The organism is Neobacillus muris, assembly GCF_943193175.1.
Classification (GTDB): domain Bacteria; phylum Bacillota; class Bacilli; order Bacillales; family Cytobacillaceae; genus Neobacillus; species Neobacillus muris.
On record NZ_CALPDF010000014.1, the window covers coordinates 57,672 to 98,461 of the forward strand.

The window sequence follows — 40,790 nt, forward strand, 5'->3', positions numbered from 1 at the left end:
TACAAGAGTAAGAATGGAGGGAAAACGATGCATTTACGATTAACGGATGAGCAAAAAATGGTTCAGCAAACAATCAGAAGGTTTGTTGAAAAAGAGCTGATGCCTCTTGAAAATGAAGTGCTTAGAAATGAGAGGGAGGGAAAACCAAGCCTGCCGACGGGGAAATTGAAAGAACTGCAGCTAAAGGCGAAGGAAGCAGGATTTTGGGGGATAAATACCCCTGAGGAATATGGTGGAGCGAACCTCGGCCAAATGATGATGGCCATCGTTTACATGGAGGTATCCAAGACATTCGTTCCATTCTCATTTGGCGGTTCTGCAGATAATATCCTCTATTATGGCAATGAGGAACAAAAGGAAAAATATCTGATTCCAACTATTAACGGCGAAAAGAAATCGTGCTTTGCCATGACTGAACCTGGAGCGGGGTCTGATACACAAAATATTAAGATGACAGCAGTAAAAGACGGGGATCATTGGGTATTAAATGGTGAAAAGACCTTTATTACCGGAGGAAATGAAGCAGACTTTGTAATGGCGATGGCCATTACAGATAAAGAACTTCATCAGAAATCAAAAGGCCGGGAAGGCGTCACTTGCTTCATTGTTGACCGTGACATGGGCTGGAAATCAGAGTATATACATACCATGGGAGAATGGGGTCCAGCCGGGTTAGTATTTGATAATGTCAGGGTTCCTGAGGAAAATATCCTTGGCGAATTGCACAAAGGCTATAATCTTGGGCTGGAATGGATTGGATTTGCCCGCTGGGTGGTAGGAGCCAGGGCAGTTGGGACAGCGGAAAGATTGCTGCAAATGGCAATTGATTATGCAAAAGAACGGGTAACCTTTGGCAAACCGATAGCTGAGCGTCAGGCAATTCAATGGATGATTGCTGACTGTGCGGTGGACCTTGAAGCAGCTAGGTGGCTGGCGTTAAATGCTGCATGGACCCTGGATCAAGGTGAAGATAACCGCCATCTTGCATCGATGGCAAAACTTTACGGAGCCAATATGGGCAATCGGGTAGTCGATAAGGTACTGCAAATTCATGGCGGTATGGGATATACAAGAGAATTGCCAATCGAGCGCTGGTACCGTGAGGCAAGATTGTGGAGAATTTATGATGGTACCGACGAAATACAGCGCATGATTATTTCTCGAAATCTCATTAAAGGCCATGTGAAAATAGGTCAATATATTTAAGTAATTTTTGTAAGCGTTATCTTTAGGATGATGATTATAGGAGGAATGAAAAATGGCAGGAAGATTTGAAGGTAAAGTGGCATTTGTGACAGGGGGAAGCCGCGGAATTGGTAAAGGCATTGTTGAGCATTTTGCAGAAGAAGGGGCAAAAGTCGCATTTATCGATTTAAATGAGGAAGCGTTAGCTGAAACAACCAGCGAATTAAAAGAAAAAGGCTATGAAGTTTATTCAAAGGTGGCAAACGTGGCAGACGCCGAGCAGGTTGAAAATGTGGCGAAAGAGATTTATGACACTTTTGGTTCCGTTGACATTTTGGTCAACAACGCAGGGGTGATTCGCGATAACCTGCTATTTAAAATGACAGATTCTGACTGGCAGACAGTTATGGATGTTCACTTAAAAGGTTCATTTAATGCTGCACGGGCCGTTCAAAAATACATGGTGGAAAAGAAATATGGCCGGATTATCAATATTTCCTCTACCTCCGCTCTAGGAAACCGCGGCCAAGCAAACTATGCAGCTGCGAAAGCTGGCTTGCAGGGATTTACAAAAACATTGGCAATCGAATTGGGGAGATATGGAATTACTGCTAACTCCGTTGCACCTGGATTTATTGAAACCGATATGACCAAGGCAACCGCTGAGCGGATTGGCATTCCATTTGAAAAGCTGATTGAAGCCAGTGTTTCTGCGATTCCTGTCGGCAGAAGCGGCAAACCTGCAGATATTGCCAATGCTGTCGCTTTCTTTGCTGATGAGAAATCGTCCTTTGTGAACGGCCAAGTCATTTATGTTGCCGGCGGACCAAAATGCTAATAAAGGGGTGAATAGATTTGTTCAAGGATCAGATTGGCAAACAATCAAACAAGGTAAAGAACACGGTTGAAAGAGGAGCCGTCAAAAAATTTGCAGAAGCAATCGGGGATCTTCATCCGATTTTCGTTGATGAAGCAACTGGCAAAAATTCCCGCTATCAGGCTAACATTGCTCCGCCTACATTCCCGCGAGTGTTTGAATATGGGGTCATCGAAGGGATGAATCTGCCTAATAAAGGATTAATCCATGGAGAACAGACGTTTCATTATGTCCGCCCCTTATTAGTTGGCGAAGACGTTTATTGTTTTTCAAAAGTAAAAGATTATTTTGAGAAAAAAGGGAACTTTGGGGAAATGGGATTTCTGGTACTTGAAAACTACGGTGAAGATGCACAAGGGAACCTGATCTTCAGTTCAACCTCAACCATTGTCATTTCGGAAGCAGTGAGGAAGGTGTTGGTCCGATGATCACAATTTCACAATTGAATGTGGGTGATTCCCTAAAGGAGATTCAACTCAAACCGGTTTCAAGGATTGATCTAATCAAATATGCCGGAGCTTCAGGTGATTTCAATCCAATCCATACGATTGATGACGAGGCGGCTAAAGCGGGGCTGCCAGGCATTATTGCCCACGGCATGTGGACAATGGGAAACTTGGCAAAATTGTTTACTGAATTTTACCAGGAAGGATTCCTCAAAGATTACTCCATCCGGTTTAAAAACATGGTGTTTTTAAATGATGTGATCACCTTACAGGCAGAACTAAAGGAAAAAGCGGAAAAGCAGCTGCGGTTTTCCGTGCTGGCCGTCAATCAAAACGGCAAGGAAGTAATAAAGGGTGAAGCGGTATATCAGCTTTACTAAAACAGCGAATAAGGTTGAACACTTTTGACCCGGCACTAAAGATTGGCAACTTTCTCTTAATGCTGGGTTCATTGCTATTTGTGGAAAATCCTATAAAGGAATGATGATATGCCTGTACAAATGAAAGTAAACTATAAACCGCCTATATTCTCAACTGTGGAAGAAGAACGGCTGCATTTGAAACAAAAATTAGCCGCGGCCTTCCGTCTATTTTCAAAGTTTGGATTTGATGAAGGTGTGGCAGGGCATATAACGGCAAGGGATCCTGAAGGCGTGACCATTTTTGGGTTAATCCGTACGGCATGCATTTTAGCCAGATAAAAGCATCGGATTTAATTCTTTGTAATCATATTGGTGAGGTCGTTGAAGGAGATTACCCGGTCAATCGGGCCAGGTTACCAGAAATCATCATACCTCTATGCTGCAGGACAAGTGGAAAGGCAAAGTGCTTGAACTTGAGTCCATATGCGGCTGCCTAGTCAAAAAAGGCAGACAATCAGCTGTTCCAACTCCTGTTATCGAAACTATCTATCATCTATTAAACTACCAGACTAATGGAAATTACTCGTGTGGAGAGGGATAATCAATGAATTTTGAATTGGATGAAGATATTCTCTTGTTAAAAAAGAATGTCCGCGAATTTATTCAAACAGAAGTAGAAGAAGTTGCGATGGAAATTGAGGAGAACAACCAAATTCCGGAACGGATTTTGAAGCAATCCAAGGAAATGGGGCTTTTTGGACTAAGTATACCGGAAGAATACGGCGGACTCGGTATTGGCATGGTCGGCAAATGTGCATTGTATGAAGAAATCGGGCAGACTCACAATGGCTATACGACGTTAATCGGGGCACATACTGGCATTGGTACTGTAGGAATAGTTGAAATGGGGAACGAACAGCAGAAGAAAAAATATCTCCCTGATATGGCATGCGGAGAGAAAATCGGCGCGTTTGCCTTAACGGAGCCAGAGGCAGGCTCCAATGCGGCCAATTTAAAGACAACTGCCGTAAGAAAAGGCGGCAAATACATTTTGAATGGGACAAAGCATTATATTACGAATGCCACAGAAGCCAGTATTTTTACCGTTATGGCAGTAACCGACCCCGATAAAGGGGCCAAAGGAATCACCTCGTTTATTGTTGAAAAAGAATTCCCAGGTTTTCGTGTAGGTGCAGTAGAAAAGAAGATGGGATTACGGGGTTCCCATTCTGCTGAACTAATTTTTGAGGATTGTGAGGTACCTGCTGAAAATGTATTAGGTACCGAAGGTCAAGGCTATGTGAATGCATTGAAAATATTGGCGAATGGCCGGGCGGGGCTTGCATCGAGGAATCTTGGTTCGTGCCAGAAATTATTGGAAATGTCGACAAAATATGCGCTTGAACGTATTCAATTTGGTAAACCAATTATTAAAAATCAGGCTGTCAGCCATATGCTGGCTGAAATGGCTGTAGAAATCGAGTCATTGCGGTCCTTTACCTACCGGGTTGCCTGGATGGTCGACCAAGGAATGAAGGTTATTAAAGAAGCCGCCATGCTGAAACTTTATGGGTCAGAGGTCTATAATCGGGTGGCGGATAAAGCGGTGCAAATCCATGGCGGTCTGGGCTATATCGCGGACTATCCGATTGAGCGGTTTTATCGTGATGCCCGGATTACGAGGATATATGAGGGAACATCAGAAATCCAAAAGAACATCATTGCAGCTCAACTTGAAAAAGAGTACAGCTATTGATCAAGCTATAAAAGGGGGGATGAAGGCTGTGATCGGAGATATTGTCATTGTTAGTGCTGTACGTACACCTGTGGGCAGATATGGGGGAGCACTCAAGACCTTAAATTCAGGGGATTTGGCTTCAATCGCTATAAAAGAAGCGGTGAAACGGGCTGGGATTCTTGCGGATCAAGTGGATGAAGTGATACTTGGGGAAGTCAGGCAGTCAACGGAGTCGTCCAATGTGGCCAGAGTGGCGGCATTGAGGGCTGGTGTACCACAAGCGGTTCCTGCGTTTACGATAAATCGGCTTTGTGCCTCTGGAATGCAGGCTGTTGCGTCTGCTGCACAGCAAATCGCTTTTGGCCAGGCGGAGATCGTCGTAGCCGGAGGCACAGAGAGCATGAGCAACGCGCCCATCTACCTGCGAAATTCCCGGTTTGGCGGAGATAATCCGAAACTGGTGGATTCCAATACGGAAGCAGGCCAGCAGCCAAAGGAGATTTATGGAAGTGATCTTGGCATGGGGATCACTGCAGAAAATGTCGCTGAACGGTTTTCTGTCACTCGAGAGGATCAGGATGCATACTCCCTTATGAGTCAGCAGCGTGCCGCAGCAGCCATTAGGGATGGAAAGTTTAAGGAAGAAATTATCCCGGTTGAGATAAAAGGAAAAAAAACTTCCTTTATCGTCATGGAGGATGAACACCCAAGACCGGAAACCACTCTTGAAGGATTAAGCAAGCTTAAACCTGCATTTAAAGCAAATGGGACGGTTACAGCAGGCAATGCCTGCGGGAGAAATGACGGGGCATGTGCATTGGTGCTAACATCTTCCAGCCATGCGGAAAAATTAGGACTAAAACCATTGGCTAGGATTGTCGATTGGACAGCGGTTGGCGTATCCCCTGAGATTATGGGGATTGGACCGGTGCCCGCGGTAAAAAAGCTGCTTGAACGTACGAAAATGGCCATTGACGATATCGACTTATTTGAATTGAATGAAGCTTTTGCCTCCCAGGCTTTGGCCGTTATTCGCGAGTTAGATTTAGATATTGAAAAAGTGAATGTGAATGGCGGTGCCATTGCGCTTGGTCACCCGCTGGGAGCAACCGGGGCAAAAATCCTCACGACATTATTACATGAACTCTGGAGAAGCAGCAAAAGGCTAGGCATTGCTACTCTTTGCGTTGGCGGAGGGCAAGGGATGGCCATCATGGTAGAAAAAATTTAAGGAATTTGGTGAAAATTGACGAAGGATGGATATTGAATATTCTAAAAATTTCTAATATTATAAGGTTATTCGCATACTAACTAGTTAGTATGTTGAGCGAAAAAAGGGAGTGAATCGGAATGAACTTTGATTATTCAGAAAAAGTGAAACAGTTACAGAAAAAAGTGAACGATTTTATGGATGAATATATTTACCCAAATGAAAAAGTGTATCATGAACAGCTTGACAAAAATGATCCATTCTCTAAAATTCCTCCGATCATGGAGGAACTAAAAGAAAAGGCTAAACAAGCTGGCCTTTGGAACTTATTTTTACCTGAAAGTGAGTATGGGGCAGGGCTGACCAATTTAGAATACGCCCCGCTTTGTGAGATTATGGGGCGTTCGGCGATTGCACCAGAAGTTTTTAACTGTGCAGCCCCTGATACCGGCAATATGGAAGTAATTGTCCGGTATGGGACAGAAGAACATAAGGAAAAATGGCTGAAGCCGCTCCTTAATGGTGAAATACGTTCTTGTTTTTCGATGACAGAGCCGGATGTCGCTTCTTCTGATGCGACGAATATTCAAGCAAGCATTATTCGCGATGGCGATGAGTACGTGATTAACGGCACAAAATGGTGGTCCTCCGGTGCAGGTGATCCCCGCTGTAAAATTGCTATTGTCATGGGTAAAAATGACCCAAATGCTCCAAGCCATGAGCAGCAGTCCATGATCCTGGTGCCATTGGATACCCCAGGGGTAAAAATTAAACGGCTGCTGCCTGTTTTCGGCTATGATCATGCACCGCACGGCCATGCGGAAATTGAGTATAACAATGTACGGGTGCCCGCTTCTAATATTTTATGGGGTGAAGGGAAAGGGTTCGCCATCGCACAAGGGCGCCTTGGACCAGGGAGGATTCATCATTGCATGAGAACAATCGGTGCAGCCGAGCGGGCGCTTGAAGAAATGTGTAAGCGTGTTCAGAGCCGGGTTGCCTTTGGCAAAAAACTTGCAGACCAAGGTGTCATCCAAGACTGGATTGCCGAAGCCAGAATTGACATTGAACAGGCCCGATTACTGACCCTTAAAGCAGCGTATATGATGGATACTGTTGGCAATAAGGAAGCGAAGGGTGAAATTGCCATGATTAAAGTGATTGCCCCGAATATGGCCTTAAAAATCATCGATCGGGCGATCCAAGCCTTTGGTGCAGCCGGTGTAAGTGAAGATACGCCACTTGCAGCCAGCTGGGCAAATATCCGCACATTAAGACTTGCTGATGGTCCGGATGAAGTCCACAAACGGGCAATTGCCAGATATGAATTAAAAAAATATCGATAATCATCATCGCCATAGGGGGAGAACAGGATGCATATAAAAGAGCTATTTGATTTGACAGGGAAGGTTGCCATTGTGACAGGAGGCGGACGAGGTCTTGGCCAGCAAATCGCCGAGGGCTTTGCGGAAGCAGGCGCGAATGTGGTGGTATGTTCACGAAAGCTTGAAGCCTGTCAGGAAGTCAGTGAGGAATTGAAAAAACTTGGGGTAGAGAGCCTTGCCTTAAAATGTGATGTTTCGAATCCTGAGGATGTTAAAGATGTAGTTGCCCAAACGATGGAGAAGTTTGGACGAATTGATATTCTAGTTAACAACAGCGGTGCTTCTTGGGGAGCTCCTGTTGAGGAAATGCCGCTTGAAGCTTGGCATAAGGTAATGAATGTCAATGCAACCGGAACGTTCCTGATGTCTCAAGAAGCAGGGAAAGTGATGCTGAAGCAAAAATCAGGCAAAATCATCAACATCGCTTCTACTGCTGCATTAAAGGGTGGAGACCCGAGTGTGATGAATGCCATTGGCTATAACGCGAGTAAAGGGGCGGTCGTTTCCTTCACGAGAGATTTAGCCGTAAAATGGGGACCGCACGGCATCTATGTCAATGCTATTGCCCCAGGCTTTTTCCCAACCAAAATGTCAAAAGTACTGCTAGAAAAGGGCGGGGACGCGATACTCCAAGGAACCCCACTACGAAAATTTGGTTCCGATTCTGACCTAAAAGGAGTCGGACTATTCCTTGCATCACCAGCCTCCGACTTCGTCACCGGAGATGTGATTGTAGTCGACGGCGGAGCCCATGTAAAGTAACGCATTAAAGTGACGGGGGACAGTCCCCCAGCAAAGCAATGCATTAAAGCAGTGGGGGACTGTCCCCCACTTGAAATAAGGGGGAGTTTGGATGAAACGAGACGCGGTGATTGTTTCGGCTGTCAGGACGGCGATTGGCAGGCAGGGGAGTGCTTTAGCATCGGTGCCTGCGCATGTGCTTGGGGCTGAAGTTATTAAGGAAGCGGTTAAAAGGGCTAACATTATGCCAGATTTGATTGAAGATGTAATTTTTGGGAATGTATTATCCGGCGGAGGAAATATTGCTAGATTAACTGCGTTACAGACCGGGCTTTCTATTGACATACCCGGTTTAACAGTGGACCGCCAATGCGGTTCCGGCATTAATGCTATTAATCTCGCCGCACAGGCCATCCGTGCTGGAGACGGTGATGTCTTTGTAGCAGGGGGAACGGAGAGCATGTCGAGGGCGCCTTACCTAATGGAACGTCCGGAGAAAGCGTATAGCGCAGCACCGCCAAGCTTTAAAAAGTCACAGCTTTCACCGAAAGAAATCGGTGATCCGCCGATGGGCATTACGGCTGAAAATCTAGTAAAAAAATATCAGATCTCCAGAGAGGAACAAGACGAATTTGCTTTAAGGAGCCAGCAGCGAATGGCTGCCGCCATGGAAGAAGGGCGATTTGATGAGCAAATTGTTCCAATTACAATACCGGTTAGAAAAGGCGAGCCCATTGTTTTTAAAACGGATGAACATCCAAGGCCGCAGACCACTTTTGAAGGGCTGGCAAAACTTCCGGCAGCATTTATGCAAGGCGGGACGGTAACAGCCGGCAACAGCTCAGGTTTAAATGATGCAGCCTCGGCACTGGTGATCATGTCACGGGAAAAAGCGGAAGAATTAAATCTAACGCCGCTTGCAGTAATCCGAGACTATGCTGTAGCTGGAGTGGACCCCAATATTATGGGAATCGGCCCGGTTCCGGCAGTGCGCAAGGTCTTGGCAAAATCCGGATTGGCATTAGACGATTTTGACCTCATCGAAATCAATGAAGCTTTTGCCGCTCAAGTGCTCGCCTGTAACCGCGAATTGAATATGAATATGGAAAAAGTCAATGTCAATGGCGGTGCCATTGCCCATGGTCATCCGCTTGGGGCAACGGGGGCCATTTTAACTACCAAAGCTTGCTATGAATTAAAGCGGACAGGCGGCAGGTATGCACTGATTACCGCATGCATCGGCGGCGGTCAAGGAATCGCCACCATTATCGAACGCGAATCCTAAAAAACAAAAGTGGTCATTAATGAGGTTGAAAACCTGGAAAAACGATCCAATGCAAAATTGAAAAGGGCAGGGAGTTGCTGGCAGTTTAAATCCATATTTTATCAAATGAGGAAAAAATAGTTTTGATTCCTGACCCTGCCTTTTTCAGCCGAAAGGAAATCATCCTATGAAGGATAAAATTATGGAATCAGGAATCTTGTTGTTCGATCAAAATGGTTTTAAATCTACTTCTATTCAAGATATTGTTCAGCTGCTGGGGGTAACAAAGGGGACATTTTATTACTACTTTAGCAGTAAAGAGGAATTGCTAAAGCAAATTCATTTGCAATATATCGAAGGCTTAATTGAGCAGCAGGAGGAAATCCTGAAAAATCCTTCCTTTGATTTTCCTCGCAAGCTCTATGAAATTGTTTTTATGTTAATCCGTAATATCAAGACAAAGAGGCCAAGTGCCCGGATTTTTACAAGGGAAATGCGTCACTTGAGTGAAGTGAACATTAAAGAACTTAAAGAGAAACGAAATGAATTTCGCAGAAATACCCAAAAACTAATTGAACAGGGAATTGATCAAGGAGAAATCAAAAAGGGAATCCGGCCAGATATCCTGACGATGGGCATTTTGGGTATTACTAACTGGAGCTATTACTGGTATAACCCTTATGGGGAAGTACCGGAAGAAAAAGTAGTGGAAATCTTTTTAGATCTTATTTTAAATGGCATTTCAAATAATGACAGCGTTTGCAACTGAATCTAAGAAACTGGAAAAGGAGAGAAGGAATATGTTAACTCTTCATTTTGAACATTGGCCCAAAATCTCAAAATCACTCGAGGTTCCCGCCACTTCATTATATGACAACCTTAAAGTCAGTGCGAGCCGTTATCCGGAACATACGGCCATCTTTTATTATGGAAGCACATTAACCTACCAGCAATTAGACGATGAGGTTAATGCTTTAGCCGGCTACTTGCAGCAGAAGCTCGGTGTCCAAACTGGTGAAAAGGTCCTGTTGTTTATGCAGAATTCTCCACAGTTTGTGATTGGCTATTATGCTATTTTGCGGGCAAATGCTGTAGTTGTCCCCATCAATCCAATGCTTGTAGCGGAAGAATTGGAATTCTATGTCCGAGATTGTGAGATTAAGACCGTTTTACTGGGTCAGGAATTATATGATCGTGTCCGCCCGCTTGTCGAAAAAACAACTCTGGAAAATCTGTTGATTGCAGCTTATTCCGATTACAAGGGAGAGGGGTTTGAGGCATTGCTGCCAAAAGAGGTTGAGGCAGATAGAGCAGTATTTTCCGAGCCGAACCACTATCTCTGGAATGAGGCCATTTCTGCGAATCTGATTCCATCAGCACATACAGCAACGGGTGACGACTTAACCTGTTTGCCATACACTTCCGGTACAACTGGGCTGCCAAAGGGCTGTATGCATACAAACCGCACCATTAATGCCAATACGGTTGGAGCCTTTCACTGGTCTTCCTCCACGGCAAATGCGATGCACCTGATGACATTGCCGCTATTCCATGTAACCGGCATGGTTCACAGCATGCATATGCCAATTTTCAGCGGCGGCACAATGGTGGTTATGACAAGATGGAACCGTGATGCTGCTGTTCAGCTCATCAAAAATTTAGGCTGTACGCACTGGGTGGCCATCGCCACGATGATTGTCGATTTCCTGGCCAATCCCAACCTGAAAGCCGAGGATATTTCGTCCCTAGTTTCGATATCAGGTGGAGGTGCAGCATTGCCAGAAGCTGTCGGAGAAAAATTATTTCAGCTTACAGGCTTGCGCTTCGTAGAAGGATACGGGCTGTCTGAAACAATTGCCCAAACCCATTTCAATCCGCCTGATCGTCCAAAAATGCAATGCCTGGGAATTCCATCCTTTGATGTAGACGCCCGAATTATTGATGCGTCAACAGGAAAGGAACTGGGTGTTGGCGAAGTCGGTGAAATTATTGTTAATGGACCACAGGTTATGGTTGGTTATTATAACCGTGATGATGAAAATCGCAGCGCGTTTATTGAAATGGACGGGAAAAAGTTCTTCCGCACAGGCGATATCGGCCGGTATGACGAAGAAGGATACTTCTTTATGGTCGACCGAGTGAAACGGATGATTAATGCTTCCGGTTTTAAGGTATGGCCAACAGAAGTTGAATCCTATTTATACAAACATCCAGCCATTCAGCAGGCTTGTGTCGTTGGCGTGCCTGATCCAAGACGGGGTGAGACCGTTAAGGCATTTGTCATACTAAACGAAGGCTACGAAGGCAAAATTACGGAAGACGAAATCATTGAATGGTCGAAGCAGCATATGGCCGCTTATAAATATCCTAGAATGATAGAATTCAGAAAAGATTTCCCAATGACCTCCAGCGGAAAAATCCTCTGGCGGACACTCCAGGACGAAGAAAAGAAAAAAGCCGGAGTGCACTAATCAAATTGCTGGAGGACTGGCCGGCTCCGGTCTGCGCCTCCAAGCAAAATCAACTAAAAAGTTTAGTGCAGACAAAAGCAAAAAACCTAAAAAGGAGGCGCACTATGGAAATTCTGATTCAGCAGCTATTTAATGGATTAACCATCGGAAGTGTATACGCACTAGTCGCCTTAGGGTTAACACTCGTATACGGTATCCTCCATATACCCAATTTTGCGCATGGCGCATTATACATGATGGGGGGATACATAACCTGGATGATGATGACCGATTTTGGGCTTCATTACTGGGTGGCGATCATTATTTCGATTATTGTGGCAGGGCTGCTAGGGGTATTAATGGAAAGACTTGTATTTCACCCATTAAGAGAAGCGCCGCCCATTCACGATAAAATTGCAGCGATTGGGATCATGTTGTTTTTGGAAGCGTTTGCTCAATATTATTGGGGAGCTGAATATCAAAGTATGCCGACGCCTTACGGCCAGGTAGTGCAAATATTTGGATTAACCTTAACGATGCAGCGAATTCTTATCGTGGTTTCGGCAGTTGTCGTCATGCTTCTGTTATATGTATTTTTGAAAAAAACCTTTATTGGATCGACCATAATTGCGATGTCGCAGGACCGAGAAGGCGCTAACCTAGTTGGGATTAATACAAACAAAGTGGCCATGCTGACGTTTTTGATTTCAGGCGGGCTGGCTGCCATTGCTGCATCTCTATCGGCTCCTATTAATCTGGTATTCCCAGGAATGGGACAGCTGGTAATACTAAAAGCATTTGTCATCATTATTCTCGGAGGGATGGGCAGTATCCCGGGAGCAATCGTTGGCGGCTATATTTTAGGCTTTAGCGAAAGCTTAGGGGCTACCTACATCTCTAATGATTATAAGGATATCATTGCCTTTATCATTCTCGTCATCATTCTAACGGTGAAACCAACAGGGTTGTTTTCAAGGGGGGGACATTAATGGCAAAGGTATTTAAGCAGCGGAACACGATCATCGTATTAATCGCATTAGCAATCCTGTTCCCATTACTTACAACCAACACCTACTTTATCCATATCATGTCTTTAGCGTTCATTTGGATGATTGGCGTTTATGGTTTAAACCTGCTCGCAGGCTATACTGGTTACCTCTCCTTGGCACATGCCGGATTCTTTGCCATAGGTGCTTATGGAATGGGGTTATTGACGGTTAAAGCCGAGATGAATTTCTGGCTGGCCATGCTTTTATCCTTGGTCATTACAGGAATCATTGGATTCGTGGTTGGAATAATCGCGCTTAGGACGAAGGAACATTTTTTCGCGATTTATACGCTCTGCTTAGGGTATATTATCTATCTTGTGATTGATAAGTGGGACAGTTTAACAGAAGGAGTCCGTGGATTAATAGGAATCCCGGCACCAACGCCAATTGGGCCGATCACCTTCGAAACGGAACATTCCCATTATTATTTTATTCTGTTTTTCTTATTATTAGTCGTCTTCATCATGTACCGGATCGTCCATTCGCTTTCCGGCCGAACTTATATTGCTATTCGAAACAGTGAAGACCTAGCGCAAACGATTGGAATCTCCACGATGAAAAATAAGCTCACGGTCTTTGTCATTTCGACCATTTTTGCAGGGTTGTCCGGTGCCCTGTATGCCTCGTTTGTTCGTTTTATTGGACCGGATATTGGCAACATAGCGATTACCTTTGACCTGCTTACCTATTTGCTGGTTGGAGGCATAGGAACCTTGAGCGGTCCGCTTGTCGGAACCCTCCTGATTGTTTGGCTTTCACAAATGCTGCAGGACTTCCAGCAATATCGGATGCTCATATTTGGCCCATTGTTGACGCTGTTGGTCATTTTTTATCCAAGAGGAATTGCAGGAGCCATTTCCAGCTGGAATCAAAAACGCCAAATGAAGCTTGCGGGAAAAGCAGCCAGCGCAAACGCCCGGGTAAGAAAAACAGGAGAAATACTTCCGGATCAACAAGCAAAGGAGGGATAAAATGACTTTCTTGGAAACTAAGAATTTGACAAAGAGGTTTGGCGGGTTAACGGCAGTAAATAATGTAGACTTTGCCGTTGAACAAGGGAAAATCAATGCGATTATCGGCCCGAATGGCGCGGGGAAATCTACCTTTTTTAATTTAATCAGCGGATTTCACCGTCCCACCTCCGGCCAGGTGATTTTTAAGGGCCAGGATATCACAAAGCTGCCTTCCAACAAGATTGCTGAGCTGGGGGTCGCGCGTACTTTTCAAACGACCAATCTGTTTGAACAGTCTACGGTGTTGGATAATGTCATTGTGGGACATCGCCTTCGCACAAAATCGAACCTAATGGATGCTATTCTCCGAACGCCAAGGTTAAAACAGGAAGAAGCCCAATGCCGGGATAAGGCGATGGAAGTACTGGAATTTGTCAATTTAAAAAATGCAGCAGGCAAATTGGTTGGCAGTTTAACACAGGAAGAAAAAAAGCGGACTGCATTTGCGCTGGCTCTTGCAACGGACCCAGAAATTGTGTTTCTCGATGAGCCGGCTGCAGGTGTAAATCCTGATGAAACCGAAGGACTGGCTGAACTAATGAAAAAGATAGTGGAAAAGGGGATTACGGTCTGTTTAATTGAACACAAAATGCAAATGATCATGAGAATCGCGGATAAAATCATGGTCCTTAACTACGGAGAAAAAATTGCCGAAGGCACGCCAGCTGAGATAAGGAATAATGATATGGTGATCAAGGCCTATTTGGGAGGGAGTGCCAGTGCTTAGCCTAAAAAACGTTGCTGTCAAATATGGCAGCTTTACTGCCGTCCATGATGTAAATATCGAGGTCACTTCAGGAGAAATTGTGGTCCTCCTAGGGTCAAATGGTGCTGGAAAAAGTACGGTATTTCGAACTATAAGCGGGTTGAATAAACCTTCAGCCGGAGACGTCTTGTTTGAAGGAAATAAAATAAACCGGCGCTCGGCGGACCAAATCGTCCAGTTCGGAATTGGCCAATGTCCTGAGGGCAGAAAACTTTTTCCAGCAATGACAGTCCAGGAAAACTTAAGGATGGGTGGGTACGTTCACCGTAGGAAGAGAGATGAAATTAAGCATTCCTTGGAGCATGTATTTGAACTATTTCCCATTTTAAAGGAAAAGAGAAATGATGCGGCAGGTTCTCTTAGCGGAGGGCAGCAGCAGATGCTGGCCATCGGCCGTACCCTTATGTCAAAACCAAAACTGATGCTGCTCGACGAACCATCCGTTGGCCTTGCACCACTAATAGTGGAGCAAATGTTTGAAGTTATTCAAAAAATAAACAAAGAGGGAACAACCATCCTTCTGGCAGAACAAAATGCTAACGCTGCATTGAAGATTGCGGATAAAGGATATGTGTTCGAAAACGGCACCATTGTGCTGGAAGGAACATCAGAAGACCTGTTTGCCAATGATGAGGTGCGAAAGGCATATATTGGCGCATAATTCTCAAAGAGAGCTGCATGCTTAAACCGATGTCTAGACAACCTGGCAGCTCACCTTCTCAGTCGTTTTAAGGAGGTGATTACTGGGCTTTCAACACTTTTGTCTCTGAAAATGACGAATGAATAATAAGGGGGAAAACCAATGAAACGGTTTAAGTCTATGTTCATAATGAGCATTCTGTTCATGATGATCTTTATGCTGGCAGCCTGCAACAGTTCGAGTAAAGAGACAAGCAGCGAGGATAAGGGAGGCAGCGGCGGAGGATCTGGGGGGGCAGGTACTGTCAATATTGGTTACACAGGTCCATTAAGCGGTTCTGCCGCGTTTTATGGTGAACGGACATTAAACGGATTAAAAATGGCTGTTGAGGAGCTTAACAGCGCTGGCGGGATAGAGGTTGCCGGGAAGAAATACAAATTTAATGTTGTTTCGCTGGATGATAAATATCTTCCAAATGAAGCAGGAGCAAACGCAAAAAGATTGCTTCAGGAAAATAAAACTCCGATTATTTTTACACCGCACAGCGGAGGAGTATTTGCCTTGCAGGTTTTCAATCAGCAGCAGCCTAAATTTATCATTGGCGCTTATACGAGTGAGCCGAAAGTTTCAGAGGTTGGGAATGAATTGACAGTTCGAATTCCGCCTCGTTATGATGGCTATTTAAAAACGTTTACAGATTACGAGATGAAAAATTTCGGCAAAAAAATCGCCTTCCTGCCAACATCCTCCCAATATGGAAAGGATTGGGCGGAATTATTAAAAGAACATTGGGAAAAAGAGGGCGGCAAAGTAGTCTATGAATCTTCCATTGACTTTGCAAAGGAAACTGACTTCTTTACCATTATTACAAATGCACTAAAAGAAAAACCAGACGTCTTATTTATCGGCGGTGCATCTGAACCGACAGCAAAAGTACTTAAGCAGGCAAGAGAACTGGGCTTTAAAGGCGGATTTATCGTCATGGACCAAGCAAAGTTCGATGAGATGAAAGCGGTTACCGGCTCGTACGACCTGATGAATGGTTCTATTGGAGTCATGCCTTTAATCGAATCGAAGAGTCCAGCGATCCCTGATTTTGCAAAGAAATACGAGGAGAAATATGGTGAAACACCTGGTTCAGAAGCAGGTCTAAACTATATTGGCATGCATATCTTTGCTGAGGCTATGAAAGCCGCGGGAACAGTGGATGACCCTGATAAAATAATAGCTGCCATGCAAAAGGGTGTAGAGAATATACCAGATAATGTAAAAGTTTATGAGTTTACCAAATTCACTGGCGGCGGCTTTGATGGTGAATTGGAAGTAGCGGCCGTTGAAGATGGCAAGGTTGTTCCCATTAAAATTACCAAATAATTTTTCGCGAATAACCTAACCATAATGCCCCCCTTGAAGTAATAACCATCTATATCAAGGGGGGGAATTGATTGAACAAGTATCAGTCAAATATGTACAAAACAACAAATGGGTTCGATAACCATACCGAGGGAGGGCCAAAAAATTGGTTAGAGTTGTTCCCATCGAACTAGAAACCACTTTTGCCGAAGGAACGGTCAATGCCTTTTTAGTCATAGGGAAAACCATCAGTCTTGTTGATACCGGCAATCCCGGAAAGGAGTCCTTTCAACAGTTCAAGGCAAAGCTTGAGGAAAATGGAGTCCGCCTAAGTGATCTTGATCAAATCGTGCTTACTCATATTCATATCGATCATTCAGGGGGGATTCCTTATATTCAGCAAGAAATTGATGTGCCTATTTATGTCCATGAAATGGCCAGCGGCCCATTAAATGCAGATAGGGATGACTTTGAAAAGGCACAACAGTTTTTTCGGGATTTTATTACTGGCTGCGGGGCGAACTTCGACGAGCATATTGTCCGGCGGCGTTATCGCAAGGAAAATTGGAGAAATGTGGAGTACCTTAGAGAAGGAGATACAGTTCGGCTTGGAGGTGCAGAATTTAAAGTTGTTCACGTGCCTGGCCATAGCCAGTCAGACATTTTACTATGGAACCAAGAATCGGGAATAAGTTTTGCCGGCGATCATTTGATTAAAGCCTTTTCGGTTAATGCCTTTATCGAACCGCCGGATCCAGGCGAAAGAGAACGTCCAAAACCATTGCTGCAATACCGGGATTCTCTTAAAAAAGTCAGACAATTGCCGCTTGCCACCATCTATCCAGGGCATGGGGAGGTTTTTTTCGATCATATCGCGTTGATTGACCAAAGATTTCAGGAACAGGAAAAGCGGTGCAATCAAATTCTACATATCCTGGAAGATGGTGCAAAAACCATCTACGAAATTAACAGGCAAATGTACCCCCATCTGCATGGCCAATCTGTGTTTTTAGGATTATCTCAAATTCAGGGCCACTTAGATCTTTTAGTTTCAAGACAGCAAGTTCGTTTTGAACAACAAGGCCTGATCATGATTTATCACGCGATCTAGAAATGCTCCCAGATAATTTATTAAGGAGTGAATGCTGTGAAACTGAAAGACCTGCTTGAAACCAATATCAGGGAATTTGGTGAATATCCTCTATTGCATTATAAGGAAAAAACCTACACAAATGTTGAAACGAAGCGGCATGCTGACCAATTGGCCAATGGATTGAGGAAGCTGGGGATTGAAAAAGGCGATCGTGTCATGGTCTGCATGCCCAATTGTCCGGAAGTGCTGTTTGCTTATCAAGGCATTACAAGAGCTGGTGCGATCATAGTGCCAGTCATGTTTTTACTTCATCCTAAAGAACTTCATTATATCGCTTTAAATTCCGGAGCAAAAGCGGTCATTACCTCCTCATATGTTATCCATAATGTAGAAAAAGCCTTAGAAGGACTGCCAGTAAGGCCTCACGTCATTGTCGCCGACCAGCCGACTGGTGAAGAAGCAACAAATCTCTATGATGTGATGGAGCCGCAAGACAGTGGATGGGTTGACAATGTAAAGGAAGAGGACACGGCTGTAATCCTTTATACATCCGGTACTACCGGCAATCCAAAAGGGGTTATGTTAACCCACAGAAATCTTTACTCCAATGCAGATAATTCAGCTAAACATAATGAGGCTGAGCGCGGAACCACGATTGGGGTGCTCCCGCTTGCCCATGTATATGGGTTAACCGTAACCAACGTTTTATTCTTAACTGGCAGCTCGATTGTCGTTTTTTCCAAATTTGATGTGGAAGAAGTTCTGCGTACGATCGAAAAATATCAAGTCAGATCGTTTTCTGCCGTGCCGGCGATGATTTATGCCATGGTTTCCTATCCAAATGCCGATCGGTACGATACATCCAGCCTGGAGTCCATAGGATCAGGTTCAGCCCCGCTGCCTATCGCACTTCTGCATGCTTTTGAGAAAAAGTTCGGTGCGCAGGTGCATGAAGGGTACGGGTTATCAGAAGCCGCGCCTATCGTTACGGCACACAGGAAAGGAATAGAGATTAAACCTGGTTCTGTAGGTGTCCCGATTCCAGGAGTCGAAGTGAAAATTGTTGATGAAACAGGAAAGGAAGTTCCAATTGGCGATGTAGGAGAATTAATTGTCCGAGGTGACAATATAACACCAGGCTATTTTCAAAATGAAGAAGAATCAAAGCGTGTCCTAAAAGATGGATGGCTGTATACCGGTGATATGGCCAGGGTGGATGATGAGGGCTACCTCTATATCGTCGACCGAAAAAAAGACCTCATTATCCGCGGGGGTTTTAATATTTATCCCCGTGATGTGGAAGAACTGTTAAACGCCCATGAAGAAGTTGAGGAAGCGGCGGTAGTGGGAGTTCCGGATGAACGGATGGGTGAAGAGGTCGTAGCCTTTGTCGTGAAAAAACCGCAGGCAGCCGTCACCGAAGAAGAATTAATCCGTTACTGCCAGGAACATTTGGCGAAAAACAAAACCCCAAGAAAAATTGTATTTGTAGAAACACTTCCTAGGAATGGGGTCGGCAAAATCCTTAAAACTCATCTCCGTAAGACGGCAGCCGACCTTTATATAAAATAAGTCTTTAAAAAAGGAGAATGGATCATGGATAAAAGGACAATTTTAACAACAAGCACACGCGGGCTGCTGGAGGATTCCTTTCCGTACCGTCTGTATCAAAAAGCAAAACGGGTAGGAACCTGGAATCCAGCCGACATTGATTTCTCGCAGGATCAAAAGGACTGGCAGACAATGACGGCTGAACAGAAGGAAGATATTTTAAAACTCATCTCCATGTTTCAAGCTGGTGAGGAGGCGGTGACATTGGACCTGCTGCCGCTAATGATGGCAATTGCCAAGGAAGGCCGGCTTGAAGAAGAAATGTTCCTGACCACCTTTTTATTTGAGGAAGCAAAACACACTGAGTTTTTCCGGCTTGTATTAAATGCAATTGGAGAAACAGGAGATCTTTCCCGCTTCCATTCTGATACTTATAAAAAGATATTTTACGAGATTCTGCCAGAAACAATGGCGCGCCTTGTATCCGATCAATCTCCTGAAGCCGTTGCAGAAGCCTCGGTTGTTTATAACATGTTTGTCGAAGGGGTCATGGCGGAAACCGGTTATTTTTCGTTTTATAACTCTTTGGAGACTGCCGGAATCATGCCAGGTTTGTTAGAGGGAATTGGCAATTTAAAACGGGATGAGTCACGCCATATTGGCTACGGTACTTTTCTGCTGCAGCGGTTAATTTGTGAACATCCGCATATATACGATCTTGTGACGGCCAAAATGGGTGAGCTTGCCCCGATGGCCATTCAGATTAATCAAGAAGGGATTGAAGGCAGAGAGGTAAGTTCCTTTGGCGGAGATCCTGATGAAGTCATGAATTTTACAATGAAGCAGCTGGCTGTCCGAATGGAAGTATTAGGACGGGCCAAGGGCAAAAAAATTGAGGAGATTTATAAAGTATCCGACAGCGAGATTGGAATTCTATAAATATCAAAAAAGCGGCAGGATGGCAGTTTTAAATTGCAGCAAAAATTCATTATTAAAGGGGGAATTCGTCATGGCAGTAAATGTAGAAGTGCAGACATTTTCGCATTTTATCAATGGAAAATGGGAGCCAGCGGCCAGCTCGGAGACATTTGATGTAGTAAATCCTGCAACAGGAGAACTTGTTGCAAAGGCCGCGAAAGGATCTCCAGAGGATGTTAACCGTGCGGTGGGCGCAGCGAGGGCAGCATTTGATCAAGGTGATTGGAAAAATATGAAGCCGAAGGATCGGGCCAAAGTCCTTTACGCCATTTCTCATCAGATTGCAGCAAATGCCCAGGAGCTTGCTTACTTAGAAGCAATCAGCTCAGGCGGGACCGTCCGCCGGATTGGCGCCAGCGATATTTTGCAAATGGTAGATTTGTTCCAAACATTGGCCAAGTTTGTAGTAGAGTATCCATATTCCGAAACATTGCCAGTACCTCCGTTTCCAGGACCGGCCCATAACTTTATTTGGCGCGAGCCAATTGGTGTCTGTGCCGCCGTTACACCATGGAATCTGCCAATGGTCATTGCCACTTGGAAAATAGCTCCTGCACTGGCGATGGGCAACACGATAGTCATCAAACCTGCCAGTTATACCCCGCTTTCGACATTAAAATTAGCTGAGCTGATTTCCGCCGTAGTCCCTCCTGGAGTGATTAATGTCGTGACGGGTCCGGGTGCGGAAGTCGGCGAAGCCTTGGTAACCCATCCAATGGTTGATAAAGTAGCATTTACCGGCTCAACAGAAGTAGGACGCCGGATTATGGAGCTTGCTGCAGGCACCATTAAAAAGACGACACTGGAGCTTGGGGGAAAATCTCCTAATATCCTGTTGGAGGATGCTGATTTAGAAATTGCTCTGCCTGGCAGCTTGTTTGGGGTATTCCTTCACTCCGGGCAGCTGTGTGAATCGGGCACCCGCCTATTTGTCCCGGATAAGCTGCATGATCAAGTAGTAGAAGGCCTTGTGGCCCTTGCCAGCAAAATTAAGCTGGGAAATCCGCTTGACCCAGCAACCGATGTGGGTCCAATTATTTCAAAAAAGCAAAAAGAAACAATTCTTACCTATATTGAGGCAGGGAAACAAGAAGGGGCCACATTGGTTTGCGGGGGCAAGGAAGTCACTGTTCCTGGCTGTGAAGGCGGAAATTTCATTGAGCCGACGATTTTTACCAATGTTACCAACGATATGAAAATCGCTCAAGAAGAAATTTTTGGACCTGTTCTGTCCGTTATCCGTTATTCCGATGTCGAGGAAGCAATCCGTATGGCGAATGATACGATTTACGGATTGGCAGCCGGCGTTTGGACTCGGGACGCCAATAAGGCTTATGGTGTGGCCCGCAAGCTGCAGGCAGGGGTGGTTTGGATTAATGACTGGCACATGCTGCGCAGTGATGCTCCGTTCGGAGGCTATAAGCAAAGCGGAATAGGACGGGAAATGGGTGTGCATTCTCTAGATGCGTATACCCAGGTGAAGCATGTCCATACCTCCATGACACCTGAGCTCGAAAGAAGAAACTGGTACGGAATTCTATTTGGCCAAAAATAATGTGAAGGAGATGAAAATAATGAAAACAACCTTATCGCAATTTATGTTACGGACTGGAATTTATAGCGGCTCGAATTCCCGGGCCATGGTGCCAAGCTTGTTTGCCGGACTTGGGGCCAAAAGGGTTCTGCTTTTGAGTGACAAAGGTTTGGAGCAGGCTGGAGTCGTCGAAAAAGTGGCATCGATTTTTGATTTAACTGGTCATGGCAGCGGTCCACAATTAGTGGGAACTTATCTAGATATTGCCCAGGATGCAGAAAGCCATTGCATAAATGATGCGGTCCGGCATGCCAGGGAAATCGGCGCCGACAGCTTGCTGGCTGTAGGCGGGGGAAGTGTGCTTGATACGGTAAAAGGTGTCAAATATGCTCTTCATAAGGGACTTTCTGATATTAAAGAAGCGATTCCGGGCGGACTTTCATATGAACAGTTCCCTAATGCAGGATTTATTCCGATTCCGCATATTGCGATTCCGACTACCGCGGGTACAGGCTCAGAAGTTTCACCGATTGCCGTCATTTTTAATGAAGAGATTCAAATGAAGACAAATATTATCAATCCATTCATTAATGCAGATATGGCGATTCTGGATCCAGATTTAACGGTTGGTCTGCCGCCGAGGATTACCGCGTTCACCGGATTTGATGCCCTTACTCACGCCATTGAGGCACTGGCATCGCCAACTGCAACCGGGCTCACAGATGCGTATGCCCTGCATGCCATTCGCCTCATTGAAAAGCAGCTCCCGGTGGCTGTCGCTGACGGAGGCAATTTAGATGCACGGATGGATTTATTGCAGGCAAGCCTAATGGGGATCACTGCGTTCAGCTTTGCCCTAAATGCTATCCCAGTGCATAATTTGGCTCATGCTTATGGCGCGATGTTCCGGATTCCTCATGGGTTGGCCAATGCTGTCTTCCTGCCGGTGGTCATGGAGCATATTCCTCAGCTGTATCTGCCAAGAGCTGTGGAATTGGCAGAAGCGCTGAATGTCCTTACAAAAGATGATACGGCTGAAACCGCACTAACCAAGGCTATTGAAAAAATCCGCCTGCTTCAGCGTAAAGTTAGCCTGCCTGAGGATTTCAAGGAGTTTGCTATCAGTGAAGAACAGCTTCAGCAGACCGTTCCTGCTGTTATGAGAGATCCGGCTTCCGTAAGTTACCCGATGCCGCCGGAATTGATTGCCGCGATTGGACAAAAAGTGGTGCCGTTGACAGTTAAATAGGAAAATTAATGCCCAGCCGCTACCTCCATGGTATTGGCTGGGCGGTTCTATTATAAATAAAGTCTGAAATAAAGATTCGTAAATAAAACTGTGAAATTCGCAAATAAACTAGCATAATTCGAAAATAGCAGCGCTGTGAACTGGAAATTGACTTATTTTTAATCTGAAAATAAAGGGAAATGAGTATTTTTATTGAAATAATCTATTGGTTTATTTTTTTAATAATCTAAAACATATCCACCGAAGGAGGACCTATCAATGATGGACTTTTCTTTTTCTGAAGAACAAGAATTACTGCGAAAAACGGTACGCCAGTTTGTCGATAAAGAAATTATGCCTTACATAAAAACATGGGATGAACAGCAGCATTTTGAAGCAAGCATTTTAAGACGGCTTGCAGAGTTAGGTTTGATGGGAGTTTGCATTCCGGAAGCATACGGCGGCAGTGGAATGGATTACAACGCTTTAGCAATTGTCTGTGAAGAATTGGAGCGCGGCGATACGGCTTTCCGCACGGCGGTTTCGGTTCATACTGGGCTAAATAGTATGACCTTGCTGCAATGGGGCAATGAACAGCAGAAACAAAAATACTTGATTCCGCAAGCGAAGGGAGAAAAAGTCGGCGCCTTCGGGCTGACCGAGCCCAATGCCGGATCCGATGTAGCAGCCATGCAAACTACCGCCATCCGGCAAGGGGATGACTACATACTGAATGGCTCGAAAACCTGGATTTCTCTTTGTGATGTAGCAGATCATGTTTTAGTGTTTGCCTACACAGATAAATCGAAAAAGCATCACGGCATCTCAGCCTTTATCGTCGAGCGCCAATGGGAAGGCTTCTCATCCAAGGCGATCAAAGGCAAGTTGGGCATCCGTGCCGGCAACACAGGGGAATTATTTTTTGAGAACGTCAAAGTTCCAAAAGAAAACCTGCTCGGAGAGGAAGGAGAAGGCTTTAAAATTGCCATGTCGGCTCTTGATAATGGCCGATTTACTGTTGCAGCAGGGGCATGCGGCACGATTATGGCCTGCCTGGAGGCCAGTGTCCAATACTGCCATGAGCGGGCAACCTTCGGGAAAGAAATTGGCAGACATCAGCTTGTCCAGCAAATGATTGCCAAAATGGAGGCAGGATTGCAGCAATCAAGGCTATTGGTGTATCGGGCAGGCTGGCTGAAGAATCAAGGAAAACGCAATACCCGTGAAACATCGTTGGCAAAATGGCAAGCGTGCGATTATGCTCTTGAAGCGGCAAATGATGCGGTGCAAATTCACGGCGCCTACGGCTTTTCCAATGAATATCCTGTTGAACGTTATTTAAGGAATGCAAAAGCGCCGGTAATCTATGAGGGAACCCGTGAAATCCACACAATAATGCAAGGGGAATATGTCCTCGGCTACCGCCAAGACAAACCGCTTTCCAAAAATCTGCCGGCCTGGCCGTTTGTGGAGGCCGCAGAGCATAGTATGAATTAATCATCTATCTGGTGTCAGAATCTGGTTTTATCTGGCACCTTTTTCTTGAATAGGTTAAGGAGGAAGCTAAATGGAGATCGTTTTTAAAAGCTTAATAGAATGTAAAATAGAGGATATCATTACTGCCTGGAATCGTGGGTTTGAAGAGTACTTCGTAAAATTAGAGATGACTCCAGAATTATTTTTCAATCGGATTGCGAATGAAGGATTATCTCTGCCTCATTCCATTGTGGCATTTGACAAGCATGAACCTGTGGCAATCGTGGTAAACGGCATCCGGACAATTGGCGGGAAAAAGTACAGTTGGAATGGAGGGACAGGCATAGCAAAGGACTATCGCGGGTCTGGCGTCTCGAAGTTATTAATGGAAGAGAAGTTGAAAATCTATGAGGAAGAAGGCATCGAGGTTGCCACGCTTGAAGCCATTAAGAAAAATGAACGGGCGATAAGCTTATATCAAAGATACGGCTATGAAATCGTGGATGAACTGGTTCATTTGAGCGGAATGAGAGAGGTAGATCAAACCCAAGCTGTATCGATTCATAAGGAGTCTTTACGTCCTGAACAACTTCCATTTTTGACGATATACCAAGAAAATGTCCCATGGCAATGCCAATGGCAGAGTATGAAACAGGGCGAAGCCCAAATCTTTACCGACATGGAAGGCAAACCACTTGGCTATGCTTTATATCGGAGAGTTTGGAATGCACAGGGTCAATTGGAAAGAGTTTTACTGTATCAGCTTCATCTGGTCTGTGACCCAGAACAAGGCTTTTTGAATGCAATATTTGCAAACATTTGCGGCAGGACGGATCAACCGGTTACGTTTATGACAATCAATACATCCGTAAAAAATCCAATCGTTCCATTCTTGCTTGCAGAGGGTTTTCAAAAAACGGCTGAACAGGTGCAAATGGTGAAAAAGCGATAAATTTTTTTTGAATCCTCCAGCATGATACTATATAATTTGCCTTAGGGCTATTCTTTATTGAATTAGCATGATTACATAATCTCATATGGTTAGGAGAAGTAACAAATGGAAAAAGTCCTTATTTTTGGGCATAAAAACCCAGACACAGATACGATTTGTTCTGCGATTGCTTATGCAGATTTGAAAAAACTACTAGGTATGGATGTGGAGCCTGTCCGCCTTGGCCAAGTGAACAGTGAAACCCAATATGCGTTAAATCAATTTAAAGCAGAAGCACCTCGATTGGTTGAAAAAGTGGCAGAAGAAACCAACTCTGTCATTCTAGTTGACCACAATGAGCGCCAGCAGAGTGCGGATGACATTGCTGATGTCCGCATTTTAGAGGTTATTGACCACCACCGTATCGCGAACTTTGAAACCAGTGATCCATTGTATTATCGTTGTGAGCCTGTCGGCTGTACTGCTACCATTTTGAATAAAATGTATAAGGAAAACGGCAAAGAAATTAAGCCGGAAATCGCCGGTTTGATGCTGTCAGCCATTATTTCTGACTCCTTATTGTTCAAATCCCCAACCTGTACCGGCCAGGATGTGGCAGCGGCTCGTGAATTAGCGGCCATTGCTGGTGTTGATGCAAAAAAGTATGGTCTCGAAATGCTGAAGGCTGGCGCTGATGTCCGTGATAAGTCAATTGAAGAGCTTTTAAGCCTTGATGCCAAAGGATTTGAAATGGGCGGCAGCAAAGTGACCATTGCCCAAGTAAACGTTGTGGATACTAATGATGTCCTTGCCCGCCAGGCTGAGTTAGAAACAGCTATTTCTGCTAAAATTGCTGAACAGGATCTTGATTTATTCTTGTTTGTTGTGACGGATATTTTAACAAATGATTCTGTTGGTTTAGCTCTGGGAAGCAAGGCCAATGCAGTTGAAAAAGCCTATAACGTATCACTAGAAAACAATACGGCTGCCCTAAAAGGCGTCGTCTCACGTAAAAAACAAATTGTTCCGGTGTTAACAGATACTTTCAACAAGGGTTTATAATTTCAAAACCGTTCATGCCTGACCAAGACATGAACGGTTTTTTAGTTATCTTGGCTGGATTGGCTGTGGTTTTCTTCGTTTTTTTGGTTTAATAAGAAAAACGTTAAGGGTTTGTCTGAACCAGTCATCAATTTATAAACATAAGAGGATGTTACTTTATAGCCATCCTCGATTTTAGCTGCAAGAAAATTTGTCCTTTCAAAAATAATCGACCGTATATGATTAAGCTGATGGGTGATCTTATCAACCAAGGCTTCCTGGGTATCAAGCCTGGTTAACACTTCTCCCTGGAATTCCTCTTGTTCAGCGATTTTCTCGGAAACTTCCTTCTGCATTTCCAATTGTTCATACATTTGCAGGGAAATCTGCTGGGACGCTTCCTCATAGCTGGCTATTTTTTTTGACATGTCACCTATCGTTTGTGTTAACTGGTTAACCTTATCGAGCAGATCTTTGTTTAACTGTGCCTCGGAGTTCAGCTTGGTTTGAAAATGCTGATTTTTTTCATGGATCGATTGTAGTGATTGGATGATTTGTTGGTCAACATCCTTTTGGTTTTGGTCGTTCTTACGTAAATCGCTTAGATGGGAATCAAGTCGGTTCCATCTAGTATGCTGGGATTTTTCTTGTTCTGCCGTGCGTGCCTGAAGTGCGTCCAACGATTGTTTTAAAGTCTCATTGGCCTTAACTTGTTGGTCAATCAGCTCCGTCAAAAAATCGTGTCTGGCATATGCTTGATTTGGCTCATGTATTGTCTGGCTATTTTTATAGATTTTATTATCCTTGCTGTTATTGATATATAAGCCCATCTCTCACTCTCCTCCTCAAAGTGATTTCGGTATGATAGTTTATGCCTTAAAGAGAAGAGCGGGGACTTTATTGGGCAAAATTTTGAATATCTATTGTGATTGATCAAAAACTTTGTTTTGGGTTTATTTTTTCAGGAAAGTACTGCAAAATAACAATGAAGAGGAATAAATAAGGAGGAGCTTATGAATAGGTGCGGCTGGGTCAATCAGGACCCATTATATATTGAGTACCATGATAAGGAATGGGGAGTGCCGGTTTATGATGATCGGCTGCTGTTTGAGTATCTAAACCTGGAGGGTGCACAGGCAGGCTTGAGCTGGTATACCATACTGAAAAAGCGGGAGAATTATCGAAAGGCATTCGAAAACTTTGAGGCAGAGAAAATCGTGAAATACGATGAGAAAAAAGTGCAGGAGCTTATACAGAATGAAGGAATTGTCAGGAATAAGCTAAAAATCAATGCAGTAATCACCAATGCGAAAGCCTATGAAAAAGTAATAGATGAGTTCGGATCCTTCAGCACATATATTTGGTCATTTGTGGATGGAACACCAATCCAGAATCACTTCAACGACTTATCGGAAGTGCCTGTCAGCACACCCATCAGTGATAAATTGAGCAAGGATTTAAAAAAGCGGGGATTTAAGTTTGTCGGGTCGACCATCTGTTATGCATTTATGCAGGCGGTTGGTATGGTGAATGACCACATAACTTCCTGTAATTGTTATCAAAAAACTGCCCGTCTTTCCCGATAATGAAAAGAAGATTCTCCAACGAATGGGGAATCTTCTTTATTAAGCATGCATTTAAGACGTTGGCTTTTCTAAACTGAAGTCAGAGACCGGCAAAGTAATAATTTTGCCGCCAATTTGGACATGAACCGTATCATTGAAGATGGCTTTTACGATTCCTTTTAACGAAATCGTAGAATTAACAGAGATTTTTTTGGATTCAGATTGGTTAGCCACAGGAATCATCACCTTTCGATATGGTCGAGTATATAAAAAATGAATCGCTAAAATCAAGTAACAAGCATTATATAATTATTCGAAAAAACCATTCAATTTTCCTGCTGGCAATGGCCAGCATCTTCAAAAATGATGAAAAAAAATCGGCCATGTTAAGATCATTTCGTTTTGTAAAGGGGTGTTAAACAGGGAAATGGATTTAACATGAACCGTAGTTCAAGTATTACATGAAATAGGGTCATTGTCAATGGAAACATGAACTGTGGTTCAATATCTTATTTTATGATATGATTAGCTCGAGGTGGTTAAATGTCAGAGCGAGAGGAATTGCAAATCGGTGATTTTCCGATCATTCCAAAACAGGAGCGGGCTCAAGCTAAAAGGAATGCTTTGTTGGAAAGCGGCCATATTTTGTTTGTGTCAAAGGGATATGAACAAACCACTGCGAAGGATATTGCAGCCCATGCTGGTGTTGCCATCGGCACCTTTTATCGTTACTTTTCCGATAAACGCCAGCTATTAATGTCACTGTTAGAGGATAAAATTGACAAGTATCTTCCGCCTGAACCAAGTTGGACGGCCAATGATCCTGAAGTCTATTTAGCAAAAGTACTGGAGGAACATGAAAGAAGTCTCAACGAATCCGGCCTTTATCGTGTCCTGCCCGAAATCCTCTTAAAGGATAAGGAACTGGCAGAAATGCTTTCTGGCGCAAAAAGGCAAATCCATTCAAGAGTATGTTCCAATTTACAGAAAGCGTATAATGCAGGACTAACCTGGAAGGATCTGGATTTAGAAACGCTGTCTTGGTCAATTTTAGTTTTAGTAGAGAATGGCTTTGAGAAAAAGGCACAAAGCGGCAAACAAGCGGATTATTATGCCTTGGCGAAAGTCATTTGCCGAATGGTTTTTCCACCACAGGCATTAGAAACTTTAAGAAATTGCGAAAACAGTACAGCAGGAGAGGAATTAGAACATTAATTATGGAACATGTCATTGATATGAATGAATTAAAGAACCTAAAAATTGAACTGACCAGATTTATGATGGCCTACAAGTTCGCGATTGATGAAATGAGTACAAAAATAAATATTCTTAAAGATGAATTTAATTATATTCATGAATACAACCCAATAGAACATGTAAATTCAAGATTAAAGTCACCTGAAAGCATTTTTAAAAAGATATACCGAAAAGGCTGTGACTTTTCTCTTGAAGCGATCAAAGAAAATGTAAAGGATATTGCTGGTATTCGAATTACTTGTTCGTTCATTTCCGATATTTACGAAATCAGCAAAATGATTGCCAGTCAAAAAGACGTTACCGTTGTTGATTACAAAGACTATATTAAAAATCCAAAACCAAATGGCTATCAAAGCCTTCATCTTATTCTCCAAATCCCAATTTTTATGTCTGACCGGGAGGAATTGACCTACATTGAAGTACAAATAAGGACCATTGCCATGGATTTTTGGGCTAGTCTGGAGCACAAAATATATTATAAATATAATAAAGAAGTACCCCATCATATGGTGGATGAATTGAAGGAAGCGGCAATAATGGCGTCCCAATTAGATAAAAAAATGGAGCGGCTGCATCACGAAATTTCCGAAATTAAACAAGCCAGCCAAGCCAATGAGTCGCACGTTCTTTTAAAGGATTTACAGCTTGATAAGCTGAATCTAGACTTGGAAAGCCTGAGTCTTCCCATCATAGAGCGTTTTCTGCCTGGAAAAAAAGATAAATAATGTTTATGGTGCCTGCCATTTGGTTGCAGGCACCATTTTGCATGCTTGTTTAAAAAATGGCACGGTATGCTCCATATGCAAATAATGATCCCTAAATCTCTTCGCTTTACGATACGGGGGTATGATATAATGGGGAAAAGGAGGCATTCCAATGTCTATAGAAATGGAAAATAACGCTGAGCAGTTAGATGATTCCTGCTGTGCCCATGAGGACAGCCATCGGAAAAGCCATCATTCAGATAAAGTTAAAAACAACTTAATAACCAGATTAAATCGCATAGAAGGACAAATTCGCGGGATTAAAGGATTAATTGAAAAAGATACGTATTGTGATGACGTAATCAATCAAATCTCGGCTACCCAGTCGGCATTAAATAGTGTTGCAAAAATTCTTCTTGAGGGACATATGAAAAGCTGTGTCGTCGAACGCATTCAAGAAGGCGACTACGAGGTCCTCGATGAAGTCTTGGTAACTATTCAAAAATTAATGAAAAAATAAAGGGAGGAACCGAATTTGGAGAATATTACCTTACACGTAAGCGGGATGACATGCAATCATTGTGTGAAAGCGATTGAAGGCAGTGTCGGTCGATTGGACGGAGTAGATAAGGTTGCCGTTCATTTGGATAAAGGGGAAGTGGTTGTGGAATTTGATTCCAATGTGATAAGTTTAGCAGCCATAAAAGACACAATCGATGATCAAGGGTACGATGTGAACTAGTCCCTATGCTGGCAAAAATGCACACGACTTTTCGTGTGCATTTTTAATAGCAGTGCTTAAAAAATTATTTTGCAATCGAGTTGGATGCTGAAAACGACTTTGCATCAGGCACCCTCAGCAAAAGAGCCCCTCCAATGATAAAAAGTACGACTAAGCTGAAAACACCACTGTTCGTATTGCCGGTCATCTGGGCAGTAAATCCGACTAAAAACGGACCTAAAATGGCTGCAAACTTATAAAAAATGCTATAAAATCCAAAAAATTCATTGGCGTGTTCTTTCGGGACAAGCTTGGCAAAATAGGCGCGGCTGAGTGCTTGAATCCCGCCTTGCGAGGAAGCAACCAGCATAGCAAGAATCCAGAAATCTAAGACTGTTTTTAGAAAATAAGCATAGGTACAAACTGCTATATAAATGAAAATACCTACTAGAAGCATTGACTTGCCATTAAATGTATCTGCAAGCTTTCCATATAGGATGGCAAATGGTGCAGCGACGACCTGAGTCACAAACAAAATAATTAATAAACTGGTAGAACCAATCCCTAAATCTGTCCCATACGCAGTTGACATGGTAATGATGGTATTAACGCCGTCAATGTAAAAGAAGTAGGCAACTAAAAATAAAAATAACGCGCGGTACTGTTTAATTTTTTTGACCGTTTCAAACAACTGTCTAAATCCGTTGGAGATCGGATGGGGGACGCGCTCTTTATAATATTTTTGCTGAACATTTTTTAACATAGGGATCGTAAATAAGCTCCACCACAAGGCAGTGATTGCAAAGGCGATTTGGCTGGCAACGGAAACAGAAATCGGCAGAATCCCTTGCTGGGATAAAAGGATCAGTGCAATCCCCAAAATAAATGGAATTGTGCTGCCGATATACCCCATCGCATAGCCGCGTGAGGAAATTTTATTCATCCGTTCCTCCTCCGTGACATCCACGAGGAAGGCATCATAGAAAATATTCGTCCCGCCAAACCCAATAACAGTAAGCATATAGCAAACTAACAAAATGAGCCATTGATTGCTTGGGACAACTCCCAGTAAAAATGTAAATATGATTCCTAAAGCAAAGAAAAAGGTAAACAAGCGTTTTTTAAGCCCCTTAAAATCCGCAATGCTGCCAAGAACAGGAGCGCAAATAGAGATCAGCAAGGTCGCAATTGAATTGGCATAGCCCCAATAAGCCGTGGAATCGGCGGCGGCCACACCAGCCGAATTGGCAGCTGATTTAAAATACAATGGAAATACGGCCGTTGTAATCAAAATCGAGTAGGCGGAATTGGCCCAATCGTAAAAAACCCAGCTTTTTTCCTGTTTTGTCAACCGGCTCATATAATTTCCTCCAAAGAATAAGATGATAAATCTAACAGCTCGTTGATCACTGTTCCATCAGTATCACCTAGACTGACACCGAGCAGCCTTGCAAACGTCGGCCCTTCATCGGTCAGCCGGATGCTGGGAAGTGTTCCAGGTTTGATGCCTTTTCCTGCTGCCATAAAAATCGTTCCGTAATTTTCCTTTTTCGGTGAGTAGCCGTGAGTGGCCAAAGTATATTTTTTATTTAAGATAGCTTCTTCAGCTGTAACCGTTTTAATAAAGGCTTTTTGGAAGTCCTCTGAAAAATAATAGCCCCGTTTTGCTTCCACCATGAAGGCACAAGTGCCATCCGCCCCTTTTTTAGCGGCTTGGTCGCCTGTCAGCACTTGTTCAATACCGGAATCTGTATTCTCCAATAAGGAGAAAAGAAGATTTTTTATTGTCTTGTAGGTGGCCGTGTCATCCGGATTTTTTAAGTAAATATAGGCAGAACCATCACAGCTATGGCAATAAGCTTTCCAACTCACTATTTTCCCTTTTGTATTAACAGTAAAGAGATTTTGTTTATGAAAAAGATAGTTTAGCTGGATGGCTTTGTTTTCATCTAAAGCGCTATGGTCACCAAGTACCACTATGGTGGAATTTTCATAGATTCCAGTGTCCTTTAAAGCATGGATAATCCTCCCAAGTCGGATATCGTGGCGGTGAATCGCTGCGATGGCCTCGTCACTTCCGAATCCATGGTAATGGCGCTGTGAATCTAAATCAGTAAAATGGACCATTAATAGATTCGGTTTTTTTGAAAGAATTGTATCGACTGCTGCCTCTAGTGCAAAATGATCTAATTCTGGCTGGCTGAGTCCGTTGCGCATATGTCCAAAACGCTTATGCAGTTTCCACTGGAAACGTGGAGTGCCGCTTCTAAGTGAAACGAAAATCTGATTTTGCCATGGCCGATTGGCGAAAATTTCCGGCATGTTATAGTCAATATTGGCTTTGCCTGTAATCGGCCAAAGCAATGCCGCCGTTGTCATGCCAGCCTTCTTGACTTCATCATATAGTGTGGTGCCGCGTATGGAGTCCCTGAACCAATGCCAGTCGGGCGATTTTCTTCCCGGCTGCAGCAGCGTATTATTGACCACGCCGTGCCGGATTGGATAGTTGCCTGTGACAATGGTTGCATGGCAAGGATAGGTTACGGATGGATAAATCGTTTCAACATTTTTGACAAGAGCTCCCTGGCTTAAGATGTTCTGAAAGTGGGGTAAGTCTTGGAGTATAGGGAAGTCTAGCGCTGAGAGACAGTCAAAAGAAATGATAATTAAATGTTCGGTAAGGCGATTCATGAAAAACCTCCATGAAAAAATATATATGTTACTTCAATTGTACTATAAGCAGGATTCATTATTTCTGATTAATTGCAAAGTTTTTGTAAAGTTTTTAATAATTAGTGAATACCTTTGGGCAGAATGGGTCCTGTAGTTGTGAGTGGTAACCGCTTTCATTGCTATGAAGGATATTTTGGATCAACATTAAGCTATAATGATCTCACATTATAGGATTTTCAGCTTAGTTAAAGAAGGAGGATAAATAGAAATTGTCATAATATTGCCAATTGCCTTTTAGAAATTGCAAAAATGCAAGGTTTATAATGGTATTGAATACTTCAAATCAGGTATGTAATCGCCATTATATGAAGGAGGGGCAGGATTATGAAAACATTGATTGTTTATTGCTCATCCCATGGTACTGCGGAAAAAGCAGCACGAATTTTAAGTGAGAATCTTGAAGGGGAAGTTTTGGCAGTTGACTTAAGGCGAGATAAAGTCAATTTGAATCCGGAGGAATATGATACGGTCATCATTGGCGGATCGATCCATGCCGGTTCTATTCAAGGGAAAGTGAAACACTTTATCGTAAAATATCATGATTTATTGTTGGACAAAGACCTTGGTTTATTTTTATGCTGCATGCGGAGAGGTGATACTGCGATCGAGCAGTTTAATCAATCATTTCCAATCAATCTGAGGAAGAATTCCGTCGCAATGGGGCTGTTCGGCGGAGAATTGCTAGTGTCAAAAATGAACTTTTTCGAACGCCAGGTGGTGAAAAGAGTCGACGGTGTAACAGAGGATGTATCGGACTTAGACATAAGGGCGATTATGGAATTCGCCTCGAGAATGAATTCCCGCCCTGTTTTGGTTTGAACTTGTCATCCACTTGTCCATTAAAGCCGATGGTTAAGTGTCAGAAAATGCATAAACAAACAGTAATACATTTTCAAATATGACCGTTTCCGTTCCTCGCGGAAACGGTTTTGCAGCTGATTACGCAGTTATTTGATTTTTTTAGGCAGTATTTGATTATAATATAAATTCATTTGGTACATAATGGAATGGGTATTTTCAACATGAAAGAGGTTTATCATGAAAATTTGGTTTAACAGATGGTTTACAACAGTGTTACATTACATTGAAATGATCCGGGAAAATGAGGACAAACGGAAATTTATCATTTATGGCTCACATCCAAACCCCGATGCATTGTATTTGCAAAAATGTGATTATTCATTTATTGAACCCAAATTATCGGGTGAAGAATATATCGGTTTTTGCCTTGAATTTTGCCAAACACATAAAATTGATATTTTTGTTCCCCATAAAGAAAATGTCCTGATTTCGAAAAGGCTGGCAATGTTTGAAGCCATAGGAGTAAGGGTGCTGGTTTGTCCTGATTCCAGTCTTATGGAGATGATGGATAACAAGGCGAAAGTGTATGAGGAATTAATAATGAGGACTGAATTATCCCTTTTTTCAATCCCTGACTACCATGTGGTCAATAATGTGCGGGATTTTAAGCAGGCATATGAATCTTTGAAAAAGAAAGGCCATAAAGTTTGTTTTAAACCCGTTACTGGTGAAGGAGCCGCGGGGTTCCGTGTGGTAAAGGATCATATGGATTCCATTGAACAGCTTTTCGGTTATGCGGTTGGCTACCAGATTCCTTATGACTATGCCTGTAAAATCTTAAGCCAGCAGGAAACTTTTCCTGACCTCATGGTTCTCGAGTATTTGGAAGGGCGCGAATATAGCATAGATTGTCTGGCATCAAAGGAAAAATTATATGCTGCCATTCCAAGAATGAAGGGAGATGGACGGATTAGGGAGCTTGTCCATCACGATGAGTTAATGCAGCTGGCTAAGGCTTTTCATGATGTATATAAAGTGCCATACGTATTCAATATCCAAGTGAAATATAACCAAGATGTGCCAAAACTCCTGGAAATTAATCCAAGAATGAGCGGCGGCCTTCATATCAGCTGCCTGTCCGGCATTAATTTCCCATATCTCGCCATCAAAATCCTGCTGGGGGAAAAACTAGACAGCATCACACCGCGTTTCGGCATACGTGCGAGCCATATTGAACAAGAATTGATTATTAAAGACACCTGGCGTCAGGCACTTTAAATGATCATTTTCTTTTTTATCGGATTTTCAGGTGAAAAAAGATAACAATAAAATTATTATGGAAACTAAATAAATGCCAATATATTTACACTAGACACCAATCCACAAAGGAAGGTGTCTTTTTTTTTAGTAAATCTAATATTCTTAATAATAAAATCAATTAGGTGAGGAGAGAATCAAAATGGAGGAATATGCCAGCAAACAAAAAGTCATTCAAAGTTATAAAGGAACCCAGCTTCATGCAAAGGGTTGGATCCAAGAGGCTGCATTAAGGATGCTGATGAATAATTTGGATCCGGAAGTGGCGGAACGTCCAGAGGAATTAGTTGTTTATGGAGGGATAGGCAAAGCCGCACGGAATTGGGCTTCCTATGAGCGAATTGTCGATACACTGCTTGAACTGGAGAATGAGGAAACTTTGCTTATTCAATCAGGAAAGCCGGTAGCAGTTTTTAAAACACATAAGGATGCCCCTCGGGTACTGCTAGCGAATTCCAATCTTGTTCCTGCATGGGCCACCTGGGAGCATTTTCATGAACTCGATCGAAAGGGACTGATCATGTTTGGCCAAATGACAGCCGGCAGTTGGATTTATATCGGCAGCCAGGGGATTATCCAAGGCACTTACGAAACATTTGCTGAACTTGCACGGCAGAAATTTGCTGGAACATTAAAGCATACGATTACGTTAACAGCAGGCTTAGGTGGAATGGGCGGGGCACAGCCGCTGGCAATTACGATGAATGAAGGCGTATGTATTGCCGTAGAAGTGGATGAAGCGAAAATCGACCGCCGGATCGCCACAGCCTATCTGGATCTCAAAACAAAGGATGTTGAAGAGGCGCTGACCCTTGCCCGAGAAGCCAAGGCTGCTGGAAAGGCACTATCAATCGGGCTGCTGGGAAATGCCTCTGACATCATCCCGTTAATGATTAAAAAAGGCTTCACGCCAGATGTTCTGACCGACCAAACTTCAGCCCATGACCCATTAAATGGTTATATTCCCAGCGGGTATGCGCTAATGGAGGCTGCGGAATTACGAAAGGAAAATCCAGCAAAATATATAATGCTGGCCAAACAAAGTATGGCACAGCATGTAAAAGCAATGCTCCAACTGCAGGAAAATGGCGCGGTTACGTTTGACTATGGAAATAACATTCGCCAAATGGCCAAGGATGAAGGGGTTGTGAATGCCTTTGACTTTCCAGGGTTTGTGCCCGCGTATATCCGCCCGCTGTTTTGTGTAGGGAAAGGCCCGTTTCGCTGGGCGGCCCTTTCTGGTAATCCGGATGATATACGAAAAATAGATCGGGCTATCCTTAAAGAGTTTAAGGATGATGATCATTTATGCAAATGGATCAGAATGGCTGGAGAGAAGATTACATTCCAGGGTCTTCCCGCCCGCATTTGTTGGCTGGGTTATGGAGACCGTGCCCGGTTAGGGAAAATCATCAATGATATGGTGGCATCAGGGGAAGTATCTGCTCCTATTGTTATTGGCCGCGACCATTTAGATGCAGGTTCAGTTGCCTCGCCAAACCGTGAAACAGAAGCGATGAAAGACGGAAGTGATGCTGTTTCGGACTGGCCGATTCTAAATGCCCTGATTAATGCTGTTGGCGGTGCCAGCTGGGTATCGGTACACCATGGTGGAGGAGTTGGGATGGGGTACTCGCAGCATGCAGGCATGGTGATTGTCGCTGACGGCACAAAAGAAGCTGAAATCCGGTTAGAGCGAGTCCTGACTACCGATCCTGGTTTGGGAATCGTGCGTCATGCGGATGCCGGATACGAACTCGCCATAAAAACAGCTAAGAAAAAAGGAATCAAAATGCCGATGCTGGAACAGGATTAACGGGAAGGGAGGTTAAACCGGATGAAGAGACCAATTTTTATCAGAAATGCCTCGCAGTTAATCACCTTACAAGGCAGTTCACTGGCCCCACGGGTAATGGGGGGAATGTCAGACCTGGGCATTATCGAGCAGGGGAGTGTTTGGATAGAAAATGGTGTGATTCAGGACATTGGCAAGGATACAGTGCTGGCTGCCAAGTTTAAAAATCGTCTAAATGATGCTGATGTAATCGATGCAACTGGAAAACTAGCCATCCCTGGTTTAGTTGACCCGCATACGCATCTCGTATTTGCTGGCAGCAGGGAAAACGAATTTAATCTCCGGCTTCAAGGAGCATCATATATGGAAATCATGAAAGCGGGCGGCGGTATCTATGCGACAGCCAGCAAAACTAAGGCCGCCACATATGAGGAACTTTTTCAGGAAGGGTATGACCGATTAAACCAATGTTTACTGCACGGCGTGACAACCGTCGAAGCCAAAAGCGGCTATGGGCTGGAGTGGGAAACGGAACGGAAGCAGCTGGAAGTGGCGAAGGAGTTGAACCAAAGACATGTGGTTGATGTTGTATCCACATTTATGGGGGCACATGCCATTCCTAAAGCATATCAGAAAAAACCAGATGAGTACGTGCAAAAGTTAATCAAAGAGATGATTCCCAAGGTAGCAGAGCTGAGGCTTGCTGAGTTTAATGATGTTTTTTGTGAAAAAGGAGTATTTACCCCAGAACAATCACGGAAACTCTTAGAGGCAGGAAAAGAGTTTGGCTTAATTCCCAAAATCCATGCCGATGAAATCGAACCGTATGAAGGGGCAGAGCTTGCAGCAAAGGCAGGGGCGATTACCGCTGACCATTTGCTAAAAGCATCGGAAACCGGACTGTACTTGATGGCTGAGAAAGGCACCGTAGGCGTTTTGCTGCCAGGCACGGCCTATTTTTTAATGGCAGAATCCGCGAATGCCCGGAAGATGATTGACATTGGTGTACCGGTTGCACTGGCAACTGACTGTAATCCAGGTTCATCCCCAACGGTTTCATTGCCATTTATTATGAATCTTGGCTGTTTAAAAATGGGGATGACCCCAGCTGAAGTGATTACGGCTGCCACAATAAATGGCGCACATGCCATTAACCGCGGCCGGGAGATTGGAAGTTTGGAAGTGGGGAAAAAAGCTGATGTTACCATTTTTAATGTGGATAATTATATGAAACTTCAATACTTGTACGGGGTTAACCATACGGATACGGTTGTAAAACATGGCCAAGTGGTTGTTAAAGGAGGCAAACTTATTGAAGAACTTTCTTTATCCTAAAATTATCCCGCCAGGTTTTATTTGGATTCGCCCTGATGTGGAACAAACCATTTCAAAAGTTCATGAATGGATTCAGCCGCTGACAAATGAATCTGGTCCTTACCTGCCAGCCGAAAAAGTAGATGTATTGCTAGTAGGGGTGCCGCTTTCCCGGTCCTCCATCAGCGCATCAGGGGCTTCGGAATTCCCTAATCAATTTCGGCGCTCCTGGAAATACTTTACTACTTATAATGTGGAAGAAAACATCGATTTGGGACAAATGACTGCTGTTGATGCGGGGGATATTCCGATGCATGTTACCGATATTTTCCGCTGCCACGATAATATTTTGGAGGCTTCCGCCGCACTGCACAGCAAGTTCCCAAAGTCGAAAATATGTGCAATCGGAGGTGACCACTCGATTACAGCGATGATGGTAAAGGGGTTGAAGCGGGCACGGCCAGAAGATCGAATTGGAGTTCTTCAATTTGATACCCATTTTGATCTCAGGGATCTAACGGAGAACGGACCTTCCAATGGGACTCCGGTGCGAAACTTGATTGAAAGCGGCATAGTAAAAGGATCAGATATTTATAATATTGGTTTGCATGGATTTTTCAACACAAGAGACTTAAAGGAATATGCAGATAAACAAGGTGTCCAATACGTGACTTTAAAGCAAGTTAGGAAACTTGGAGTTGAAACAGTTGTTCGGGAATGTCTAGAACAATTGGAAACTAAAGTTGACACGATTTATTTAACGGTTGATATGGACGTTTTAGACATTGCGTTTGCCCCAGGAGTTCCGGCTTCTACACCAGGAGGAATGACATCACGGGAATTGTTGGAAGGGGTACAGGCAGCCGGCCGGCATCCGAAAGTTCACAGCATGGATATCGTCTGTCTTGATCCACTTAAAGACACACAAGCCGAAACAACGGTTAAGCTGGGGACCCACGTATTCCTCAGCTTTCTCACCGGATACTGGAAGCAAAAAACTTGGCTGGATAGGTTTTAGATCACCTTAGATGCCAAGTCTCATATAGTGATAGTTCCTTTTCGGTATCTAAATTCCATTTTTTTGCTATAATGATGAGTATAGCAGGCGAGGTGGGATTGGGATGGCGTATACAGAGTGGAAAACAGTTGCGAAGACTGACAGAGGACATGTCAGCAATGTTAAGCTTTTTGAGTACTTTGATGAGGCCCGTAAGGAATGGTACCGATTTTGTACTTCTCTTGAGGTTCAAGCGGTAGTGGTGCATATTGAGGTCGATTATCGAAGGGAAATCTGGAATAACGAAAAATTGACGATAACCACAAGTCTTGAACAGATTGGAAATACAAGTTTCATTTTAATGCAGAAAATGGAAAATGGTCAAAATGAATTGGCTGCAGCTGCTGAAGTGGTCCTAACAACCATTAACACCAAAACGAGGGAAAAAACCAGAGTGCCAAATGCATTAAGAAGTTTCCTTAACCAAAAGGACCAGTTAAATGTTTTAGCAGCACGATGACAATATTTTAATAGATATCAAGGGGAATTTGCATTCTGTTTTCCAATAAAGATAGGAAATATTGTTCCACTAGACGCCGATAAACAATATTTGACAAACTGTGCGATTTTTGTTTTTTGGGGAAAAAGCAAAGAAGATTCTTCATAAAACACTATATATCAAGGTCCGCATAAAATGGTTTAGCTTGAGGACAGTCAATAATAAGGGAATTATTGCTCGGGAAAGCGCAGGAATAGACATTTCTCGATTGATTATGGTTTAATTGTCGGATTGGCAGACAATTTATATATTTTGATAAATCATAACGAGGGGAAAGCTTTTATGAATAAAAAGGTTATAGTCTACACGACAAACGACTGTATTGAATGTACCATGGTTAAAAAGGTGCTGACTGAAGAAGGGGTTTCATTTGAAACGCGGAATATTGCGGAAAATCCAGAATATCAAATGGAAGTTGAGAAATACGGATTCCTTGGGGTTCCGGTAACGGTCATGGAAAACCGGGCAGTTAAAGGATTTACCAATGAGTTAAAGGAGCTTATCGAGAGAGCAACAGAATAATAGAGGTTTCCCTTAAAATGCAGGATGTAAGGGGACATCTTGATAAAATCCATAAATTTTTCATTTTAACCCAATATTTCTAAAAGGGATTTTGAAAATGAACCCGAATAATATGCTGTATCTCTATAATTACATATGTACATAAAAAATTATTTTATCCTTTCCATTGCTATGCATGTATCCATCAGATATTA

General features: G+C 43.5%; 43 protein-coding genes. 39 read left to right on the plus strand and 4 right to left on the minus strand.

The genetic code is table 11. The features are described 5' to 3' along the window. Positions 1–27 precede the first annotated feature (27 nt). The 27 genes from NFS43_RS11695 to NFS43_RS11820 all read left to right on the plus strand — a co-directional run bounded on the left by NFS43_RS11695 (position 28) and on the right by NFS43_RS11820 (position 26,332). On the plus strand, positions 28–1,206 hold the full coding sequence (locus NFS43_RS11695) for an acyl-CoA dehydrogenase family protein (RefSeq protein WP_251551849.1): 1,179 nt from the start codon (positions 28–30) through the stop codon (positions 1,204–1,206). Positions 1,207–1,258: 52 nt separating this feature from the next. Beyond that, positions 1,259–2,023, plus strand: a complete 765-nt coding sequence (locus NFS43_RS11700; protein ID WP_251551850.1) for a beta-ketoacyl-ACP reductase — start codon at positions 1,259–1,261, stop codon at positions 2,021–2,023. Between the two features lie 17 nt (positions 2,024–2,040). Beyond that, a complete protein-coding gene (locus tag NFS43_RS11705; protein WP_251551851.1) occupies positions 2,041–2,490 on the plus strand; it encodes a MaoC family dehydratase N-terminal domain-containing protein in 450 nt (149 codons plus the stop codon). Next, complete coding sequence (locus NFS43_RS11710; RefSeq protein ID WP_251551852.1) at positions 2,487–2,888, plus strand: MaoC family dehydratase; 402 nt, start codon at positions 2,487–2,489, stop codon at positions 2,886–2,888. The genes NFS43_RS11705 and NFS43_RS11710 overlap by 4 nt, the downstream gene beginning before the upstream one ends. 108 nt (positions 2,889–2,996) lie before the next feature. Continuing rightward, entirely contained in the window at positions 2,997–3,209 is a 213-nt protein-coding gene (locus NFS43_RS11715; protein ID WP_251551853.1) for a class II aldolase/adducin family protein, read from the plus strand. Beyond that, the gene (locus tag NFS43_RS11720; protein WP_251551854.1) at positions 3,191–3,367 is read left to right on the plus strand and encodes a hypothetical protein; all 177 of its coding nucleotides are present in this window, start codon (positions 3,191–3,193) and stop codon (positions 3,365–3,367) included. Before NFS43_RS11715 ends, NFS43_RS11720 begins: the two co-directional genes overlap by 19 nt. Then, entirely contained in the window at positions 3,307–3,471 is a 165-nt protein-coding gene (locus NFS43_RS24610) for a ketopantoate reductase family protein (RefSeq protein WP_420910326.1), read from the plus strand. The genes NFS43_RS11720 and NFS43_RS24610 overlap by 61 nt, the downstream gene beginning before the upstream one ends. 3 nt (positions 3,472–3,474) lie before the next feature. Further along, positions 3,475–4,626, plus strand: a complete 1,152-nt coding sequence (locus NFS43_RS11725; protein ID WP_251551855.1) for an acyl-CoA dehydrogenase family protein — start codon at positions 3,475–3,477, stop codon at positions 4,624–4,626. Between the two features lie 19 nt (positions 4,627–4,645). Then, positions 4,646–5,839 (plus strand): thiolase family protein, encoded by a 1,194-nt coding sequence (locus tag NFS43_RS11730; protein WP_251551892.1) that lies wholly within the window; start codon positions 4,646–4,648, stop codon positions 5,837–5,839. Positions 5,840–5,958: 119 nt separating this feature from the next. After that, positions 5,959–7,164: an acyl-CoA dehydrogenase gene (locus NFS43_RS11735; protein ID WP_251551856.1), complete on the plus strand. Its 1,206-nt coding sequence runs from the start codon at positions 5,959–5,961 to the stop codon at positions 7,162–7,164. 27 nt (positions 7,165–7,191) lie between these two features. After that, the gene (locus tag NFS43_RS11740; protein WP_251551857.1) at positions 7,192–7,965 is read left to right on the plus strand and encodes an SDR family oxidoreductase; all 774 of its coding nucleotides are present in this window, start codon (positions 7,192–7,194) and stop codon (positions 7,963–7,965) included. 91 nt (positions 7,966–8,056) lie between these two features. Beyond that, positions 8,057–9,229 (plus strand): thiolase family protein, encoded by a 1,173-nt coding sequence (locus tag NFS43_RS11745; RefSeq protein WP_251551858.1) that lies wholly within the window; start codon positions 8,057–8,059, stop codon positions 9,227–9,229. A 166-nt stretch (positions 9,230–9,395) separates the two neighbouring features. After that, positions 9,396–9,977 (plus strand): TetR/AcrR family transcriptional regulator, encoded by a 582-nt coding sequence (locus tag NFS43_RS11750; protein WP_251551859.1) that lies wholly within the window; start codon positions 9,396–9,398, stop codon positions 9,975–9,977. A gap of 31 nt (positions 9,978–10,008) precedes the next feature. Then, the gene (locus NFS43_RS11755) at positions 10,009–11,679 is read left to right on the plus strand and encodes a long-chain fatty acid--CoA ligase (protein ID WP_251551893.1); all 1,671 of its coding nucleotides are present in this window, start codon (positions 10,009–10,011) and stop codon (positions 11,677–11,679) included. 104 nt (positions 11,680–11,783) lie between these two features. Further along, positions 11,784–12,647 carry a branched-chain amino acid ABC transporter permease gene (locus NFS43_RS11760; protein ID WP_251551860.1) on the plus strand — a complete coding sequence of 288 codons (864 nt, stop codon included), beginning with the start codon at positions 11,784–11,786 and terminating at the stop codon, positions 12,645–12,647. Continuing rightward, positions 12,647–13,678, plus strand: coding sequence for a branched-chain amino acid ABC transporter permease (locus NFS43_RS11765; RefSeq protein ID WP_251551861.1), 1,032 nt, complete (start codon positions 12,647–12,649; stop codon positions 13,676–13,678). The genes NFS43_RS11760 and NFS43_RS11765 overlap by 1 nt, the downstream gene beginning before the upstream one ends. A gap of 1 nt (position 13,679) precedes the next feature. Next, on the plus strand, positions 13,680–14,447 hold the full coding sequence (locus NFS43_RS11770; RefSeq protein ID WP_251551862.1) for an ABC transporter ATP-binding protein: 768 nt from the start codon (positions 13,680–13,682) through the stop codon (positions 14,445–14,447). Beyond that, positions 14,440–15,147, plus strand: coding sequence for an ABC transporter ATP-binding protein (locus NFS43_RS11775; RefSeq protein ID WP_251551863.1), 708 nt, complete (start codon positions 14,440–14,442; stop codon positions 15,145–15,147). Before NFS43_RS11770 ends, NFS43_RS11775 begins: the two co-directional genes overlap by 8 nt. 141 nt (positions 15,148–15,288) lie before the next feature. Further along, on the plus strand, positions 15,289–16,500 hold the full coding sequence (locus tag NFS43_RS11780) for an ABC transporter substrate-binding protein (RefSeq protein WP_251551864.1): 1,212 nt from the start codon (positions 15,289–15,291) through the stop codon (positions 16,498–16,500). A gap of 145 nt (positions 16,501–16,645) precedes the next feature. Then, complete coding sequence (locus NFS43_RS11785; RefSeq protein WP_251551865.1) at positions 16,646–17,590, plus strand: MBL fold metallo-hydrolase; 945 nt, start codon at positions 16,646–16,648, stop codon at positions 17,588–17,590. A gap of 36 nt (positions 17,591–17,626) precedes the next feature. Beyond that, on the plus strand, positions 17,627–19,144 hold the full coding sequence (locus NFS43_RS11790) for a class I adenylate-forming enzyme family protein (RefSeq protein WP_251551866.1): 1,518 nt from the start codon (positions 17,627–17,629) through the stop codon (positions 19,142–19,144). 24 nt (positions 19,145–19,168) lie between these two features. Next, positions 19,169–20,062: a R2-like ligand-binding oxidase gene (locus NFS43_RS11795; protein ID WP_251551867.1), complete on the plus strand. Its 894-nt coding sequence runs from the start codon at positions 19,169–19,171 to the stop codon at positions 20,060–20,062. A 70-nt stretch (positions 20,063–20,132) separates the two neighbouring features. Then, a complete protein-coding gene (locus tag NFS43_RS11800) occupies positions 20,133–21,656 on the plus strand; it encodes an aldehyde dehydrogenase family protein (RefSeq protein ID WP_251551868.1) in 1,524 nt (507 codons plus the stop codon). A 19-nt stretch (positions 21,657–21,675) separates the two neighbouring features. Further along, the gene (locus NFS43_RS11805; protein WP_251551869.1) at positions 21,676–22,884 is read left to right on the plus strand and encodes an iron-containing alcohol dehydrogenase; all 1,209 of its coding nucleotides are present in this window, start codon (positions 21,676–21,678) and stop codon (positions 22,882–22,884) included. Positions 22,885–23,145: 261 nt separating this feature from the next. Continuing rightward, positions 23,146–24,360, plus strand: a complete 1,215-nt coding sequence (locus NFS43_RS11810) for an acyl-CoA dehydrogenase family protein (protein WP_251551894.1) — start codon at positions 23,146–23,148, stop codon at positions 24,358–24,360. 70 nt (positions 24,361–24,430) lie between these two features. Continuing rightward, positions 24,431–25,291, plus strand: coding sequence for a GNAT family N-acetyltransferase (locus NFS43_RS11815; RefSeq protein ID WP_251551870.1), 861 nt, complete (start codon positions 24,431–24,433; stop codon positions 25,289–25,291). 105 nt (positions 25,292–25,396) lie between these two features. Then, positions 25,397–26,332, plus strand: a complete 936-nt coding sequence (locus NFS43_RS11820) for a manganese-dependent inorganic pyrophosphatase (RefSeq protein ID WP_251551871.1) — start codon at positions 25,397–25,399, stop codon at positions 26,330–26,332. A 41-nt stretch (positions 26,333–26,373) separates the two neighbouring features. Here NFS43_RS11820 and NFS43_RS11825 read toward each other — a convergent pair whose 3' ends face one another. After that, complete coding sequence (locus tag NFS43_RS11825) at positions 26,374–27,141, minus strand: hypothetical protein (RefSeq protein ID WP_251551872.1); 768 nt, start codon at positions 27,139–27,141, stop codon at positions 26,374–26,376. A gap of 183 nt (positions 27,142–27,324) precedes the next feature. Between NFS43_RS11825 and NFS43_RS11830 the strand changes: the two genes are divergently transcribed. Further along, positions 27,325–27,897: a DNA-3-methyladenine glycosylase I gene (locus NFS43_RS11830; protein ID WP_251551873.1), complete on the plus strand. Its 573-nt coding sequence runs from the start codon at positions 27,325–27,327 to the stop codon at positions 27,895–27,897. 51 nt (positions 27,898–27,948) lie between these two features. Here NFS43_RS11830 and NFS43_RS11835 read toward each other — a convergent pair whose 3' ends face one another. After that, positions 27,949–28,110 carry a hypothetical protein gene (locus NFS43_RS11835; protein ID WP_251551874.1) on the minus strand — a complete coding sequence of 54 codons (162 nt, stop codon included), beginning with the start codon at positions 28,108–28,110 and terminating at the stop codon, positions 27,949–27,951. Between the two features lie 309 nt (positions 28,111–28,419). On the opposite strand from NFS43_RS11835, the gene NFS43_RS11840 reads away from it, so the two are divergent. From NFS43_RS11840 to copZ, 4 genes are all read left to right on the plus strand, one after another. Beyond that, on the plus strand, positions 28,420–29,091 hold the full coding sequence (locus NFS43_RS11840) for a TetR/AcrR family transcriptional regulator (protein WP_251551875.1): 672 nt from the start codon (positions 28,420–28,422) through the stop codon (positions 29,089–29,091). A gap of 20 nt (positions 29,092–29,111) precedes the next feature. Next, on the plus strand, positions 29,112–29,858 hold the full coding sequence (locus NFS43_RS11845; RefSeq protein WP_251551876.1) for a GTP pyrophosphokinase: 747 nt from the start codon (positions 29,112–29,114) through the stop codon (positions 29,856–29,858). 151 nt (positions 29,859–30,009) lie between these two features. Continuing rightward, complete coding sequence (locus NFS43_RS11850) at positions 30,010–30,357, plus strand: metal-sensitive transcriptional regulator (protein WP_251551877.1); 348 nt, start codon at positions 30,010–30,012, stop codon at positions 30,355–30,357. A 15-nt stretch (positions 30,358–30,372) separates the two neighbouring features. Beyond that, positions 30,373–30,579 (plus strand): copper chaperone CopZ, encoded by a 207-nt coding sequence (gene copZ / locus NFS43_RS11855; protein WP_251551878.1) that lies wholly within the window; start codon positions 30,373–30,375, stop codon positions 30,577–30,579. 64 nt (positions 30,580–30,643) lie between these two features. On the opposite strand, the gene NFS43_RS11860 is transcribed toward copZ, so the two are convergent. Both NFS43_RS11860 and NFS43_RS11865 read right to left on the minus strand, forming a co-directional pair. Then, positions 30,644–31,918: an MFS transporter gene (locus NFS43_RS11860; protein WP_251551879.1), complete on the minus strand. Its 1,275-nt coding sequence runs from the start codon at positions 31,916–31,918 to the stop codon at positions 30,644–30,646. Further along, positions 31,915–33,249: an alkaline phosphatase family protein gene (locus NFS43_RS11865; RefSeq protein WP_251551880.1), complete on the minus strand. Its 1,335-nt coding sequence runs from the start codon at positions 33,247–33,249 to the stop codon at positions 31,915–31,917. Before NFS43_RS11865 ends, NFS43_RS11860 begins: the two co-directional genes overlap by 4 nt. A 366-nt stretch (positions 33,250–33,615) precedes the next feature. On the opposite strand from NFS43_RS11865, the gene NFS43_RS11870 reads away from it, so the two are divergent. From NFS43_RS11870 to NFS43_RS11900, 7 genes are all read left to right on the plus strand, one after another. Then, positions 33,616–34,110, plus strand: coding sequence for a flavodoxin domain-containing protein (locus NFS43_RS11870; RefSeq protein WP_251551881.1), 495 nt, complete (start codon positions 33,616–33,618; stop codon positions 34,108–34,110). 219 nt (positions 34,111–34,329) lie between these two features. Then, entirely contained in the window at positions 34,330–35,370 is a 1,041-nt protein-coding gene (locus NFS43_RS11875; RefSeq protein WP_251551882.1) for an ATP-grasp domain-containing protein, read from the plus strand. A gap of 181 nt (positions 35,371–35,551) precedes the next feature. After that, on the plus strand, positions 35,552–37,225 hold the full coding sequence (gene hutU / locus NFS43_RS11880; protein ID WP_251551883.1) for a urocanate hydratase: 1,674 nt from the start codon (positions 35,552–35,554) through the stop codon (positions 37,223–37,225). A 21-nt stretch (positions 37,226–37,246) separates the two neighbouring features. Continuing rightward, positions 37,247–38,539, plus strand: coding sequence for an imidazolonepropionase (gene hutI, locus NFS43_RS11885; RefSeq protein ID WP_251551884.1), 1,293 nt, complete (start codon positions 37,247–37,249; stop codon positions 38,537–38,539). Further along, the gene (locus NFS43_RS11890; RefSeq protein ID WP_251551885.1) at positions 38,517–39,536 is read left to right on the plus strand and encodes an agmatinase family protein; all 1,020 of its coding nucleotides are present in this window, start codon (positions 38,517–38,519) and stop codon (positions 39,534–39,536) included. The genes hutI and NFS43_RS11890 overlap by 23 nt, the downstream gene beginning before the upstream one ends. Positions 39,537–39,639: 103 nt before the next feature. Next, complete coding sequence (locus NFS43_RS11895; RefSeq protein WP_251551886.1) at positions 39,640–40,035, plus strand: acyl-CoA thioesterase; 396 nt, start codon at positions 39,640–39,642, stop codon at positions 40,033–40,035. A 321-nt stretch (positions 40,036–40,356) separates the two neighbouring features. Then, on the plus strand, positions 40,357–40,596 hold the full coding sequence (locus NFS43_RS11900) for a glutaredoxin family protein (protein ID WP_251551887.1): 240 nt from the start codon (positions 40,357–40,359) through the stop codon (positions 40,594–40,596). The last annotated feature ends 194 nt before the right edge of the window (positions 40,597–40,790 follow it).

Excerpts from the sequence above, each read along its gene's own strand:
- NFS43_RS11695 (WP_251551849.1), top strand. The coding sequence starts at position 28 with ATGCATTTACGATTAACGGATGAGCAAAAAATGGTTCAGCAAACAATC.
- NFS43_RS11700 (WP_251551850.1), top strand. The coding sequence starts at position 1,259 with ATGGCAGGAAGATTTGAAGGTAAAGTGGCATTTGTGACAGGGGGAAGC.
- NFS43_RS11710 (WP_251551852.1), top strand. The coding sequence starts at position 2,487 with ATGATCACAATTTCACAATTGAATGTGGGTGATTCCCTAAAGGAGATT.
- NFS43_RS11715 (WP_251551853.1), top strand. The coding sequence starts at position 2,997 with ATGCCTGTACAAATGAAAGTAAACTATAAACCGCCTATATTCTCAACT.
- NFS43_RS11720 (WP_251551854.1), top strand. The coding sequence starts at position 3,191 with ATGCATTTTAGCCAGATAAAAGCATCGGATTTAATTCTTTGTAATCAT.
- NFS43_RS24610 (WP_420910326.1), top strand. The coding sequence starts at position 3,307 with ATGCTGCAGGACAAGTGGAAAGGCAAAGTGCTTGAACTTGAGTCCATA.
- NFS43_RS11725 (WP_251551855.1), top strand. The coding sequence starts at position 3,475 with ATGAATTTTGAATTGGATGAAGATATTCTCTTGTTAAAAAAGAATGTC.
- NFS43_RS11730 (WP_251551892.1), top strand. The coding sequence starts at position 4,646 with ATGAAGGCTGTGATCGGAGATATTGTCATTGTTAGTGCTGTACGTACA.
- NFS43_RS11735 (WP_251551856.1), top strand. The coding sequence starts at position 5,959 with ATGAACTTTGATTATTCAGAAAAAGTGAAACAGTTACAGAAAAAAGTG.
- NFS43_RS11740 (WP_251551857.1), top strand. The coding sequence starts at position 7,192 with ATGCATATAAAAGAGCTATTTGATTTGACAGGGAAGGTTGCCATTGTG.
- NFS43_RS11745 (WP_251551858.1), top strand. The coding sequence starts at position 8,057 with ATGAAACGAGACGCGGTGATTGTTTCGGCTGTCAGGACGGCGATTGGC.
- NFS43_RS11750 (WP_251551859.1), top strand. The coding sequence starts at position 9,396 with ATGAAGGATAAAATTATGGAATCAGGAATCTTGTTGTTCGATCAAAAT.
- NFS43_RS11755 (WP_251551893.1), top strand. The coding sequence starts at position 10,009 with ATGTTAACTCTTCATTTTGAACATTGGCCCAAAATCTCAAAATCACTC.
- NFS43_RS11760 (WP_251551860.1), top strand. The coding sequence starts at position 11,784 with ATGGAAATTCTGATTCAGCAGCTATTTAATGGATTAACCATCGGAAGT.
- NFS43_RS11765 (WP_251551861.1), top strand. The coding sequence starts at position 12,647 with ATGGCAAAGGTATTTAAGCAGCGGAACACGATCATCGTATTAATCGCA.
- NFS43_RS11770 (WP_251551862.1), top strand. The coding sequence starts at position 13,680 with ATGACTTTCTTGGAAACTAAGAATTTGACAAAGAGGTTTGGCGGGTTA.
- NFS43_RS11780 (WP_251551864.1), top strand. The coding sequence starts at position 15,289 with ATGAAACGGTTTAAGTCTATGTTCATAATGAGCATTCTGTTCATGATG.
- NFS43_RS11795 (WP_251551867.1), top strand. The coding sequence starts at position 19,169 with ATGGATAAAAGGACAATTTTAACAACAAGCACACGCGGGCTGCTGGAG.
- NFS43_RS11800 (WP_251551868.1), top strand. The coding sequence starts at position 20,133 with ATGGCAGTAAATGTAGAAGTGCAGACATTTTCGCATTTTATCAATGGA.
- NFS43_RS11805 (WP_251551869.1), top strand. The coding sequence starts at position 21,676 with ATGAAAACAACCTTATCGCAATTTATGTTACGGACTGGAATTTATAGC.
- NFS43_RS11810 (WP_251551894.1), top strand. The coding sequence starts at position 23,146 with ATGGACTTTTCTTTTTCTGAAGAACAAGAATTACTGCGAAAAACGGTA.
- NFS43_RS11815 (WP_251551870.1), top strand. The coding sequence starts at position 24,431 with ATGGAGATCGTTTTTAAAAGCTTAATAGAATGTAAAATAGAGGATATC.
- NFS43_RS11820 (WP_251551871.1), top strand. The coding sequence starts at position 25,397 with ATGGAAAAAGTCCTTATTTTTGGGCATAAAAACCCAGACACAGATACG.
- NFS43_RS11825 (WP_251551872.1), bottom strand. The coding sequence starts at position 27,141 with ATGGGCTTATATATCAATAACAGCAAGGATAATAAAATCTATAAAAAT.
- NFS43_RS11830 (WP_251551873.1), top strand. The coding sequence starts at position 27,325 with ATGAATAGGTGCGGCTGGGTCAATCAGGACCCATTATATATTGAGTAC.
- NFS43_RS11840 (WP_251551875.1), top strand. The coding sequence starts at position 28,420 with ATGTCAGAGCGAGAGGAATTGCAAATCGGTGATTTTCCGATCATTCCA.
- NFS43_RS11845 (WP_251551876.1), top strand. The coding sequence starts at position 29,112 with ATGAATGAATTAAAGAACCTAAAAATTGAACTGACCAGATTTATGATG.
- NFS43_RS11850 (WP_251551877.1), top strand. The coding sequence starts at position 30,010 with ATGTCTATAGAAATGGAAAATAACGCTGAGCAGTTAGATGATTCCTGC.
- NFS43_RS11860 (WP_251551879.1), bottom strand. The coding sequence starts at position 31,918 with ATGAGCCGGTTGACAAAACAGGAAAAAAGCTGGGTTTTTTACGATTGG.
- NFS43_RS11865 (WP_251551880.1), bottom strand. The coding sequence starts at position 33,249 with ATGAATCGCCTTACCGAACATTTAATTATCATTTCTTTTGACTGTCTC.
- NFS43_RS11870 (WP_251551881.1), top strand. The coding sequence starts at position 33,616 with ATGAAAACATTGATTGTTTATTGCTCATCCCATGGTACTGCGGAAAAA.
- NFS43_RS11875 (WP_251551882.1), top strand. The coding sequence starts at position 34,330 with ATGAAAATTTGGTTTAACAGATGGTTTACAACAGTGTTACATTACATT.
- hutU (WP_251551883.1), top strand. The coding sequence starts at position 35,552 with ATGGAGGAATATGCCAGCAAACAAAAAGTCATTCAAAGTTATAAAGGA.
- hutI (WP_251551884.1), top strand. The coding sequence starts at position 37,247 with ATGAAGAGACCAATTTTTATCAGAAATGCCTCGCAGTTAATCACCTTA.
- NFS43_RS11895 (WP_251551886.1), top strand. The coding sequence starts at position 39,640 with ATGGCGTATACAGAGTGGAAAACAGTTGCGAAGACTGACAGAGGACAT.
- NFS43_RS11900 (WP_251551887.1), top strand. The coding sequence starts at position 40,357 with ATGAATAAAAAGGTTATAGTCTACACGACAAACGACTGTATTGAATGT.